Annotated in this window: 44 protein-coding genes and 10 pseudogenes; 27 read left to right on the top strand and 27 right to left on the bottom strand. The window is 60.1% G+C overall.

The window, feature by feature from the left end:
* The first annotated feature begins 23 nt into the window (after positions 1-23).
* Together JCM21793_RS05165 and tyrS are read left to right on the top strand one after the other, a co-directional pair.
* Positions 24-698: an alpha/beta hydrolase gene (locus JCM21793_RS05165; RefSeq protein WP_007008055.1), complete on the top strand. Its 675-nt coding sequence runs from the start codon at positions 24-26 to the stop codon at positions 696-698.
* A gap of 61 nt (positions 699-759) precedes the next feature.
* Complete coding sequence (gene tyrS, locus JCM21793_RS05160) at positions 760-2,013, top strand: tyrosine--tRNA ligase (RefSeq protein WP_025029674.1); 1,254 nt, start codon at positions 760-762, stop codon at positions 2,011-2,013.
* Between the two features lie 57 nt (positions 2,014-2,070).
* On the opposite strand, the gene JCM21793_RS05155 is transcribed toward tyrS, so the two are convergent.
* A complete protein-coding gene (locus tag JCM21793_RS05155) occupies positions 2,071-5,325 on the bottom strand; it encodes a YhdP family protein (protein WP_051556117.1) in 3,255 nt (1,084 codons plus the stop codon).
* Between the two features lie 212 nt (positions 5,326-5,537).
* Between JCM21793_RS05155 and JCM21793_RS05150 the strand changes: the two genes are divergently transcribed.
* A complete protein-coding gene (locus JCM21793_RS05150; protein ID WP_025029672.1) occupies positions 5,538-6,020 on the top strand; it encodes a peroxiredoxin in 483 nt (160 codons plus the stop codon).
* 173 nt (positions 6,021-6,193) lie between these two features.
* A complete protein-coding gene (locus JCM21793_RS05145) occupies positions 6,194-7,492 on the top strand; it encodes a M23 family metallopeptidase (RefSeq protein WP_025029671.1) in 1,299 nt (432 codons plus the stop codon).
* Between the two features lie 164 nt (positions 7,493-7,656).
* Here JCM21793_RS05145 and prfB read toward each other — a convergent pair.
* The 3 genes and pseudogenes from prfB to JCM21793_RS05130 all read right to left on the bottom strand — a co-directional run bounded on the left by prfB (position 7,657) and on the right by JCM21793_RS05130 (position 12,896).
* Positions 7,657-8,788 (bottom strand): peptide chain release factor 2 gene (gene prfB, locus JCM21793_RS05140; RefSeq protein ID WP_141685985.1). Its coding sequence is split into 2 segments (ribosomal slippage): positions 7,657-8,718 and positions 8,720-8,788, totalling 1,131 coding nucleotides; the frame shifts between segments, so codons are not numbered across the junction.
* A gap of 118 nt (positions 8,789-8,906) precedes the next feature.
* Positions 8,907-11,362: pseudogene (locus tag JCM21793_RS24275) on the bottom strand (penicillin-binding protein 1A).
* A 325-nt stretch (positions 11,363-11,687) separates the two neighbouring features.
* A complete protein-coding gene (locus tag JCM21793_RS05130) occupies positions 11,688-12,896 on the bottom strand; it encodes an N-acetylmuramoyl-L-alanine amidase (RefSeq protein WP_370671623.1) in 1,209 nt (402 codons plus the stop codon).
* Positions 12,897-13,542: 646 nt separating this feature from the next.
* Here JCM21793_RS05130 and JCM21793_RS24270 point away from each other — a divergent pair.
* The 7 genes and pseudogenes from JCM21793_RS24270 to aat all read left to right on the top strand — a co-directional run bounded on the left by JCM21793_RS24270 (position 13,543) and on the right by aat (position 21,768).
* Positions 13,543-16,313 (top strand): annotated as a pseudogene (locus JCM21793_RS24270) (Rne/Rng family ribonuclease).
* A 147-nt stretch (positions 16,314-16,460) separates the two neighbouring features.
* Positions 16,461-17,848, top strand: a pseudogene (locus JCM21793_RS24265) (M48 family metalloprotease).
* A 71-nt stretch (positions 17,849-17,919) separates the two neighbouring features.
* The gene (locus tag JCM21793_RS05110) at positions 17,920-18,687 is read left to right on the top strand and encodes a DsbA family protein (RefSeq protein ID WP_025029669.1); all 768 of its coding nucleotides are present in this window, start codon (positions 17,920-17,922) and stop codon (positions 18,685-18,687) included.
* Positions 18,688-18,806: 119 nt separating this feature from the next.
* Positions 18,807-19,250, top strand: coding sequence for a type II 3-dehydroquinate dehydratase (gene aroQ / locus JCM21793_RS05105; RefSeq protein ID WP_007008045.1), 444 nt, complete (start codon positions 18,807-18,809; stop codon positions 19,248-19,250).
* Positions 19,251-19,271: 21 nt separating this feature from the next.
* Positions 19,272-19,739: an acetyl-CoA carboxylase biotin carboxyl carrier protein gene (gene accB / locus JCM21793_RS05100; RefSeq protein WP_007008044.1), complete on the top strand. Its 468-nt coding sequence runs from the start codon at positions 19,272-19,274 to the stop codon at positions 19,737-19,739.
* 16 nt (positions 19,740-19,755) lie between these two features.
* On the top strand, positions 19,756-21,099 hold the full coding sequence (gene accC, locus JCM21793_RS05095; protein WP_007008043.1) for an acetyl-CoA carboxylase biotin carboxylase subunit: 1,344 nt from the start codon (positions 19,756-19,758) through the stop codon (positions 21,097-21,099).
* A gap of 48 nt (positions 21,100-21,147) precedes the next feature.
* Positions 21,148-21,768, top strand: coding sequence for a leucyl/phenylalanyl-tRNA--protein transferase (aat, locus tag JCM21793_RS05090; RefSeq protein ID WP_007008042.1), 621 nt, complete (start codon positions 21,148-21,150; stop codon positions 21,766-21,768).
* A gap of 14 nt (positions 21,769-21,782) precedes the next feature.
* Here aat and JCM21793_RS05085 read toward each other — a convergent pair whose 3' ends face one another.
* From JCM21793_RS05085 to gatB, 5 genes are all read right to left on the bottom strand, one after another.
* Positions 21,783-22,205 carry a DUF2155 domain-containing protein gene (locus JCM21793_RS05085; protein WP_007008041.1) on the bottom strand — a complete coding sequence of 141 codons (423 nt, stop codon included), beginning with the start codon at positions 22,203-22,205 and terminating at the stop codon, positions 21,783-21,785.
* A 114-nt stretch (positions 22,206-22,319) separates the two neighbouring features.
* Complete coding sequence (locus JCM21793_RS05080) at positions 22,320-22,718, bottom strand: NADH:ubiquinone oxidoreductase subunit NDUFA12 (RefSeq protein WP_007008040.1); 399 nt, start codon at positions 22,716-22,718, stop codon at positions 22,320-22,322.
* Between the two features lie 102 nt (positions 22,719-22,820).
* Complete coding sequence (locus JCM21793_RS05075) at positions 22,821-23,306, bottom strand: GNAT family N-acetyltransferase (protein ID WP_025029668.1); 486 nt, start codon at positions 23,304-23,306, stop codon at positions 22,821-22,823.
* Positions 23,306-23,812 carry a GNAT family N-acetyltransferase gene (locus JCM21793_RS05070; protein WP_025029667.1) on the bottom strand — a complete coding sequence of 169 codons (507 nt, stop codon included), beginning with the start codon at positions 23,810-23,812 and terminating at the stop codon, positions 23,306-23,308. Before JCM21793_RS05070 ends, JCM21793_RS05075 begins: the two co-directional genes overlap by 1 nt.
* Positions 23,805-25,307: an Asp-tRNA(Asn)/Glu-tRNA(Gln) amidotransferase subunit GatB gene (gene gatB, locus JCM21793_RS05065; RefSeq protein ID WP_007008037.1), complete on the bottom strand. Its 1,503-nt coding sequence runs from the start codon at positions 25,305-25,307 to the stop codon at positions 23,805-23,807. The genes JCM21793_RS05070 and gatB overlap by 8 nt, the downstream gene beginning before the upstream one ends.
* 288 nt (positions 25,308-25,595) lie before the next feature.
* On the opposite strand from gatB, the gene JCM21793_RS05060 reads away from it, so the two are divergent.
* Positions 25,596-25,853: a YjhX family toxin gene (locus JCM21793_RS05060; RefSeq protein WP_025029666.1), complete on the top strand. Its 258-nt coding sequence runs from the start codon at positions 25,596-25,598 to the stop codon at positions 25,851-25,853.
* A gap of 37 nt (positions 25,854-25,890) precedes the next feature.
* On the opposite strand, the gene JCM21793_RS05055 is transcribed toward JCM21793_RS05060, so the two are convergent.
* Complete coding sequence (locus JCM21793_RS05055; protein ID WP_007008035.1) at positions 25,891-26,322, bottom strand: CBS domain-containing protein; 432 nt, start codon at positions 26,320-26,322, stop codon at positions 25,891-25,893.
* 85 nt (positions 26,323-26,407) lie between these two features.
* The gene (locus tag JCM21793_RS05050) at positions 26,408-27,169 is read right to left on the bottom strand and encodes a rhomboid family intramembrane serine protease (protein WP_025029665.1); all 762 of its coding nucleotides are present in this window, start codon (positions 27,167-27,169) and stop codon (positions 26,408-26,410) included.
* Positions 27,170-27,598: 429 nt separating this feature from the next.
* Between JCM21793_RS05050 and JCM21793_RS24260 the strand changes: the two are divergent.
* Both JCM21793_RS24260 and JCM21793_RS05040 read left to right on the top strand, forming a co-directional pair.
* Positions 27,599-28,236, top strand: a pseudogene (locus JCM21793_RS24260) (PAS domain-containing protein).
* A gap of 89 nt (positions 28,237-28,325) precedes the next feature.
* Complete coding sequence (locus tag JCM21793_RS05040; protein WP_007008032.1) at positions 28,326-28,943, top strand: PilZ domain-containing protein; 618 nt, start codon at positions 28,326-28,328, stop codon at positions 28,941-28,943.
* A gap of 81 nt (positions 28,944-29,024) precedes the next feature.
* On the opposite strand, the gene JCM21793_RS29130 is transcribed toward JCM21793_RS05040, so the two are convergent.
* On the bottom strand, positions 29,025-29,174 hold the full coding sequence (locus JCM21793_RS29130; protein WP_155983378.1) for a hypothetical protein: 150 nt from the start codon (positions 29,172-29,174) through the stop codon (positions 29,025-29,027).
* A gap of 193 nt (positions 29,175-29,367) precedes the next feature.
* On the opposite strand from JCM21793_RS29130, the pseudogene JCM21793_RS24255 reads away from it, so the two are divergent.
* Positions 29,368-29,981: pseudogene (locus tag JCM21793_RS24255) on the top strand (transglutaminase-like cysteine peptidase).
* A 212-nt stretch (positions 29,982-30,193) separates the two neighbouring features.
* Here JCM21793_RS24255 and JCM21793_RS24250 read toward each other — a convergent pair.
* Positions 30,194-30,720: pseudogene (locus tag JCM21793_RS24250) on the bottom strand (gamma carbonic anhydrase family protein).
* A 166-nt stretch (positions 30,721-30,886) separates the two neighbouring features.
* Here JCM21793_RS24250 and JCM21793_RS05020 point away from each other — a divergent pair.
* On the top strand, positions 30,887-31,672 hold the full coding sequence (locus JCM21793_RS05020) for a hypothetical protein (protein WP_244439669.1): 786 nt from the start codon (positions 30,887-30,889) through the stop codon (positions 31,670-31,672).
* Positions 31,673-31,768: 96 nt separating this feature from the next.
* Here JCM21793_RS05020 and JCM21793_RS05015 read toward each other — a convergent pair whose 3' ends face one another.
* Together JCM21793_RS05015 and cysE are read right to left on the bottom strand one after the other, a co-directional pair.
* On the bottom strand, positions 31,769-31,975 hold the full coding sequence (locus tag JCM21793_RS05015) for a DUF3126 family protein (protein ID WP_007008028.1): 207 nt from the start codon (positions 31,973-31,975) through the stop codon (positions 31,769-31,771).
* A gap of 282 nt (positions 31,976-32,257) precedes the next feature.
* Positions 32,258-33,037, bottom strand: a complete 780-nt coding sequence (gene cysE, locus JCM21793_RS05010) for a serine O-acetyltransferase (RefSeq protein WP_155983379.1) — start codon at positions 33,035-33,037, stop codon at positions 32,258-32,260.
* Between the two features lie 473 nt (positions 33,038-33,510).
* On the opposite strand from cysE, the gene JCM21793_RS05005 reads away from it, so the two are divergent.
* Positions 33,511-34,311: an enoyl-CoA hydratase/isomerase family protein gene (locus JCM21793_RS05005; RefSeq protein ID WP_025029663.1), complete on the top strand. Its 801-nt coding sequence runs from the start codon at positions 33,511-33,513 to the stop codon at positions 34,309-34,311.
* 4 nt (positions 34,312-34,315) lie between these two features.
* On the opposite strand, the gene JCM21793_RS05000 is transcribed toward JCM21793_RS05005, so the two are convergent.
* From JCM21793_RS05000 to JCM21793_RS04985, 4 genes are read right to left on the bottom strand one after another with little or no spacing between them, the layout of a single operon-like run.
* Entirely contained in the window at positions 34,316-35,185 is an 870-nt protein-coding gene (locus tag JCM21793_RS05000) for an alpha/beta fold hydrolase (RefSeq protein ID WP_025029662.1), read from the bottom strand.
* Positions 35,172-35,936 (bottom strand): alpha/beta fold hydrolase, encoded by a 765-nt coding sequence (locus JCM21793_RS04995; protein WP_007008024.1) that lies wholly within the window; start codon positions 35,934-35,936, stop codon positions 35,172-35,174. The genes JCM21793_RS05000 and JCM21793_RS04995 overlap by 14 nt, the downstream gene beginning before the upstream one ends.
* Positions 35,937-35,959: 23 nt before the next feature.
* On the bottom strand, positions 35,960-36,457 hold the full coding sequence (locus JCM21793_RS04990; RefSeq protein ID WP_025029661.1) for a DUF192 domain-containing protein: 498 nt from the start codon (positions 36,455-36,457) through the stop codon (positions 35,960-35,962).
* Between the two features lie 36 nt (positions 36,458-36,493).
* Positions 36,494-37,090 carry a cold-shock protein gene (locus JCM21793_RS04985; RefSeq protein ID WP_025029660.1) on the bottom strand — a complete coding sequence of 199 codons (597 nt, stop codon included), beginning with the start codon at positions 37,088-37,090 and terminating at the stop codon, positions 36,494-36,496.
* Positions 37,091-37,316: 226 nt separating this feature from the next.
* Here JCM21793_RS04985 and gloA point away from each other — a divergent pair.
* Positions 37,317-37,756 (top strand): annotated as a pseudogene (gloA, locus tag JCM21793_RS24245) (lactoylglutathione lyase).
* A gap of 107 nt (positions 37,757-37,863) precedes the next feature.
* Positions 37,864-39,393: pseudogene (locus JCM21793_RS24240) on the top strand (acyl-CoA carboxylase subunit beta).
* A gap of 43 nt (positions 39,394-39,436) precedes the next feature.
* Here JCM21793_RS24240 and JCM21793_RS04970 read toward each other — a convergent pair.
* On the bottom strand, positions 39,437-39,694 hold the full coding sequence (locus JCM21793_RS04970) for a hypothetical protein (RefSeq protein WP_202901401.1): 258 nt from the start codon (positions 39,692-39,694) through the stop codon (positions 39,437-39,439).
* A gap of 338 nt (positions 39,695-40,032) precedes the next feature.
* On the opposite strand from JCM21793_RS04970, the gene pncB reads away from it, so the two are divergent.
* Entirely contained in the window at positions 40,033-41,337 is a 1,305-nt protein-coding gene (gene pncB, locus JCM21793_RS04965) for a nicotinate phosphoribosyltransferase (RefSeq protein WP_025029658.1), read from the top strand.
* 64 nt (positions 41,338-41,401) lie between these two features.
* On the opposite strand, the pseudogene cckA reads toward pncB, so the two are convergent.
* A pseudogene (cckA, locus tag JCM21793_RS24235) lies at positions 41,402-43,983 on the bottom strand (cell cycle histidine kinase CckA).
* Between the two features lie 241 nt (positions 43,984-44,224).
* On the opposite strand from cckA, the gene JCM21793_RS28120 reads away from it, so the two are divergent.
* Entirely contained in the window at positions 44,225-45,085 is an 861-nt protein-coding gene (locus JCM21793_RS28120; RefSeq protein WP_025029657.1) for a flagellar biosynthetic protein FliO, read from the top strand.
* Positions 45,086-45,198: 113 nt separating this feature from the next.
* Here the strand turns inward: JCM21793_RS28120 and dksA are convergent, their stop codons facing one another.
* On the bottom strand, positions 45,199-45,615 hold the full coding sequence (gene dksA / locus JCM21793_RS04950) for an RNA polymerase-binding protein DksA (RefSeq protein WP_007008015.1): 417 nt from the start codon (positions 45,613-45,615) through the stop codon (positions 45,199-45,201).
* Between the two features lie 264 nt (positions 45,616-45,879).
* On the opposite strand from dksA, the gene JCM21793_RS04940 reads away from it, so the two are divergent.
* The 4 genes from JCM21793_RS04940 to JCM21793_RS04925 all read left to right on the top strand — a co-directional run bounded on the left by JCM21793_RS04940 (position 45,880) and on the right by JCM21793_RS04925 (position 49,753).
* Positions 45,880-46,386, top strand: a complete 507-nt coding sequence (locus JCM21793_RS04940) for a SixA phosphatase family protein (RefSeq protein WP_025029656.1) — start codon at positions 45,880-45,882, stop codon at positions 46,384-46,386.
* A gap of 81 nt (positions 46,387-46,467) precedes the next feature.
* Positions 46,468-47,949, top strand: coding sequence for a YcjX family GTP-binding protein (locus JCM21793_RS04935; RefSeq protein ID WP_025029655.1), 1,482 nt, complete (start codon positions 46,468-46,470; stop codon positions 47,947-47,949).
* Complete coding sequence (locus JCM21793_RS04930) at positions 47,946-49,010, top strand: YcjF family protein (protein WP_025029654.1); 1,065 nt, start codon at positions 47,946-47,948, stop codon at positions 49,008-49,010. Before JCM21793_RS04935 ends, JCM21793_RS04930 begins: the two co-directional genes overlap by 4 nt.
* A gap of 197 nt (positions 49,011-49,207) precedes the next feature.
* A complete protein-coding gene (locus tag JCM21793_RS04925) occupies positions 49,208-49,753 on the top strand; it encodes a hypothetical protein (protein WP_025029653.1) in 546 nt (181 codons plus the stop codon).
* 63 nt (positions 49,754-49,816) lie between these two features.
* On the opposite strand, the gene folK is transcribed toward JCM21793_RS04925, so the two are convergent.
* From folK to folP, 3 genes are read right to left on the bottom strand one after another with little or no spacing between them, the layout of a single operon-like run.
* Positions 49,817-50,338, bottom strand: coding sequence for a 2-amino-4-hydroxy-6-hydroxymethyldihydropteridine diphosphokinase (gene folK / locus JCM21793_RS04920; RefSeq protein ID WP_025029652.1), 522 nt, complete (start codon positions 50,336-50,338; stop codon positions 49,817-49,819).
* Between the two features lies 1 nt (position 50,339).
* Positions 50,340-50,699: a dihydroneopterin aldolase gene (folB, locus tag JCM21793_RS04915; protein WP_007007133.1), complete on the bottom strand. Its 360-nt coding sequence runs from the start codon at positions 50,697-50,699 to the stop codon at positions 50,340-50,342.
* A 15-nt stretch (positions 50,700-50,714) separates the two neighbouring features.
* On the bottom strand, positions 50,715-51,551 hold the full coding sequence (gene folP / locus JCM21793_RS04910) for a dihydropteroate synthase (RefSeq protein ID WP_025029651.1): 837 nt from the start codon (positions 51,549-51,551) through the stop codon (positions 50,715-50,717).
* A 152-nt stretch (positions 51,552-51,703) separates the two neighbouring features.
* Between folP and JCM21793_RS04905 the strand changes: the two genes are divergently transcribed.
* Complete coding sequence (locus JCM21793_RS04905) at positions 51,704-52,318, top strand: DUF922 domain-containing Zn-dependent protease (RefSeq protein WP_025029650.1); 615 nt, start codon at positions 51,704-51,706, stop codon at positions 52,316-52,318.
* Between the two features lie 60 nt (positions 52,319-52,378).
* Here JCM21793_RS04905 and JCM21793_RS04900 read toward each other — a convergent pair whose 3' ends face one another.
* A complete protein-coding gene (locus tag JCM21793_RS04900; protein WP_025029649.1) occupies positions 52,379-52,699 on the bottom strand; it encodes a 2Fe-2S iron-sulfur cluster-binding protein in 321 nt (106 codons plus the stop codon).
* 149 nt (positions 52,700-52,848) lie between these two features.
* Complete coding sequence (locus JCM21793_RS04895; RefSeq protein ID WP_244439668.1) at positions 52,849-53,163, bottom strand: Hpt domain-containing protein; 315 nt, start codon at positions 53,161-53,163, stop codon at positions 52,849-52,851.
* A gap of 309 nt (positions 53,164-53,472) precedes the next feature.
* On the opposite strand from JCM21793_RS04895, the pseudogene JCM21793_RS31695 reads away from it, so the two are divergent.
* Positions 53,473-57,671 (top strand): annotated as a pseudogene (locus JCM21793_RS31695) (apolipoprotein A-IV repeat region-like domain-containing protein); the annotation flags it as partial.

The raw sequence follows: 57,671 nt of genomic DNA, 5'->3' as shown, positions 1-57,671 counted from the left end.
GCGATGCCCAATGTGGAGTACTCATGCCTGAGGTCATTTTTGCCGGGCCTGCCGGACGTCTGGAAGGACGGTATCAGCCGTCGAAGGAAAAGAACGCTCCAATCGCGCTCATCCTCCATCCACATCCGCATTTCGGCGGCACGATGAACAACAAGATCGTCTACGATCTCTTCTACATGTTCCAGAGCCGGGGCTTCACCACGCTGCGCTTCAACTTCCGAGGCATCGGCCGAAGCCAGGGCGCCTTCGATCACGGCACCGGCGAGCTGTCGGATGCGGCTGCAGCGCTCGACTGGGTGCAGTCGCTGCATCCCGATTCGAAGAACTGCTGGATCGCCGGGTACTCCTTCGGTGCATGGATCGGCATGCAGCTTCTGATGCGTCGCCCGGAGATCGAGGGGTTCATGTCCATATCGCCACAGCCGAATCTCTACGACTTCTCCTTCCTGGCCCCCTGCCCGTCATCCGGTCTGATCATTCATGGGGATGCCGACAAGGTTGCACCGCCCGCCGACGTTCAGGGCCTCGTTGACAAGCTGCAGTCACAGAAGGGCATTACGATTACCCAGAAAACCATGCCCGGCGTGAACCACTTCTATACCGATCGCATCGACGAACTGATCGGGGAGTGCTCGGACTATCTGGACCGCCGTCTGCGTGGCGAGCTTTCCGAACCCCGCCCGAAACGCCTGAAATAGACCGTCGCGCGGATGCGTCATGCTGCGTCGCATCCGCCAAAATCAAAGAGCCTGAAAGATCATGACCGCCTTCAAATCCGACTTCCTGCGCACGCTCAGCGAACGCGGGTTCATTCACCAGACCTCCGACGACGCTGGTCTCGATGAACTGTTCCGGAACGAGACGGTCACGGCCTATATCGGCTTTGATCCGACCGCACCGAGCCTGCATGCCGGCGGTCTGATCCAGATCATGATGCTGCACTGGATGCAGAAGACCGGCCACCGTCCGGTCGCCTTGATGGGTGGTGGCACCGGCATGATCGGCGATCCCTCGTTCAAGGACGAAGCGCGCAAGCTGATGACGCCGGAAACGATTGCCGAGAACATCGCCGGCATCAAGAAGGTGTTCGCCAACTACCTGACCTTCGGCGACGGCCCGCAGGACGCCCTGATGGTCAACAATGCCGACTGGCTTCTGGGCATAAACTACCTGGAATTCCTGCGCGATGTGGGTCGCCACTTCTCGGTCAACCGCATGCTGTCGTTCGATTCGGTAAAGCTGCGCCTCGACCGCGAGCAGTCTCTGTCGTTCCTGGAATTCAACTACATGATCCTCCAGGCCTATGATTATGTCGAACTGAACAGGCGTCTTGGCTGCCGTCTGCAGATGGGTGGTTCCGACCAGTGGGGCAACATCGTCAACGGCATCGATCTCGGCCACCGCATGGGCACGCCGCAGCTCTACGCCCTCACCTCGCCGCTTCTGACCACCTCGTCGGGCGCGAAGATGGGCAAGAGCGCCGACGGCGCTGTGTGGCTCAACCCGGACATGCTCGGCGCCTACGATTTCTGGCAGTACTGGCGCAACACCGAGGATGCAGATGTCGAGCGGTTCCTCAAGCTCTACACGACGATGCCGCTCGATGAGGTCGCGCGCCTTGCGGCACTGCAGGGAGCCGAGCTCAACGAGGCGAAGAAAGTTCTCGCCACCGAAGTGACGGCAATGCTGCATGGCCGCGATGCGGCAGATGAGGCTGCCGAGACAGCGCGCAAGACTTTTGAGGAAGGTGCACTGGCGCAGACGCTGCCGACCATCGAAGTGGAGCGCTCGGCGCTCGAGGAAGGCGTCGGCGTTCTGTCACTTTTCGTGACCGCAGGCCTTGCCGCCTCCAATGGCGAGGCGCGACGGCATGTGAAGGGTGGCGCGGTGCGCCTCAACGACCAGCCCGTCAGCGATGACCGGCAGGCCGTGACCCTCGACAACCTCACCGAAGAAGGCGTCGTAAAACTCTCGCTCGGCAAGAAGAAGCACGTGCTTCTGCGCCCGGTCTGAGCTGCGGAACAATCGCATCTGAATGATGAGCGTGTGTCCGGTCGGGCGCACGCTTTTTTATCGAAACTCGAAAATCTGCCGGAAAATACCGGGAGCGATGGCCGAGATGGGATTCACCTCCATCTGTGGCTCAGCCAGCTTGCCGTAGAGGCGGTAGGTTATTCCGATCAAACCGCGGTCGCGTCCATTCCCGAGAAGCCCGCCAAACACGGGAATCTCACCAAAGATCCGGTTCAGGCCGTAAAGCGGCATGAAAGTCCCAGTGATCGCGATGTTGTCGTCTGCGTCAAACAGGGTTCCCTGAAACGTGGTGCCGATCAATGGCCCACGCAGCACGCCATCCTTCAGTTCGAGACGGCCCGGGCCTTTGAGCACCGTCGCATAGCCGCGCTCGAAGCTGATCCTGTTGGCATCCACCTCGCCATTGTTTTCGGTTGCCGACACCAGCGAGCGGAGACGGGGCTCGTCGACAATGAAGAAGTTCTGGGCTGAGACGCGGCCGCTCAGAACCCCGCCATTCCCCTCGCTCAACGAGAGGGCCATCTGCCCCCCTTCCATATTCTCGTAGAAATCGACAAACCGCATGACCGCGCCGGCATCGGAGGAATTGGCAACGATCCCGCTTGCGTCCCGCGCCAGCGTCACGGCGCCGCCCGCCGTCGTTTTTGCAGTCAGATCAAGACGGCCCGGTCCACGCTGCGACGATGCATACTTCAGGGAAACGTCCCGCAACACTGCCCCGCCGAAGCCGGACACACGCGCAAGCTTCGCATCCAGGTTCACATTCGCGCTGTCAGCTTCGGACGCGCCGCCTCCCGCGCCCCTCTGTTCCGCCCCGAGATAGTGCTTGATCAAAGATCGGCCATCCAGCGCTGCACCGCGAACGGTCACCCTGTAATTCCTCTCCGAACGATCGACCGAAACCGAGAAGTCGTCGCCGCGGTTAAGTCGCGCTCTTTCAAAACGTGCGCTGGAGAGACTCCCACCGGCGATGGAGAGATGCCCTGCGGCCGAAAATGTTTCACCGGAGAGCCTGAAATCCGTCAGTGCCATCGAGGACGGCTTTTCATCGAGAACAAACGACGCCGTCGCCGGAATCCCCGCGCCCTTGCTCCAGTTGATCCATGGCAGCGTCAGACGCGCCTTGTCGAGCTGGACGGTCAGCGCCTTGCGGCCGTCGTCAAGCTCGGAATAGTCGACTGTCATCGGACCAGAGAGAATCTCGTCGAGCCCCGGAACGACTTTGTTTCGCAGCTTGTCGTCCAGCGTCAGTTGAATCCTGCGCGACCGCTCCACTCCAGACTCACCGAAAGGCTCCACGAGTTCGAGCCGTGCCGGAATGCCGTTGAGGGTTGCGGAGGCGGATATGTCCGCCCTTCCCGGCTCTACCATCAGGACACCGCTGGCATCGGCAACCATCTGGCCGTCAAAGGGTTTTGAGATCGAGAGATTCTCGTATTCGAGCGTCGCCTGCCAGCCGAGATCCTCGCGCGGTATTCCGTCGCTCAAAGGAATGTCCGCCTTCACATGCCCTGTGACATCTCCTGTCACATCCTGCGGAGCAAGATCGATCCTGTCGGAAACGTCGATCGGCTCATAGGAAGCGAGTTCGATAATCGCCGGCGCCTTTCCGGCGACGTCGATCTCCAGCTTGCCTATGCGTGGTTTGACATGTGCATTGCGAACCCTGAGCGATCCGTTGCTCGCCGCAACCTTGCGCCCGCTCGGCATGAACACCGTCCCTGCTTCGATACCGATGTCGATATCGGCCCCCTGAAAGGCGATACGGCCGACGGCATCACGCACCGGCGGAATCCGGCCGGCGATGTCGAACCGTGCATCTGCAACCTCGAAGGCTCCGCTGACTTCTTCATTGTCCAGTGGCTTGCCATTGCCGAAACGCCCCGGTGGAACCCGCAGGCGCAGATTGCCTTCAACAACCCGCCCGCCGAACAGGTTTTCCAGCACCCATTCCCGCGCACCGGAAGCAGCAAACCACGGCCAGAACTGCTTCACCTCATGCGTGGGCATGCCCTTGGTGTAAACGGCGAGCGAAAGGCCCGGCGTCTTGCCCGCCGCAAGCGTCACCGCAGCGCTTGCAGTGATCACGCCCGACGTTGTGGCTATGCGGATCGTATCGCCGATGATCCGGCCGCTTCCCGTGTCGATGCGGCCCGAAGCCCCGGCAACGAACGGAACGGCGGCTTCGGGAGAATCGATCGGAGCGATCGTCGATTTGCCGCTGACAAGTTCGAAACGGTAGACCGCACTCCCCGCACCCGGGATTTCTACCGGAACAATCCGGCCGGTGAAGTCGAAAGCCGAGCGGCCGACAATCAGGCTTGCCCGGTTGATGGCAATTGCACCCGCGTCTTGTTCAACCGCGGCGCGAATGCGCCCTGTCGCTGTCAATACACCGTCTTCGCCAAGATCGAAGGGCGCCTCCTCCAGAGCCAGTTCAAATTGCAGCCTTCCGTTGCCGCTTTCGGTCTCCCCGCCGCTGAGTGAAATGCGCACCGCTTCGAGAAGTCCACCGGTGCGCCGCGTCTGCCCCGAAACCGTGCGCGCGGCTTCCAGAAGCGACGGCTTTGGCGCGGCGATCTCGATATCGAGCGATTTGATCGGCCCCTCACGCACGGGCCGCAAAGCGCTTCCCGACAGTTCGATGTCGCGGTCATCGAAGGTGACACTGCTCTTGAAGTCCAGTTTGCCGGAAGGTGCCATCGACGCATTGACGTCGATGGCGAGGCTGCGCTGGGTGATCTCATCCACAACGACCACCACGTCGCGCAGACGAAGATAGCGCGTTCCCGTACGTTCGGTCAGCGCGTAGACGCGTCGCAGGCCATCGAAGACATCCTTCTCGATAACGCGGGGATCGACAGGCTTTTTCCAGCGGGCGACCGCAGCCACCTCCTCAGGGCGCGAGGAGAGACTGGCCAGTTGCACACGAGCGCCGGTGATCTCCGCGCTGCCCACCTGCACCTGGCCCCTGAGCAAAGGCAGCAGCCTGAAACCGAAATGCAGCGTGTCCGCGTCGATCAGCGTTTCACCGGTTTCAGCCTTTGTCAGATTAACATCGCGAATTTCGAGCGCGATCAGACTGCGATCACTCAGAACGATCCGGAGGCTCCCCATGGTCGCCTCCACTTCGAACCCCGCAAGTGCTGTCAGGGCTTTTTGAGCAGCCGAACGCAATCGATCCTGGCCGAAGGAGCCGGTTCCGAGGAGTTGAATGGCCACGCCAAGGGAAACGAGAAGCGCGATCAGGACGAAAAGACCGCCGATGCACCGCCTTAGCCATAGCCACATGACCGAGCGTCTCAAAACCCGGCGAGCCCTGTCATGGGTAGACGGATACGTTTCCAGAGCCGCTATCTCGCCGCGCTTGAACCTGACCTTCCTGTGAGGAGCACCTTCCTGATCCAAAACCGTTCCCGTCGACACTCAGCAGCCATGGACGAATCCACCGACATCATTATATCTCTCCCATCCATCGGCTATCCACAAACAGGGGAAAGAAAATGACAGAACCCGTCAAAGGAAGCGAAGCTCCGGATTTTTCATTGCCTGGTGACGGCGGCAGCGAAATCAGACTGTCGGATTTTCGCGGGAAGACCGTGGTTCTCTTCTTTTACCCGAAAGACGACACGAGCGGCTGTACCGCCGAGGCAATCGATTTTACCGCCCTTAAACCCGAATTCGATGCTCTGGATACGGTTTTGCTCGGGATGTCTCCCGATAGCCCCAAGAGCCATGACAAGTTCAAGAACAAGCACGCTCTCACAATTGGCCTTGTGTCCGACCAGGACAAAGAGACGCTCCAGGCCTATGGCGTTTGGGTCGAGAAAAGCATGTATGGACGCAAATATATGGGTGTCGAGCGCTCCACCTTCCTGATTGGCCCGGACGGCCGCATCGCCGAGACGTGGCGCAAGGTGAAGGTGCCGGGCCATGCGCAGGCGGTGCTGGACGCCGTCAAAGCGCTAAAACAGCGCGATGAATAGGCGCAGACCCCTATCCCCGCCCGTTTTATGACGAAAGCCCGCAAAAGCCGTTGGCAATGAGCCTGCCGAAGTGCATTTGGCAACGCATCCAGCGGCACGCGAAAAGCTTTGTTAACCCTAATCAAGTGTAATCGGCATCGAATTTGGTCCCTTGAACATAAGTTCGATTCTCGATGCGCCCACAGCAATCCGCGGTTTTTGGTAAACGCAAGGAGCCCCATACGATCATCATCGCACGGGGCGACAAGATACGGCACTTCACCGTGCGGCCCTGGATTGCTGCAATGGCGGGTTCAGCTGTTGCAGCGCTTGCCATCGGTTATCTTCTCGCCACTTCCTATCTGGTGCTCCGCGACGATCTGATCGGTGCGACCGTCGCCCGCCAGGCGCGCCTTCAGCAGGCTTACGAGGATCGAATCTCCGCCCTGCGTGCACAGCTCGATCGTGTCACAAGCCGGCAGCTCCTCGATCAGCAGTTCATGCAGGAAAAGGTTGGCGAACTGCTTGCCCGACAGGACCAGTTGACCAAACGGCAAAGCCGCCTCGCTCCGGTGCTCAATCGAGCCGGAGCAGAACTGCTTCCCGAGAATGCGCCGGTGCCCGCCCCCAGGCCCCAGATCAAGGCTGAAACCGACCAGTTGCTTGACCCGACAAAAACCGGAAGCATCGCTGTCGCCTCGTTTGCTCCTTCGGCCAGAGACACGGTTCCCTGGCCGCTGCGCGCCCAGACATCCCAGCAGAGTGGACCGCTGTCAGCAGCGGACAAGGCGGACTATCTGTTTGTGAAGCTCAACCGCGCGCTGGAATCAATTGAAACTGAGCAGATCGACAGCGTGAGGCTGCTCGCCGAAGACGCCTATCAGACTGCCGACGCCATTGCCGGCACCCTGGAAGATGTTGGCCTGACAATCCCTGAAGATGACAGGGAGCAGAACGTTGGTGGTCCGCTTCTCGCTGCCACCTCGGCCCTTGTCTTTGAGGATCAGGTACGAGAACTGGATGAAGCACTGTCCCATCTGAACGAGGTGAAGACGAAGGCAAAGCGGCTCCCGCTGGCGAACCCGACACCTGGTGCACCGATATCAAGCCGATTTGGTGCACGAAAGGATCCGTTTCTCGGTCGCCTGGCACATCACGCCGGAATCGACTTTCGCGCCCGCCGTGGCACCCCAATCCACGCGACCGGCGCTGGAACCGTCGTCAAGGCAGGCTGGAACGGCGGCTATGGACGCATGGTGGAAATCGACCACGGAAACGGCCTGACGACGCGCTACGCTCACATGAGCAAGATTCTCGTAAAGACCGGGGACAAAGTGGATGTCGGCACGAAGGTGGGCAAGGTAGGCTCCAGCGGTCGCTCCACAGGGCCGCACCTTCATTATGAAGTGCGCAGATCCGGCGCAGCCATCAACCCGTCCCGCTTTATCTCGGCGGGACGAAAGATCGCCAAATATCTCGAAAGCGATTCCTGAACGTGAAAACGGGCGAACGCCATGCGTCCGCCCGTATTGTCCTGTTTCGCCGACAGACCGGCTAGAGCATCGGACCGAAAAGCGGAACCCGGTTTTCGGGGTATTCCGATGCTCCATTAATATTTTAGATCGTCCTTTGTGCGTCCGGATGGACGCACGGCGATCTACGCCAGGTCCTCAACCTCCGCACCATCGCTGCCATGCACACGCTGCGACAGAGCGGCTTCCATGAACGCGTCGAGTTTGCCGTCCAGAACATCCTGAGGGCTGGTGCTTTCCACGCCTGTGCGCAGATCCTTCACCAACTGATAGGGCTGCAGAACATAGGAACGGATCTGGTGCCCCCAGCCGATGTCGGTCTTGGATGCTTCGGTCGCGTTTGCCGCGTCTTCGCGCTTCTTCAGTTCTTCCTCATAAAGACGCGCCCGCAGCATGTCCCAGGCGGTCGCCCGGTTCTTGTGCTGTGAGCGTTCTTTCTGACACTGAACGACGATACCGCTTGGAATGTGCGTGATGCGGACTGCAGAGTCGGTCGTGTTGACGTGCTGACCGCCCGCGCCCGACGCGCGATAGGTATCGATGCGAACCTCGGAATCGGGAATGTCGATATCGATGGTGTCGTCGATGACCGGGTAAATCCACGCACTGGCAAAGGAGGTGTGCCGCCGCGCATTGCTGTCATATGGCGAAATACGCACGAGGCGATGCACGCCCGATTCCGTTTTAAGCCAGCCATAGGCATTGCGCCCCTTGATCAGCAGCGTGGCAGACTTGATGCCCGCCTCTTCGCCGTCATGGACTTCCATCACATCAACCTTCATGCCGCGGCGTTCGGCCCAGCGCGTGTACATGCGCAGAAGCATTTGCGCCCAGTCCTGGCTCTCGGTACCGCCAGCGCCGGCGTGAATTTCAAGATAGGTGTCGTTGCCGTCAGCCTCACCGGAAAGAAGCATTTCGACCTGACGGGCCGCGATCTCGTCGTTGAGCCCCTTCAGCGCGGCTTCGGCCTCCGAGACAACCGAGGTGTCACCCTCTTCCTCTCCAAGTTCGATGAGCCCGACATTGTCCTCAAGCGCCTGTGACAGGTTGCGGACACCGGTGATGTTCTCTTCGAGCATCTGGCGCTCGCGCATCAGCTTCTGGGCCTCCTGCGGATCGTTCCACAGATCAGCCTCCTCGGCGCGGGAATTCAGATATTCGAGCCTCTTTACCGCTTCATCCCAGTCAAAGATGCCTCCTCAGCAGGCTTATGGCCTGCTTGATTTCGTCGACAAGATTTTCGGTTTCCGCACGCATTGCAGATCCACACCTCGGTTTTGTTGGATTTTTCAGGAACGAAATCCTGAATCGCGTCGGACCATATGGAGCGTGCCCGCCTGTGTAAAGCGGACACGCCGATAATCGGTCGACATTGTCAGTAGAGGCCGCCGGCGCCCGAATTGACCGCACGGTTGGCCTGGGGAGAAATCACCCGGGGACCGCCCGCGCCTTCCAGGTCCTCCATGCCGATGACCCAGTAGCTGTCGGCCGGCCCCGTGCCCGGCTTGAAGGCTTCCATGATGACGCCCGGCTGTCCTGCCTGGGCGCGCATCCCCGTCTTGCGATCGATGGGAATGATATTCATGCCTTCAGGCACCTGAAAATCCACAGGGCGCATATCCTTCAGGGCGTTCGCCATGAATTCCTTGAAGATCGGAGCGGCCAGGCCACCACCCGTGGAGCCACGCCCCATCGGACGCGGTGTATCGTAGCCCATGAACACTCCGACCACGAGGTCGGGTGTATAACCGACGAACCATGCATCCTTTTCGTCGTTCGTCGTGCCGGTCTTGCCGGCAATCGGGCGGCCCAGCTCTGAAACGGTGACGGCGGTGCCGCGCGACACCACGCCCTGCATCATCGAGGTGATCTGATAAGCGGTCATGGGATCGAGAACCTGATCACGATCGTTGATGATCTCCGGTTCATCCTGCCCCGTCCACTCGCTCGCAACGCAGCCGACGCACTCGCGGCGGTCATGCTTGTAGACAGTCTTGCCGTAGCGATCCTGAATGCGGTCGACCAGGGAAGGCACGATCTGTTTTCCGCCATTCGCCATCACTGCATAGGCTGAAACCATGCGCATGACCGTCGTCTCGCCGGAACCCAGCGACATGGCCAACACGGGAAGCATTTTGTCATAGAGGCCAAAATGCTCCGCATAGTCAGCCACGAGCTGCATGCCCATGTCCTTGGCCAGGCGAACCGTCATCAGGTTGCGTGAGCGCTCAATGCCCGCACGCAGTGTCGAGGGACCAGCCGACTTGCCGCCGTAATTCTTCGGTTCCCACACATCGTTGCCGACCTGAATAGAGATCGGCGCATCAAGCACAACCGACGCCGGCGTGTAGCCATTGTCGAGCGCAGCAGCATAAACGATGGGCTTGAAGGCCGAACCGGGCTGGCGATAGGCCTGCGTTGCGCGGTTGAACTGGGAATCGGCATAGGAGAAACCGCCAACCATCGCCAGGACGCGTCCCGTATGCGGTCCATGGCCACCAGAGCGCCCTCGATCTCGGGAACCTGACGCAACTCCCACGCCCGCTCCGTATCCGGTTTCTTCTCGACGAAAATCACGTCACCTGGCTTCAGGACGTCCGACTGCCTGTTCGCCTTGACCCGCTTGCCATCGACCACATGGCGCATGGCCCATTTCATGTCGTCGAGCGCAATGGTTCCTGTCTCGCGTTCTTCCGAAAGCGCACCGGAGACAACACGTTCCGGTTTGATGCCGATGGAAATCTTGTCGTCTTCAGTCCCCAGAACGACGGCAAGTTGCCATTCCGGCACGTCGCTGAGGGCATCGACTTCGCCGAGCGGAACACCCCAGTCTCCAGAAATGTCGATCTGCGTGACCGGTCCGCGATAGCCGCGCAGCGTATCGTAACGAAGCAGACCATTCTGCAGCGCCTTGCGGGCATAAAGCTGCAATTGCGGGTCGAGCGTCGTGCGAACGGAAAGCCCGCCTTCGTAAAGCGCGTCCTCTCCATAGCGGGAGATGATGTCGCGGCGGACCTCTTCGGTGAAATACTCGCCGGCAAAGAGATAGGTTCCACGGCGACGCGGAGACACATTAAGCCCGGTCGCCTTGGCCTTCTCGCCCTCTTCTGCCGTTGCGTAACCATTGGCGACCATCTGGTCGATCACCCAGTTGCGGCGTTCTATGGCGCGCTCCGTGTACCGGAATGGATGATAATTCGACGGGCCTTTGGGCAACGCGGCAAGATAGGCCGCTTCGGCAAGCGACAGTTCATTGACCGACTTGTCGAAATAGGTCAGCGCAGCACCCGCGATGCCATAGGAGCCAAGACCGAAAAAGATCTCATTGAGATAGAGTTCGAGAATGCGATCCTTGGAGTAGGCCTGCTCGATGCGGAAGGAGAGCACCATCTCCTTGATCTTGCGCTGCATCGTCTGGTCCGACGTCAGAAGGAAGTTCTTGGCGACCTGCTGCGTGATGGTTGATGCGCCCACCGGGCGGCGGCCGGAACCAAGATTCTGGATATTGGTGACCACGGCTCGTGCAAGACCGGTCACGTCAACGCCCGGGTGATTGTAGAAGTTCTTGTCTTCAGCCGAAAGGAAGGCCGCCTTGACACGGTCAGGCACTGCCTGAATAGGCAGATAAAGCCGGCGCTCGCGCGCAAACTCCGCCATCAGTGCACCGTCGGCGGCGTGAACACGGGTGGTCACCGGCGGCTCATACTTTGCCAGAACCTCATAGTCGGGAAGATCTTTAGTCAGATCGCCGACATAAAGTGCAATGCCCGCTGCCACCAGCAGCGCCAGCACGATGCCCACGCCAAAGAAATACCCGATGAGACGTACCATGCCCGCTCCAATTTACACCCCGACATAGCCTTGCCCTGTCAAAGTCAGGGATCGCCGGGGCCGCCTTTCAAGTTCTGTCCGCATCACAAAGAGGAATGACGCATGGTGCCTCGTCACAGCAACGCAGTCCGCCCATCTTCGTTGTTAGCGATTCTATAGTACCACTTTTTGTCACGATCTTCCGCCCGGAACACCCGGAGCTTCTGGAAAATCCTGCGTTTTCCCTTACTGCCTCAGCCTTGTGGGCAAAATACGGCGGCAGACATGCCAACACCTCCAGCCGCATTAATCCATGCCAGCGTTGCAGACTTGCAACGTCTTTGCATCATCCGCGAGCCCCGCCATTGGCCTTCGCGAAATAGCCCACCGCCTCGATGATCGCATCCATCGTGGCTGCGCGCCATGCCGGGTCCCGAAGCTGGGCCTCGTCCTTCGGGTTCGAAAGATAGCCAAGCTCCAGAAGAACCGAAGGGATGTCGGGCGCCCGCAGGACACGGAATCCCGCGTACCGGTGCGGGTTCTTCACCAGTTGAACCGTATCCGACAGTTTGCCGATCAGCGTGCGCGCAAAGCGTATGGAAAACGCATGCGTCTCGCGCCGTATGAGGTCGACCAGAATGTCTTCGACTTCATCCTGCTCTTCTTCAGGCACCTTGCCTGCGATCTCGTCGGAGAGGTTTTCGCGTGCAGCCGTGGCAGCAGCCTCGGCGTCCGAAGCCTTGTCGGACACCGTATAAACGGTCGCCCCGCGCACACTGCGAACTGCGATTGCGTCAGCGTGCACGGAGACGAACAGGTCCGCGCCTTTTTCCCGGGCGATCCGCACCCGCTCGTCGAGCCGCAGAAACCGATCATCTTCCCGCGTTAGAACGACCCGGTAAAGCCCGGTTTCCTCGAGTTTCTTGGCGAGTTCCAGTGAAAACAGAAGCGTGATCTGCTTTTCGACCGTGCCGTTAACGCCACGCGCACCACCATCAGCGCCACCATGCCCCGGGTCGAGCGCGACGGTGAAACGATCCTGCGCCCGGGACGGGGCCTCCAACCGGGCTTCCGTCTCCGGTTTCAGCATGCTCGCACGCAATGCCGCATCGAACGCCTCGGTCGAGCTTGCCCGCAGTTCAATGATCAGGCGAAACCCGTCCGAAGTCTCGTTCTCCTTCACTTCGGCCTTTTCCACGGAGAACGGCCCGACCGCCCTGAAGACGAGCCGGGCTCGCTGCGCATCGACAGCACCGTACTGAACCGCGGCCACGAGCCCGCGCGGGCGCAGCTCAAGCGGGTCGAAAGAAAAGTCCGTCGGCGGGAGATCGATCACCAGCCGGCTGGGATCGCGCAGAAGAAACCATCGAAAGTCGGGTTTGCGGTCGAAATGGACGACGATGCGTGTGTACTGCGCATCACCCGCCATCTTGTAATCATGTGCCTTCAGCGCGGAATCAGCACCATAAGCGTTGGTGAAGACAAGAAAGATCGCCGCAAGAACAACCGAAAACAAAAGTGCTGGTCTGTGCAAAACCGTCTCTCTGCGATGCATTGTGCGAATTTTTATCGAATCAACATCGATTCCCTACGAACAAAGATGGCAATTTTGCTCTCGAATCGCCGGGAAACCGGCATTTTATATGCGCTTTCCAGATCGATTGAGCAAATACGCGCCGGGTTCCGCATCGACCTGCCACGCAACCCGTCAATGGAAATCAGGGTTGCCAATACAACTGTCAAATCATAAAAGCATCTATGAATCATCGCGATACGCGTGCCTGGTTGAGTCTCTGCTGACAGACGGCGATGAGCAACGGGGCGAACCTTTTCCGCTGCCGCAAACCGGAACGTGCGGTGATTCAGAAGGAATTTTTCAGGGCGTTCTCCAGACATGAGGGCTCTGACATTGGAAACGGCCGGACCTTAAGAAACGTCCGCGCCGGCTCGCTATGAGCAAAAGCTGGCCCGTAAAACCGGGCCTTGGTTGAAACGGTTCTGCCGGGCGATGGAATGGCTTCAGGCGCGATTGGAAATAGATCCGGATTAAAATGCACCGCGAAATCGGTGTTCCGGCCCAATTTCGCGCGGCCTTCAACGCCGACGAACCTCAGATTATCCGGCACAGATTGTCACACTGGCTTGCGGCGACACGCGTGGAGTCCAGCCCGACAATCGTTCTGCCGGGGAGACAAGAATTTATGCCGAACAAAATGCTAATAGACGCCTCCCATCCGGAGGAAACAAGGGTCGTCGTCCTTCGCGGTAATCGCATCGAAGAATTCGATTTCGAATCTCAGGATAAGAAGCAGCTTCGCGGAAACATCTATCTGGCGCGTGTAACGCGCGTTGAACCTTCACTTCAGGCCGCTTTCGTCGAATATGGTGGGAACAGGCATGGCTTTCTCGCATTCAGCGAGATCCATCCTGACTACTACCAGATCCCGGTAGCCGACCGTCAGGCACTCATCGAGGCCGAGGCGGCGGAAGCCAAGGCGGACGAAGACGAGGAAGAAGGCGAGCAGCGCCAGACCCAGAAGGGCGGGCGCAAGCGCCGCCGTGCCAGCACCCGGAAGAAGTCGGCGAAACAGGACGATGTCGCTGCTGACGAGGAGAATGGCGAAACCCTCTCCGAAGAGCCATCCGATGACGATGAGGCTTCCGAAACCGATGGCGAGGAAAAGTCCGCGGCGATGGCTGCGGATGCAGCCGGCGATGTGGTTTCAGAAGAACCGCGTGGAAAGCGCTCCCGTCGCAGCCGTTCCAGAGACGACAGCAATGGAGATGACGGCAATGGCGACGACGAGGACGACAATGTCGATACCGTTGGGGCCGATGACGCGCTGGAGGAGGCTCAGCCCCCGCGCCGTGCCGCCCGCAAGAACTACAAGATCCAGGAAGTCATCAAGCGCCGCCAGATACTTCTGGTTCAGGTCGTAAAGGAAGAGCGCGGCAACAAGGGCGCAGCACTTACCACCTATCTGTCGCTCGCCGGACGCTATTCGGTCCTGATGCCGAACACGGCACGCGGCGGCGGCATTTCACGCAAGATCACGAACGTCCAGGACCGCAAGCGCCTCAAGGATGTCGTGAAGCAGCTTGATGTACCGCAGGGCATGGGGGTCATCCTGCGCACCGCGGGTGCAAATCGCACCAAGGCGGAGGTCAAGCGCGATTACGATTATCTGATGCGTCTGTGGGAGAAAGTGCGCTCCCTCACGCTTGAATCGACCGCGCCTGCCCTCGTTTACGAGGAAGGCAGCCTGATCAAGCGATCCGTGCGCGACCTCTACAACAAGGATATCGGCGAAGTCCTTGTGGCAGGCGAGGAAGGCTATCGCGAAGCCAAGGACTTCATGCGCATGCTCATGCCGAGCCACGCAAAGGTCGTGCAGCCCTATCGCGAGGTTACACCCATCTTTGCCGGCAACGGTATCGAAGCACAGCTGGACCGGATGCTGCAGCCACAGGTAACGCTGAAATCCGGTGGCTACATCATCATCAACCAGACCGAGGCGCTGGTTGCAATCGACGTCAACTCCGGCCGCTCCACGAAGGAACACTCCATCGAAGACACCGCGCTCCAGACCAATCTGGAAGCGGCAGAAGAGGTCGCGCGCCAGTTGCGCCTGCGCGACCTTGCAGGTCTGATCGTCATCGATTTCATCGACATGGAGGAAAACCGCAACAACCGCGCGGTGGAAAAGCGCCTCAAGGAATGCCTGAAGAACGATCGTGCGCGCATCCAGGTGGGTCGCATCTCGCATTTCGGCCTTCTGGAAATGTCCCGCCAGCGCATTCGCGCAAGCGTTCTTGAGAGCACGATGCAGCCCTGCCCCCATTGCGGCGGCACCGGGCATATCCGCTCGGATTCCTCCGTGGCTCTGTTCGTGGTTCGCTCCATCGAAGAATATCTACTCAAGGATTCCCGCAACAACATCGCAGTGCGGACCCCCACCCCCACGGCTCTCTATCTCCTCAACCACAAGCGCGCCAATCTCGTCGAGATGGAGAACCGCTTTGGTGTAAACATCACCGTGGAAGCGGACGACGAGGTCGGTGCGCAGCACTTTGCGATCACCAGGCAGCAGCCCGCCGACAAGTCGGGCATGGAACAGCCCGCCCCCACGGCTCCGGTCGACGTTGCAGAACCGGAAGAGACCGCCGCCCCGTCACACGAAGCCACCAACGGTGAGGATGGCGAGCCGCGCAAGCGGCGGCGCAAGCGCAAGCGGCGCGGCGGCCGCAACCGCAACGGTGGCGGTGAGGCAGCAGCGGATCAGAATCAGAATGAGAGCTCCGAACAGGCTCCATCGACGCAGATGCCATTGCTGCGAGCGCCGGTGAAGACGCTGTTTCTTCCGAAGAGCCTGCCGAGGCAGCGGCTGCGGAGGGTGGTGAAGGCGAGCGCAGGAAGCGTCACCGCGGCAAACGGGGTGGTCGCAAGAACCGCCGCGAGAACCAGGCGCAGGACGCACAGGCTCCAGAGACCGAGACCGAAAGCGGGAATGAAGAGCCTCAGGCAGTGAATGCCGACACTTCGGACAAGGTCGAAGCTGCGGTAGAAGACGCTCCGCAACAGGACGGTTCAAGCGACGCGGCACAGGAACCGGCGGCAGACGAGAAGCCGGCAAAGAAGCCGCGCCGCCGCACGCGCAAAACTGCCGCTGCCGCAGCCGACGACAGCCAGAAGACCGAAGCGACCAATGGCGCGACGCCACCCGCAGAGGAAGGGCCTGCCAGACAAGATGCCACTGAGGCAGTCGCATCGGAAGAGGCCGCCGCTCCTGCGCCGAAAAAGCGCCGGACCGCCACACATCGCAGCACGGCGAAAGCCAAGGCTGAGGAAAAAGACGCTCCGGTCAAGGAGAGCGCTGTTGCGGAAGCCGAACCGGTTGTTTCCTCGTCAGAGCCTGCAGAAAGTGACCGGCCGCGCAAAACCGGCTGGTGGCAGCGCAAGAGCTTCTTCTAGTAGCGCTCCTGACGACTTGATCTCGAGAAGCCGGCGTTCTGCGCCGGCTTCTTTTGTTTGCGGCATGGCGACGCTGGTAATCAAAACTCCATGATCGCACGCGGTTCTGCCTTTCCATCGCCCTCATGCTCGTCTACCACTTTCGCGATGCTTGAGAGAAACACCATGGTTTACACGACAGTCACGCGAACCATTTCGCTTTTCCTCGTTGCGGCCTATCTCACTGTCGCCTCGACACCCTCTGCCTTTGCCCAGTCCAGAGTGACCGTCGTGCGCGATGCGGAGATCGAAGCCCTGATCTCGGAATATGCCCAACCGATCCTGAAAGCGGCGGGCCTCTCCCGGTCTGGCATAGACATCGTCCTCGTCAACAATCGCAGCTTCAACGCCTTTGTCGACGGACGCCGGATTTTCATTCACACCGGCGCACTGACGGATGCGGAAACGCCCAACGAGGTCATTGGCGTCCTCGCTCACGAGGCCGGTCATATCGCCGGCGGTCATCAGGAACGTCTGCGCCAGCAGTTGCAGCGCGCACAGACAATGGCGATTGTCTCCGCACTGATCGGCATCGGTGCAGGTGTGGCCGGCGCCGCTTCGGATTCGCGCGGCCTGGCAACGGCTGGCATGGGCATGGCAGCCGGTGGCGCTGAAATGGCCCGGCGCAGCTGCTCGGCTACCAGCGCTCCGAAGAAGCAACAGCAGACCGCACGGCGATCGACTATCTCAATCGAACGGGCCAGTCGGCCAACGGCATGCTCAAGACCTTCGAGCGCCTTGCCGGCGGCATGGCGCTGGCCGGCGTCGATGTGGATCCCTACCAGATCAGCCATCCGATGCCGCGCGAGCGCATCGCCAATCTGGAAGAGCTCGCCCGCAAGAGCCGCTACTTCGATCGTAAGGATCCCCCGCAGCTACAGCTTCGTCACGACATGATGCGGGCCAAGATCGCCGCCTATATGGAAGGTGGGCAGGCCGTTCAGCGCCTGTTCCGCGGCAATCCGCGCGGCATTCCGGCGCGCTACGGCGATGCCATCGCCACCTATCTCAATGGCAACCCGCGCACCGCACTTCAAAAGGTCGATGCCCTGATCGCGGAAATGCCGCGCAATGCCTATTTGCAGGAGCTGCGTGGTGACATTCTCATCAAGGCCAGCCGTGCGGAAGAAGCGGCCAATGCCTATGCGAGAGCACTTTCGCTTGCACCGGGAACCCCTGGCCTTCTGCAGGTGGGCTATGGGCAGGCCCTTCTTGCGACCGGCAAGCCGGATCTGGTGAAAAAAGCCGCCTCCGAATTGCAGACAGGTCTTTCGCGCGAGCCGGAATTTGCCAATGGTTATCGTTATCTCGCGCAGGCCTATGGCCAGCTCGGAGACATCGCTGCGGCCGAACTGGCAACGGCGGAAGGCCATTTTCATCTCGGCCGCTATCAGGATGCAAAAATCTTCGCCACCAGAGCACAAAAGCGGATGAAGCGCGGAACGCCTGGCTGGCTGCGTGCCCAGGACATCATTCAGTACAGAAAACCGGGTTAGCGTGAACCATTGACGCGCCATCGACACCCATGAGCGCACCCGCCCACCAATCAGATGAATCGGAACATGACATGACCTTCACCAGAAATATCCGAGTGCTTGCGGCGACGGCCGCCCTGCTCACGCCAGTCACATTGTTCGGCACCACGGCGCAGGCCGAGACTGCAGCACCGCTCGGCAAGCCGCAGGTGGAGCAGATTGTCCGCGAGTACCTGCTCAACAATCCCGAAATCCTGCTCGAGGTCCAGGACGCGCTGGAGAAGAAGCAGCGTGAAGAGCAGAAACTGGCCCAGCAGACAGTCATGAAGGACAGACAAGAGCAGCTCTTCAACAGTCCCTACGACGGCGTGGTGGGCAATCCCGACGCAGCCATCACGGTCGTGGAGTTCTTCGACTACAATTGCGGATACTGCAAGCGCGCCATGACGGACATGCAGGCGCTGGTCGAGGAAAACGACGATGTCCGCTTCGTGCTCAAGGAATTTCCGATCCTCTCCGCCCAGTCGCGTGAAGCGCATGTGGTTTCCATGGCGGTTCATGCGATTGCCCCGGAAAAATACGCCGATTTCCACCAGAAGCTTCTGGGCGCGGAAACGCGCGCCGACGGCGAACTGGCCATGAAGATCGCAACAGAAACAGGCATCGACGAAGCCGCGCTGCGCAAGGAGATGGAGAATCCGGAGATCCAGAAGGTCTTTGCCGAGACCTACGATCTGGCGAATCAGCTTGCCGTCACGGGAACACCCGCTTATGTGATCGGCGATGAAGTGGTGTTCGGCGCGCTGGGCAAGGACGTTCTTGCCGAGAAGATCGACCAGGCACGCACGCAAAGCAACTGATCGGCGCCTTGAGCGCGCTGTGGACAGACAAAGAAGCCCCTTGCCATCTTTGCGGCACGGTCTAAGCCCTCTATAGAGGAGCGTATTGAGCGTGCCGCGAGGGGTCAGGGGACAATTTCATGGCGAAAACAGTCTTCATATTGAACGGGCCCAACCTGAATGCGCTCGGCAGGCGTGAGCCCGGCATCTATGGCGGCGATACCCTGGAAGGGATCGAAGCATCCTGCCGGGAAAGGGCTGCATCGCTTGGCATGGACATCGAGTTTCGGCAATCCAATCACGAAGGTGACCTCGTTGACTGGATTCATGAGGCCGGTGAAGGTGCCGCCGGGATCGTCATCAATCCAGGCGCCTACGGGCACACGTCGATCGCGCTGCATGATGCAATCCGCGCCGTCAGCCCGCTGCCGGTGATTGAGGTGCATATCTCCAACATTCACGCACGCGAGGCCTTTCGCCACGTTTCGATGATTGCCCCGGCTGCAAAAGGCATGATTTGCGGATTGGGCACAATCGGTTATGTACTCGCGCTGGACGCGCTGGCCGCAAGCCGGCCCGATTGAGAACAAGGCAGGACAAAGCATATGTCGACAAAGAAGACGGGGGTCGATCAGCAACTCATTCGCGAGCTTGCGACGATCTTGAACGACACCAATCTGACGGAGATCGAGGTCGAACAGGACGACCTGCGAATTCGCGTGGCCAAGCAGGCAGCAGCGCCGGTGCAGACTTACGCCGCACCTGCTCCGGCGCCTGCGCCGGCTGCTCCTGCAGCCTCGGCCAAGGAAGAAGCGCCGGCTGCCAGCCCCGCCGATTCCAAGAATGCCGTTCCCTCCCCCATGGTCGGAACCGCCTATGCCGCCCCAGCTCCGGGCGCAGCCGCCTTCATCCAGGTTGGCCAGACCGTGAAGGAAGGCCAGACGCTTCTGATCATCGAAGCGATGAAGACCATGAACCAGATCCCCGCGCCCCGCTCCGGCACCGTGACGGCGATCCTCTTCGAGGACGCGCAGCCGGTTGAGTTCGGCGAGCCGCTGGTTGTGATCGAGTAGTCCGGGGCAGGCGCGCATGTTTCACAAGATCCTCATCGCCAATCGCGGCGAAATCGCCCTGCGCGTGCTGCGCGCCGCCAAGGAGCTCGGCATCCAGACCGTGGCCGTGCATTCCACGGCGGACGCGGATGCGATGCATGTGCGCCTTGCCGACGAGAGCGTTTGCATCGGGCCGCCGCCCTCGCGCGACAGCTATCTGAACATTCACCAGATTCTGGCCGCCTGCGAGATCACGGGCGCAGACGCCGTGCATCCGGGCTATGGCTTTCTTTCGGAAAACGCCAAGTTCTCCGAAATTCTGGCCGCTCACAACCTGACCTTCATCGGCCCCTCGGCCGACCACATCCGCATCATGGGCGACAAGATCACCGCCAAGAAGACGGTGAAGGAGCTGGGCATTCCGGTGGTTCCCGGCTCCGATGGCGCCGTCACCGACGATGTGGAAGCCAAACGGATCGCCGCTGATATCGGTTATCCCGTTCTCATCAAGGCATCGGCCGGCGGCGGCGGGCGTGGCATGAAGGTCGCGAAGACGGAAGCCGACTTGGCCGAAGCGCTCTCCACCGCCCGCGCCGAAGCAGGCGCCGCCTTTGGCGACGATGCGGTCTATATCGAGAAATATCTCGAAAAGCCGCGTCACATCGAAGTGCAGGTCATGGGCGACGGTGCCGGCAAGGCCATCCATCTGGGCGAACGTGATTGCTCTCTCCAGCGTCGCCACCAGAAGGTCTGGGAAGAGGCAAATTCACCTGCCCTCAATGTCGAACAGCGCAACCGCATTGGCGAGATCGTGTCAAAAGCGATTGCCGATCTTGGCTATTCCGGCGCAGGGACGATCGAGTTCCTCTACGAGAACGGCGAATTCTACTTCATCGAGATGAACACCCGCCTTCAGGTGGAGCATCCGGTCACGGAAGCGATTACCGGGATCGATCTGGTGCATGAGCAGATCCGCGTTGCCTCGGGCGGCGGTCTTTCCTGCACGCAGGATGAAGTGCGCTTCGAGGGCCACGCCATCGAATGCCGCATCAATGCGGAAGACCCGCGCACCTTCACCCCCTCGCCGGGCACGATCTCGCACTTCCACACGCCCGGCGGTCTCGGCATCCGCGTCGATTCCGGCGTCTATTCCGGCTATCGCATTCCACCTTACTACGACAGCCTGATCGGCAAACTGATCGTGCATGGCCGCAACCGGGTGGAATGCATGATGCGCCTACGCCGCGCCCTGGATGAATTCGTGGTCGACGGCATCAAGACCACGCTGCCGCTGTTCCAGGACCTGGTCGGCAATCCCGACATCGCCAACGGCGATTACGACATCCACTGGCTGGAGAATTACCTGGCGAAGACGGGCTGAGGCCCGCCGCTCCATGTGATTCTCCGGCAACCTCGCCGGTTGGGCACGATGGCACGACCTTTCGCACCAGGATTTCGGATTCCTCCGGATCTTCTCTTGCGCGCTTATGCCACCGGAGTCTTCCCGATGGCCGAAAGCGCCGACGATCCGGAGGTGTTCTGGGTGCGGCCGGAGATGCGCGGCGTCATCCCGCTCGACACGTTTCACGTCCCCAAAAGCCTGGGCAAGACGCTGCGCCGCAATCCTTTCCGGATCGCTTTCGACACGGACTTTGACGGCGTCATCGAAGGTTGTGCAGAGGCACGGCGCGACAGCACCGAAACCTGGATCAATGCACCGATCCGCGAAGCCTACGGGCTTCTTTTCGAGAACGGCCATTGCCACACGGTGGAAGCCTGGACGGATGAAGGATTGGTCGGTGGGTTGTACGGCGTGACGCTGGGCCGCGCCTTCTTCGGCGAGAGCATGTTCTCACGCCGCACCGATGCCTCGAAAATCTGCCTCGTTCATCTCGTGAAGCGTCTTCGTGAGCGTGGCTTCACGCTTCTCGACACTCAGTTTACGACACCGCATCTCAAGCAATTCGGCGCAATTGACGTGCCGCGGAACCGCTACGAGCAGCTCCTGCAGGAAGCACTGCAATGCGGCGAGGCCCGCTTCAATCCGTAAAACGGAGAATCAGATCAATTGGTCTCTGGCGGCGGGACGTCAGTGTCTTCCTTGCAGCCCTTCAGCCACACATCGTAGACCGCGTGCTCGACGGCGTTCAGACCGGGGCTCTCGGCCAGCATCCAGCCGGTAAAGATACGACGGATTTCCCGGTCCAGGGTAATCTCGTCCACCTCCACGAAAGCATCCGTGCGCGGCTCTTCGGTCTCTTCCGAAGTGTAGCAGACCCGCGGAGTGACCTGCAGCGCACCGAACTGAACCGTCTCGTCCATATAAACGTCAAAAGAGATGATGCGCCCGGTGATCTTGTCGATGCCGGTGAACTCGGCCACCGGGTGCTTGATCCGGGCAGCCTGGACCGGCGCGGTCGCCAGCACAGCCAGTCCCAATGCCACGATCAGCCCGAAACCGGCGTTTTTCTTCTGGCCTGACTTCATATGGCTCGACACCCGTTCTGTTTGCTTGTCACGCTGAGAGAGTCCAGCGGAATCGCCCGACCCACGATAAAGCTTACGACTAATGCGCAATTGTGGCGAGATCAGCAAACAGGTTCAGCCGCCAGGCGTCCACGCATCGTAATCGCCCGTGACACGCGGGCGATCGGCAGCGTTCGCAATCGAGCCCTGCGGACGGTAGGCAGCCGGCGAGCCAGTCAGGTTCGGCTGATGGGGCTTCTGCCATTCGCGCGGTGTGTAATTCTCGTTGACGGGCGCAACGTCAACGCGGTGGTGCAGCCAGCCATGCCAGCCGGGCGGCACCAGCGAGGCGTCGGAAATGCCGTTATAGATCACCCAGCGGCGCGTGCGCCCCTCGGAATCCTTGCCGCCTTCATAATAGGTATTGCCGAATTCATCTTCACCGACGCGTGTGCCCTTGCGCCATGTGTGGAAGCGCGTGCCCAGCGTCTGGCCGTTCCACCAGGTAAAAAACTGAAGCAGAAACTTCTTCATGGCGTCCTCAAGTCGCTCGCTATCGTCATCAGAGATGGCTCGTGGTTGGCGTTATGGCGTCCACCGCGCCGGAAGGCAAGGCCTCCGGACAATGCTCCATAGTCATTTCAGCTTCATCTTGAAACCGACATGGCTTTTTGCGAAGCCAAGCCGCTCATAAAACCCGTGCGCGCGCTCGCGCACGGCATTGGACATGAGCTGAACCAGACGCGCATCTGCCGCCTTCGCCTCACCGACAGCATGCGTGATCATCAGCGCGCCAATTCCCCGGCTGCGCATGTCTTTGCGGGTCTGCACGGCCTCGATCTGGAAGCTCGTACCGCCACGCCCCGGCATGCCCGGAATAAGCGTCGTCTGAAAGGTGCCCACAACCTCGCCGTCGAGTTCGGCAACGTAAAGCGTGTCGTTCGGGCTCCGGCTGATGCGCTCGAATGCCGCAAGATAGGCGCCTGCGGCATTCGGATCGGTCGTATCCCCGTGGCCACCCTCCCCGTCCGCAGCGAAGAGCGAGACAATCGCCTCAACATCGCGCCGTTCGGCGATTCGAATCAACGGCCCTTCGGCGCCCGTTTCTCCGCCCGTCACCATCAAAGCCCCCGGCGATAGATGAGCGCCGGCAGCTCGAAACCCGCACCACCGCAGTCGCCGCTTCGCCCAAACTCCTCAAATCCCAGATGTGCGTAAAAGGCTCTCGCCCTGCTGTTCGCCTCTTCAACCTCAAGCATGATTTCACGTGCTTCCGGGAAGCATTGAGCGATCTCGGAGAAAAGCGCCATTCCGATGCCTTTTCCCTGGCATTCAGGATGCACATAAAGTTGATGAAGCTGGATCTCCTTGCCGTCATTTCCGGCCACCGCAAACGCCATACCGCCAATCAGCCGGCCATTGTCTGCCAGAACGAATTCTGAATGCGGCCGCTTCAGACGCGCCTTTAGTGCATCCAGAGAATGCCAAGTGTCGGTAATCTCTACCACGCGCGCGCGGCCATAGATCGGGTCATAGGTGTCGTGCCACGTCTCCACGAGGAGCGCACGCACGGCAGGCAGGTCGCGCTCGCCTGCCGTGCGGACGAAAAATTCCTCGCTGTCAGGCATCGATCCCAAGCTTTTCCTTCACAAGCGCGTTGACGGCCTGCGGATTGGCCTTGCCACCGGTGGCCTTCATCACCTGCCCGACAAACCAGCCGGCAAGCGTCGGCTTGGCCCTGGCCTGTTCGACCTTGTCCGGATTGGCAGCGATGACCTCATCCACGGCCTTTTCGATTGCACCGGTATCGGTGACCTGCTTCATGCCGCGCTCTTCGACGATGACACGCGGATCACCACCTTCTGCAAACACGATCTCGAACAGATCCTTGGCAATCTTGCCGGAAATCGTTCCGTCCTTGATCAGGTCGATGATCGCACCAAGCTGATCAGGCGTTACTGTCGTGTCTTCGATCCCCTGCCCGGCCCTGTTCAAGGCGCCAAGAAGATCATTGATTACCCAGTTGGCGGCAGCCTTGCCGTCGCGGCCTTCGGCAACCTTTTCAAAAAAGTCCGCCGTGGCCTTTTCCGCAATCAGCACGGATGCGTCGTATTCCGAGAGGCCAAATGTTTCGATGAAGCGCGCCTTCTTCTCATCGGGAAGTTCCGTCAGATCGGCAGCGAGCGCATCCACATAAGCCTGATCGAACTCCAGCGGCACCAGATCCGGATCGGGGAAATAGCGATAGTCATGCGCCTCTTCCTTGGAACGCATGGAACGCGTTTCGCCCTTCGCGGGGTCGAACAGGCGGGTTTCCTGATCGATCGCACCCCCATCCTCCAGAATGGCGATCTGACGACGCGCTTCCGATTCGATGGCCTGACCGACGAAACGCACCGAGTTCACATTCTTGATCTCGCAACGTGTGCCGAACTCGCCCCCGGGACGCCGCACGGAAACATTCACGTCGGCGCGCATGGAGCCTTCGTCCATGTTTCCGTCACAGGTGCCCAGATAGCGCAGGATCGTTCGCAGCTTGGTCAGAAACGCCTTGGCCTCATCGGCCGAACGGATGTCAGGTTTGGAGACAATCTCCATGAGCGCGACACCGGAGCGGTTGAGGTCCACATAGGACATGGTGGGATGCTGGTCATGCATCGACTTGCCGGCATCCTGCTCCAGATGGAGACGCTCGATGCCGACTTCGATTTCCTCGAAGGAACCGTCCTTGGCGGGGCCGACGGACACCGTCACCTTACCCTCGCCCACGATCGGCTGCTTGAACTGGGAAATCTGATAGCCCTGCGGCAGATCCGGATAAAAGTAGTTCTTACGGTCGAAAACAGAGCGCAGGTTGATCTGCGCCTTGAGACCCAGACCCGTGCGGATTGCCTGCTTTACGCACACTTCGTTGATCACCGGAAGCATGCCGGGCATGGCCGCGTCCACGAGAGAGACATTGGCATTGGGCTCCGCACCGAAGGCCGTCGAAGCGCCGGAGAAGAGCTTTGCTTCAGAGGTAACCTGAGCATGGATCTCCATGCCGACGATGATTTCCCAGTCGCCGGTCGCTCCGGAGATGAAGCGCTTGGGATCGGGCGTGCGCGTATCGATGATTGTCATGGGTTCACGGTGCCGTGCAGTCGGATGGTTCTATGATGAATGCGCATTCGCTAGACCAAACACTCACGCGTGGCAAGCCGAGCGCTTTATTCCGGCCAAAGTTTGCATTATGAAAACCCCGAACCAACGGAGTTTTTATGTCCATCAGCCTTGAGGCCCGGTGAAGCCCCGAACCTGAACCAACACAGGATCGGGGCGAAAAAACCTTGAAACCCCGTGCCATCGCAGGATGGCGCGGCGATGTTTTGTGGCCATTCGGCCACTGGTTTTTTCCCAGGACTTCTAGATATGGACATTTCCCGCGCAGAACAGCGCATCCTGCACATATTGGCGCAGGGCGGCCGCATAGACATTGAGAAAGATGACCGCGGTCAGATCATCGAACTGAACTGCATCACGCGCGATGGCTGGTATTTCCCCGGCCTTGACGTGATCGTCTTCAGAAAAATCAAGCGCAAACGCGCAATTCAGTCGCGCAATGGCGGGCCCTACCGCATCACGCGGCGGGGGTTGCAACTTGTTCGCTCACAGGGCGACAATCGCTAAAACCAGGAGAGGCTGCCAGATGGCAGCCTCTCATCTTTCAGGCGGTGGCTATGTAACTGCGAATGTCCTCCGCCTCACGTTCCACATCCTCGATCCGTTTTTTGACGACATCGCCAATGGAGATAATGCCGGCAATCTTGCCGTTTTCCTCGACTGGCAGGTGGCGGAAACGCCCCGTGGTCATGATCTGCATGACCTCGTTGATGGTGTTCTGTTCATGACAGCGCTGCACCTTCGACGTCATCACCCTGGAAATCGGCTGTTCGAGAGCGCCGGCACCATCCCTGCCAATCACGCGCACAATATCGCGCTCCGACAATATGCCCGCGATCCGGCCATCGGCCTTTGTCACGACGACCGCACCGATACCGCGTTCCGACAGGAGCTGCGCCGCATCCGCAAGCTTCATATCCGGGGCGATGGTGACGACATTGCGCCCTTTGGCGTCCAGAATGGCCTTTACCGTCATGGCAATCTCCTTCTCCTCGCAACAAGCCAATGTTGCGCCGAGCCCGAGTGCTTTGCAAGTGGTGGAGTGCCGTCTCGCCTGCTCGTCAATTGTCCTGAGGATATTGCGGCGCAGCATGGCGGCGATCGAACGCACGAACACCGAAAAAGCCCAGAAGAAAACCGCCGATATGCGCCTCCCAGGCGATCTGCGGCCCGTCGATCGTCGTGCCGCTGAATACGCCCGTGGCGAGGTTTACAACCATCCAGACCCCGAGGAAGACCAGAACCATCCGGGATCTCAAGACCACCGGTACCGGCAGGACCGGTCCGGTGAAAGCCGGTTTTGGTGCGCGGCGGTCCACACGGAAGGCAAAACGCGCCGCAGCGCCCATCATTGCCGAAATGGAGCCGGACGCCCCGACCAGGGGAACCACAGATGACGGATAGAGTACAAAATGAAGCGCGACCGCTGAGAGAGCGCCCGCAATCCAGAAAAGCAGGAAGCGCATGGTGCCGATCCGATTGGCAAGCGGCGAACCGAAAGCGGCAAGCCAGATCAGGTTGACCAGCAAATGTCCCCAGCTTCCATGCAGGAGGGAATAGGTGACCGGGCTGATCAGGGCTGAAAAATCAAGTGCAAACGGCCCCGTATAGCGAATGGGCAGGAAAGCGAAATGCAGCATCAGCCAGAGCTGCTGATCCAGGTTCAGCCAGAATGCTTCCACCGCGTAGATGGCGATGCATACAAGGCCGATGCCCGCAACCGCCGGCGCCAGATTGAAGACGGGCTCGCGTCCATCATTCCCGCCATGCCCCACCCTGTCGGCTGCCGCCGTCGGAATCGTGTGATCTTCATCTCTGTCCATGATTTTGCTTAAAGCATCGGACCGAAAAGTGGAATCCGGTTTTCGGGCTATTCCGATGCTCCATCAACAGTCTGCATCGTCCTTTGTGCGCCCGGATGGACGCAGGGCGATCGAGCAGACCCACCGGACAGAAAAAAGCCGTCCAGGCAAAACAACCTGAACGGCTTTGTCGAGCCCCCCTGCCGGTTCTTGTTCCGAACTTCGGCCCTGCCCGTATGTGAATGATTCGGTCTTGCTGACCGCCAGACACTGCCAGCGCCCCGCCGGCCACGCAATTGAAACCCTTTTTTAACCTTAACAAAACGGGCAGGTGAACAACCCCGGCCGGTCTGGCACGCAACCTGCAGCCATCCACATGTCGCTATTGAAAATGCCCGCACCTGTCCGCCTATGGGACAGGCCCGGGCCGAAAGTAAGGAGCCAAGAGGCATGAGACACGATGGTTCAGTGACGTTGTTCCAATATTGGAACAGGTTGCGCGGCAACCGTCCGGCCCCCAGGCGCACGGAAGTTGAGCCTGCAGAGATAAAGTCCCTGCTGGCCGATACGTTCATCCTTGAAAAGGACGCACGGGGCGAAGCCGTCTTCCGCCTCGCCGGCACCCGGCTGTGTGCCACTTTTGGAAAAGAGCTGAAGGGCCTTTCCTTCGCATCGCTTTGGGCGGGCCGCGATCAGACAGTGGTCGGAAAACTCGCACGCAGCGTTTTCGACATGAAGTCCGTCGTCGTTCTTGCTTTCGACGGAAAAAACAAAGCCGGCGACAAGGCGTCGTTCGAGCTCTTGCTCCTGCCTCTGGAAGGTGGGATGGAGAGCCCCCGCGCGATGGGCTCGCTTCTGGCCTGCGAAAAGCCCTTCTGGCTGGGTGCAGAAGCCCTCGTCGACTGCGAAGTGACGTCCCTGCGCCTCATCGATGCCGATCGCGAGCCGGTGCTCCTGAAAAACCGCCCTGCCGTTGAAGTCCCGCCACTGGTGCCCGAACGACGGTCCATTACCGACAGTCTGATCGAGCCCGGTCAGGCCGTCGCTTCCGGCATCTGGTGGTCTTCGACGGTGGCCGCAACGTATAGTTGCTCTTACCGGTTGTTAACCGATTGGGCGTAGTGTAGCGCTGCCCGACTGGGCATCAGAACCGCCACAGCGAAGAGCGCATACCACCATGTCAGCGGCGATAAACCGGTCCACACTGGATGATGAGCGACGCAGTTTTCAGCGCGTGAAAGTGTCGATCTACGGCCGTTTCATGCTGGAAGACCGCAGCGAACACGCTTGCCGCGTGACCGACATGTCGCCGGGCGATGTCTGCCTGATCGCCCAGCGGTCAGGCCGCCAGGGCGAACGTGTTATCGCCTATCTCGATCATGTTGGCCGCATCGAAGGTGAAATCATCCGGGTCAACCGCGACGGTTTCGCCATGACGGTGGTTGCATCGGAGCGCAAACGCGACAAGCTCGCAGCACAGCTCACCTGGCTCGCCAACAAGCACGAACTGGACCTCCCCGAGGATCGTCGCCACGAGCGTATCGCGCCGCGCAATCCGATCAGCGTCCTGCGTCTGCCAGACGGCCGTGAATACCGCTGCCGCATTATCGATCTTTCGCTCTCCGGCGCAGCCATTGAGAGCGAAGTCAGGCCCGAACGGGGCACCCAGGTTCATATTGGCACAATGCGTGGCCAGGTGGTCCGCCACTTCGACGACGGAGTGGCCATCGAATTTGCCAGCATTCAGGACCGTCAGGCTCTGGAAGCGGAATTCTCGCTCCCCGTCGAAGTCTGACGACGCCGGGGGCCAGAACCTCGAAATCCGCTGCAATCACATCCCTGGCCTTTCCGGCCGGCAGGTCGCTTCTGGCACCTTTCACCATGCTCCCATAGCCAGAGAACAAAGGTCGCCCTGAGCCCGCACCACGCGCGCGGCTCCGGGGTCGTCATTGCGCGCAGCCACCATGCAGACATCCGTCGGCTTCATACCCGGCACGTCGAACACCAACGCGCGCAGATTCTCCATTCCGCCTCCGGGTCGCTTCTTCAATTTCGTTACAATTTTAAGCAAACTTTATTCAAATAAAAATCAAAACAAGATCGCTTTTTATTCTTATTAATTCAAAATACAGATAGAATTTATCGAGACTTATACTGTGCAATTTTGCCTGGAATAAATTCCCCTCTGCCATTGTCGCGTCAAACGGGGAGACAAGACAATGGGGCTTTCAACAAGCGCACGGCTCATGGCCGCAGCCGCAATCGCAATGGGGACGTTCACCACGGGGGCGTTCGCCACACCCAACTTCATGAAGGTCGGCGGCCTTACCAGCCAGCCTATCGGGCACTATGAGCTGTGTCAGCGTGAACCGGTGGAGTGCCGCCAGACCACCGCGCGCCCGCGCCCGGTGCAGCTCACGCGGAAGCTCTGGCAGGCCATGATCGACGTCAACAACGCTGTGAATTCGACAGTTCTGCCGCGCACCGACATGGAAATGTGGGGTGTAGAGGAATACTGGTCCTACCCTCAGGCCTATGGCGACTGCGAGGACTACGTTCTTGAGAAGCGTCGGCGCCTCATCCGCGCGGGCGTACCGGCCGGCAATCTGCTGATCACGGTCGTGCGCCAGCCCAACGGAGATGGACATGCGGTGCTGACGGTTGTCACCAGCATGGGTGACTATATTCTGGACAATCTGGAAGCACGTGTTTCAGTTTGGACCGATACGGACTACACCTATCTGAAACGCCAGTCGCGTCTCATTCCGGCAAGTGGGTCACCATCAACGATGGGCGGGCCATCGCTGTCGGCAGCGTTGCCTCGAGCCGCTGATACATTCCATACTCGTGGGCGCAATGGACGGGACGCGCCCATGACAGACTGACATCCGACGGACAACACTGCGCTTCTGACCTCCGCGCAGCCGGGTCCGCTCCGGGACACCCGGTCGAGTCCCCACCTCCCCGTCCCCAACGACCGGGTACAGGAGCCGGCCCACCCCATGGGTCGGCTCCGCCTTTTTCCGGGCTCCTAGGGTCAGGACCCTAGAGCGTCTTCAGTTCATTCAGAAAGCGGTTGCCGTTCTCCACGTAGTGAGCGGATGACCACTGAAGAGCGCGCACGGCTTCGTCGTCCAGTTCCCGCACAACCTTTGCCGGTGAGCCCACGACGAGCGAATTGTCGGGGATCTTCTTGTTCTCTGTTACGAGTGCACCCGCGCCTATGAGGCAGTTCCTGCCGATCTCGCTCCGTTGAGAACGATTGCGCCCATCCCAATCAGGCTGTTTTCACCGATTGTGCAGCCATGCAGGGTCGCCCGGTGGCCAATCGTGCATCCGCGCCCGATGCGCAGCGGGAAGCCCATATCCGTGTGCAGCACCGAATGCTCCTGGATATTGGTGTTTTCTCCGATCTCGATGGGCTCATTGTCGCCGCGCAAAACGGCACCGAACCAGATACCGGCATTGCGACCAAGCCGCACCCGTCCGATAATCGAGGCATCCGGCGCGATCCAGTTGGTTTCCCTGTCTTCGAAGACGGGGCTTTCGCCCGCCAGTGCATAAATCGGCATAGTTCACTCCAGTTCGACCAAACCGCACTCTGCAACATCTCGCCCCAAAGCAGAATAGCCCCCTCAGAAAACGCTTCCGTCTCCATCCTTCAGGAAGCTCTGACGGCCGGGATTTACTGTCCCTTTACCATGTAGAGCCAAGGTTTCACTGATATTCAGAAACTTGATGATGATTCTCCCACCCGTGGGAGGCGTGCACGAGGGGATGACACTGGCGACCGGCGAAACCACTGGTGATTCCGGCGCGGAGCCGGCTTCGCGGAGACATCGTCTTGCGATCCGCGTGCTCCAGCTCTGCCTTGTGCTCCTTGTCCTGTCTCTTGGCATCTTCCTTTTCGGACGCTGGTATGGTGCCAGCCTTTCGAATGCCGGCCACACCGAATCGGTCAGGCTTCGGGAGATCGTGATCCGGAACAATGTTCTGACGGTTCCTGAAAATGCGATCCGCTTCAAGAGTGCGCGCATGGATGGCGTAACGCTGCGTCTCGATCTCTATCTGTCATGGCCCGAGCTTGAGGGATACACGCCCGGGCGGCGCAACGATTTCAATCATGTCGACGGAGCGCGGAACATCATATTCCTTACGTTCGAGGAACAGGTGATGTCGCGCGATATGAGCAACAGGCTGGAGCCGGTTTACCGACAGATCATCGAAACGCGCTCAGTGGCCGGCCCCGGGAACATTCGGTTCCATCGCTTCAAGAGGGATTCGGGATATGCGGGGGAAGTGCTAGCTATCGCAGAGGGTACGGGCACGAGTCAGCCATTTGTTGCCCGTTGTCTGACAGGCGCAGCGGCCCGCGAAGCGCTCGCGCCCTGCGAGCGAGACATTAACGTGGGAAACCGCCTTAGCATGACCTACCGCTTCCCTGCTTCGCTCCTGGGAAACTGGCAGGTTCTGGATAGTGCGATAAAGCAGAAGGTTGCGCGCCTTCTCAATGCACCTGGCTAACAGGACACGCGCCGACGACCGGAGACCGAAATCAGAAAGCCCGCAGGCAATCATGTTGCATGCGGGCTTACGAAAAAGATGATCTGGCAGTGCTTCTCAGAGATCGATGTCGAGAATGGCCATCGAGAAATTATAGGAAAGCTCTCCTTCATCCTCGTCCTTGAAGATGATTCCGAGAAACTCATCTCCCAGATAGAGCTCGCAGGAATCGTCCTTGCGCGGGCGCGCCTTCACACTCAAGGCGGGATTGTTGAAGGTGCGTTTGAAATACGCTTCCAGCTTTCTGATTTCCTCGGGATTCAAGAAACATCTCCAGTGCATCGCGCATCGCCAGGGTCGGATATTCTTAGCAACCCTTGTGCGCAGCTTCAGATTTCGTACAGAACCGACAAAACACCCGGATAGCTGATTGACGGCACTGCTGTGGTGGCGCGCTTCTGGCATGAGCCCAGCGCTACTGTAAACCCTGAAACCGGGATTTCAGCCGTAAAGCTTCCGAAGGTCAACAGGCGTTTCCGATCAGCCGGGAACTCTCCAGCCGCCATCGGAACGAAAAACAACAATCCTGAGGTTACAGAAGCCCTCTCAGGCTTCGCCGTGAAGCGTCTGATCCATCGAGCGCGATGGTTCGCTGCATCCGGACTCTCCGACAACCCGCGCCGGTACACCCGCAACTGTCTTGGCGGACGGTACATAATTCAGCACGACCGACCCTGCAGCGACCCGGGCGCAGTGACCGACCTCGATGTTGCCAAGAATCTTCGCGCCGGCGCCAATCAAAACGCCATGGCGAATCTTTGGATGTCGGTCACCGGTTTCCTTCCCCGTACCGCCAAGAGTTACCGCATGAAGGATTGAGACGTCGTCTTCCACAACGGCAGTTTCGCCGATCACGACCCCCGTCGCATGGTCAATGAAGATTCCCTTGCCCATCCGCGCTGCCGGATTGATGTCCGTCTGGAAGACCGCGGAGGATCGGCTCTGCAGGTATAGCGCGAAGTCGCGTCGTCCCTCGTTCCAGAGCCAATGGGCCAGCCGGTGCGTCTGGATCGCGTGGAACCCCTTGAAGTAAAGCACCGGCATCAGAAAACGATCGCAGGCCGGATCCCGGTCGTAATAGGCCTGAATATCGACACGAACAGTCGTGCGCCACTCCGGATCGGCATTGAGCATCGCGTGAAATGTCTGACGGATGAGATCCGCGCCCATGTCCGGATGGTCGAGCCGCTCGGCCACCCGGTGAATCACCGCGCTTTCCAGATCATCATGGTTGAGGATCGTGGCATAGAGAAACGCGGCCAGAAGCGGATCGTTGGCAACCGCGGCCTCTGCCTCTTCGCGCACGGCATACCAGATCGGATCCACCGGCTGCGGCGTGCTCTTGCCGGACTGCGCTGACGAATTGCGTTGCGTGCGTTCATTGGATTTCTCCACCCGGGCTCAGGGCCTGTGAATATGGCCGCAATGGTCGGCCTGATTTGCGCGGATGCGCAAAGCGCCACCGCAGGAAGACTTCATGTCTTTCGGGGTTTTGCGACAAATTACCCCGTGCAAGTCATGTCGATCCGAAGGACGTTCCATATCTCTGTTTTCCGCGCTCATGCGGACCTCAGGTGATTCCACCTGCCTGCGCAATGCTCTAGATCGCCGTGCCCCCATCCGAACGCTCAAAGGGCGATCTAAACTCTTAATGGAGCATCGGAATAATCCGAAAACCGGATTCCACTTTTCGGTCCGACGCTCCAAGGCGTAAACTTGCCTTGCATGGCAACATACGTCAGAAGCCATTGTAGTTGAACCGCAAAAAACCGTGACCATACTTACAGGAAAATTGATGCATGACAGTGCCAGCCCATCCCAGTGAGCCAGCCCTCCGCGTTTCCTGCACCGATGGTGTTGCCACAATTATCCTCTCGCGTCCGGGAAAGATGAACGCTGTCTCGCAGGCAATGTGGCGCGACCTCATTGCCGCGATTGAAAAACTTGACGCCGACGACACGGCCCGCGTGATGATCATGCGCGGCGCGGGCGACAATTTTTGCGCAGGGGCTGACATCTCCGAATTCGAGACTGTACGTCGGGATGCGGAAACGGCGCGGGTCTATGAAGCGCTGAATGCAGAGGCATTTGCCGCCATCCGCAATACGCGCCTGCCCACGGTTGCCGCCATTTCCGGCGTCTGCTTTGGCGGTGGTTTCGGACTGGCCGCGGCATGCGATCTGCGGATTTCAACGCCGGATGCGCTCTTTGCAGTTCCCGCTGCCCGGCTCGGCCTCGCCTATCCGGTTGAGGCTATGGGAGACATCGTCGCCACAGCGGGTGCGCAGATGGCACGCTACCTCACATTCACCGGCGCCCGGATCGACGCAGCACGCGCCAGGGAGTGCGGTTTTCTTCTCGAAATTGTCCCCACCGACGTTCTGGTCAGCCGGGCACAGGAGATAGCGACAATGCTCGCCGCCAACGCGCCCCTGTCAATCCGGGCCTCGAAGGCGTCCATCGCAGCCGCTCTGTCCTGCCGCGCAGGCGACGTCTCGCAGGCGCAGGATCTGGGCGACATTACCTTCGAAAGCGCGGACTATGTGGAGGGGCGCCTGGCTTTTCGAGAACGCCGGCCCGCCCGCTTCCAGGGGCGCTGAGCGATCAGGCCGCCTGGTCGCGGCCCAGAAACTTCAGGATTTCCGAAGCGAAAACGTCATTCCGGTCGCCGACAACCATGTGCCCCGCACCGCCAACATCGACATAAGATGCAGCCGGAGCGAGTGAGACGAACTCCCGCGCGTGAGATTCCTGCACCAGCTCCGACCGCATTCCGCGGACAAGAAGAACGGGAAGGTGCAGTTCCGGCAGGCCTGCAATCAGTTCCTGCATCAGCGCTTCCGCGCCGGAATTGATGTTTACCGCGCCCTTGATGAAGGCCGGATCCCAGTGCCAGCGATAGCGGCCGTCTTCGCCCTGCCACAGGTTCTTGCGAAGACCTTCGAGGGAGCGGCGCGGTGCGCGGTGCGGAAGATACGCAGCAATGGCATCGGCCGCCTCTTCGAGAGAGGCAAACCCCTCCTCCATCCGCGCGCCCATGAAACCCTGAATCCGGTCCACCCCGGCAGGGTCGAGGCGCGGTGTGATATCGACAAGAACCAGCGCGTCCAGCATCGGGCCAGCCCGCATTTCCGCCGTCAAAGAGGCAAGACCGCCAAGCGATGCGCCCACAGCCGCAGGCCGCGTGTGAAAGCGCTCGTGCACCTGGCGAAAGATTGCCGCTGCATCCTCGCCATAGTGATGAAAGCCGTAATGCCCGCTTTCCACCCAGGCGCTCTCGCCATGGCCGCGCTGGTCGACCGCGATTGCCCGCATGCCGCGCCGTGCAACATCACGCGCCGTTGCATCCCATGCGCGGCGGGTCTGTCCGCCGCCATGCAGGAAAACGACCGGCTGGCCGCCACCATCCCATATGTCACCGGTCAGCCGATTGCCTTCGGCCCCGACGAATGAAATCGCCTTACGTTCGATCAAGAGGGTGCTCCTCCAGAAATGCCAGCGCGCGCGCCTTGAATGTCCGGTCGCCCACCGCCAGCATGTGATCCCGTCTCTCAATGGCAAACGCAACGCCATTAGGCAACAGATCGGCAAGGCCTTCGGGCGAACCGGCAATATCGTCGCGCGTTCCCACCGCCACCAGCGTCGGCACAGCTATCCTCGCCGCATCCTGCTCGGTCAAAAGTTCACGCGAGGTCGCGATGCAGGCTGCGAGTGCCCTGCGATCGCTCTTCGTCTGGTCTGCGAACTTGCGAAACATCTGACCACGCTCCGAGGCGATGGTGTCGGGGTCGTCCGTCAGCAGGGCCTCAGCGATCTCATCCCATTCGCCAACACCCTCGATCATGCCGAGCCCCAGCCCTCCCAGGATCAGCGTCGCGACTTTCGCGGGATGTTCAAGGGCGAGAAAAGCGGAAATGCGCGCGCCCATGGAATAACCCATCACATGCGCCTTCGGAATGTCCAGATGATCAAGCAGCGCCGCCGCATCGCCAGCCATTCTGCGGGGCGTGTAAACCGCCTCGTCATGGCTTTTGGTCGAGCGGCCATGGCCCCGATTGTCGAGTGCGATCACCCGAAAACCCGCATCCCGCAGCGTTTTCACCCAGCCCGGCGCCACCCAGTTCACATAGTGGGTGGAAGCGAAACCGTGGATCAGGAGAATTGGATCGCCCTGCCCTTCATCGATAAAGGAAAGTTCGAACCCGTCATGTTTGAAAGAATGCATCTCTGGATATGCGCCGCTGCTGACTATTGTGCGCCGGCAGTCTCGATGCGCGGATGGCGCAGACGATCACCGACCTCGATACCCATCTTCTGCGCGGTTCCCGCCAGCAGTTCAAGCACGAATTGAGATTCCACATCCGGTGATATGGACGCGGTGGAGAAAGGTGTTCCAGGTGCAATCGCCCGCACCGTGCCGTCGGCACCGACAAACATCAGGTCAAGTGCCAGTGGCGTGTTCTGCATCCAGAAGCCCTGCCGGCTCTCCGCCGGAAAGACGAAGAGCATGCCACGATCAGCCGGCATGGACTGGCGGAACATCAGGCCGCGGTGACGTTCATGCGGCTCGTCAGCGATCTCGATGTCAAACCGAACCTCGCCCGACGATGTGATCGCAACAAGCGGTTCAGAATCCACCGGCAGCCGCATCGCCGAGCCCTGCGCCAGCGCCCCGGCTGCCGCGACCATCAGGACGACGACAGCAGACAGGAAACAGCGAGACAGGGAAAACACAAAGCGCGGCATCGCTGGCACTCTCTCAGGTACGGGAGCCGCGCAAGATTAGTGCGCGGCGTTCAACGTGCCAAGATCGGGATAGACTTCGGCGGCCATAAGGCCTTTGTCACCCCGCCCGAAACGGACCAGAACCACCTGGCCGGGACGCAGTTCCGTCACACCGTAGCGACGTAGCGTTTCCATATGAACGAAGATGTCCTCGGTCCCCTCACCCCTGGTCAGGAACCCAAACCCCTTGGTACGGTTGAACCATTTAACAATCGCCCGCTCCAGCCCGCTCTCTGCGACAACGGTAACATGGGTGCGCGGTGCCTGATCCTCACTCGGGTGAACCGCCGTCGAAAGATCGATCGACACCACCTTGAAGGCCTGCAGCCCCTTTTCGCCCTGCTGGGCCAGGCAAACGACCCGTGCGCCCTCGAGTGCCGTCTGGAACCCATCCTTGCGCAGGCAGGTTACGTGAAGTAGCACATCGCCATGCTCTTCATTGTCCGGGAGGATAAAGCCATAGCCTTTCGCCACGTCGAACCATTTGATGGCGCCGGAAATCTCTACCAGTTCCCCGGTTTCCGCGACGTCATCCGTCTTCGGCGCCTTATCGCCAGCCTCGTACCTCTTGGTTGTCGAGGACTTGTCGTCCATCCCATCAAGCCTTTTCTCAAGTCCGCCCGACTCACTGTGTGTTTCAAAGATAGCATTGGCGCTTTGTGGCATAGCAAGACCCAGTTTCTGATTTTCAACAGCAGGTGAAATCAGCCGGATTTGAGGGATTTCGGCAAAACGGCACAACCGGTTAACGTGCAACATTGCCGAATAGAACGTGTAGAGACCCTGTACCGTATACGTAAACCAGCAAGCGAGAGAAAACATGCGCTACCTGCACACCATGGTCCGTGTAAAAGACATTGATGAATCGCTCGAATTCTACTGCAACAAGCTCGGACTGACCGAGGTTCGCCGCTCTGAGAACGAGAAGGGACGTTTCACCCTGATCTTCCTTTCGGCCCCTGCAGATCAAGCGCGCGCGAGCCAGGAACAGGCACCGCTGATCGAGCTCACATACAATTGGGACCCGGAGGACTATGACGGGGGCCGCAATTTTGGACACCTCGCCTACGAGGTTGACGACATCTACGCGCTTTGCGACCGGCTGATGAAGCAGGCGTCACCATAAACCGCCCGCCCCGCGACGGGCGCATGGCCTTTGTTCGTTCGCCTGACGGTATCTCGATCGAACTCCTTCAGAAGGGCGGCGCACGGGAGCCGGCCGAGCCCTGGGCCTCCATGGAAAACACCGGCAGCTGGTAAATTCTGCAAATGCGCCGTGCGTTATCTGGAACGCACGGCGTATTTTCCTGCCGCTGCCGCCATGCTAACAGCAGAAGGGCCGTTGATTGCCTTTGGGGGAGACAAGCATGAAAGAGGTTCTTCTCGAGCTGGAACGCCGCCGCGCCGCCGCGCGCGAGGGTGGAGGCCAGCGGCGTATCGACGCCCAGCACGCCAAGGGCAAGCTGACGGCGCGTGAGCGCATTGAGACGTTCCTCGATGAAGGCACGTTCGAAGAGTTCGACATGTTCGTCGAGCATCGATCCACCGATTTCGGCATGGAGAAAACCCGCATTTCCGGCGATGGCGTGGTGACGGGATGGGGTACGGTCAACGGGCGCACCGTCTTCGTTTTTGCCAAGGATTTCACCGTCTTCGGCGGCTCCCTTTCCGAAGCGCACGCGGAAAAGGTGGTCAAGGTCCAGGAGATGGCGCTGAAGAACCGCGCGCCCATCATCGGCTTCTACGATGCGGGCGGCGCGCGCATTCAGGAGGGCGTGGCGGCACTCGGTGCTACGCCGAGATATTCCAGCGCAACGTCCTCGCCTCCGGAGTCATCCCGCAGATTTCCGTCATCATGGGCCCCTGCGCGGGCGGTGACGTCTACTCCCCGGCGATGACCGATTTTATCTTCATGGTGCGCGACACCTCCTACATGTTCGTCACCGGGCCGGATGTGGTCAAGACCGTTACCAACGAAACAGTGACGGCCGAACAACTCGGCGGAGCTCCGTCCACACCGTCAAATCCTCCATCGCCGATGCGCCTACGACAACGATGTGGAAGCGCTCCTGCAGATGCGCCGCCTGATCGATTTCCTGCCAACGTCGAACACGGCTGATCTCCCCGAAGTGGAGTGTTTCCAGCCCGTCTCGGACCCCGATTACTCTCTCGACCGGCTGGTCCCAGACAATGCCAACAAACCCTACGACATCCGTGAGCTAATCCTGAAAACCTGCGACGAAGCGGATTTTTTCGAGATTCAGACGTCCTTCGCCAAAAACATCGTGACCGGGTTCGGCCGCGTGGAGGGCCGCACGGTGGGTTTCGTCGCCAATCAACCGATGGTGCTGGCGGGCGTTCTGGATTCGGACGCGTCCCGAAAGGCCGCCCGCTTCGTACGCTTCTGCGATTGCTTCAACATTCCGCTTGTCACCTATGTGGATGTTCCCGGATTCCTGCCGGGCACCGCGCAGGAGTATGGCGGGCTGATCAAGCATGGCGCAAAGCTGCTCTTTGCCTACGCGGAGGCAACCGTTCCCAAGATCACTCTCATCACACGCAAGGCATTTGGCGGGGCCTACGACGTCATGGCCTCCAAACATCTGCGCGGTGACATCAATTACGCCTGGCCTTCCGCCCAGATCGCGGTGATGGGTGCCAAGGGTGCGGTGGAAATCATCTTCCGCAAAGACATTGACGATCCGGACAAGATCGCCGCCCACACGAAAATGTATGAGGACCGCTTCCTCTCGCCCTTCGTGGCGGCCGAGCGAGGATATGTAGACGAGGTTATCATGCCGCACTCGACACGGACGCGCATTGCCCGTGCCCTGCGCATGCTGCGCAACAAGGACCTCCAGAACCCCTGGAAGAAACACGACAACATCCCGCTCTGACACAGCACCTTGCGCTGCGCCTCACGGCCTGTCTTCCACCGCGTCAGAAGCTGCGTGGCGGCACAAACAGGCAGATGGTGCGGCCATCCATCTTTCCGGCCACGGAGCACCAGTGGAACACGCCATCGGGCGAGTTGCGCACACGTTTGTCCGTATACGGCAACACTTCACCAGTTATCCTGATGACATATCCCTCGGGTCCCTCCGTGACGGCGGCGTTCGAGACCTCCCGGCAGTCGCGATCGGAGCAGCAGGCATAGGGATAGCGCCAGCCGCTCTTTGCCTCATGCGCAACAGCCATTGTCCATGAAGGCGCAAATGCGCCCAAAAGAAGAGCCCCACTTAAAGCCAGACGCCGTTGGGAAAAGCCAGAGTAGATCATACTCATCTCCTCGAGACTCCTCCCGACAGTCAGTGTCCGCCCCATCTGTTAACGAAGCTTTAACCATCCGCCGCGCAATTGTCTCAAAGCTGGCGAAAGCCAGGTTTAGCGCCTGATGAAGGCGGCAATTTCGATGTGCGTTTCCCCTTGCATAGCAAGGTTTGACGCTGGCGGTCGTTGACAATCGCGGCCCGCCGGTGTGGTCTGCCGGACGAACGCCGCGAACCGGTGGACTACACTCGCAGGAAACGCACATCATGCCGAAAACCGATATCGCGCGCCGCGTCTTTAATCACGCCTGGAAGCTCGACCCCATCTGCCGCAGCCTGCTGGACACGGACTTCTACAAGCTCCTGATGCTGCAGATGATCTGGGGACTGTATCCGAATGTCGACGCGACCTTCTCTCTCATAAACCGCAACAAGTCAGTCCTGCTGGCCGACGAGATCGATGAGGGGGAACTGCGCGAGCAACTGGATCACGCCCGTGCGATCCGCTTCACCAAAAAGGAAATGATCTGGCTCGCCGGTAATACGTTTTATGGACGCAAGCAGATTTTCCAGCCGGAGTTCCTCAACTGGCTCGCGGATTTCCGGTTACCCGAATATGAGCTCACCCGCCGTGGCGGCCAATACGAACTCAACTTCCATGGCAAGTGGATGGAAACCACCATGTGGGAGATTCCCGCCCTTGCGATCATCAACGAGCTGCGATCGCGCGCTGCCATGCGCTCGCTCGGCCCCTTCGCGCTCGATGTCCTCTATGCCCGCGCCAAGGCCAAGGTCTGGACCAAGGTCGAACGCCTGAAGAAGCTGCCGGACATCAGGATTTCCGATTTTGGCACCAGACGGCGACATTCTTTCCTCTGGCAGCGCTGGTGCGTGGAAGCGCTTAAAGAAGGCATCGGCGACTCCTTTACCGGCACCTCCAACGTGCTTCTCGCCATGGATACGGACCTGGAAGCACTTGGCACGAACGCTCACGAGCTGCCGATGGTGCTGGCAGCGCTGGCCGGAACTGACGAGGAGCTTCTCGAAGCTCCCTATCGCGTTCTCGAAGACTGGCAGAGCTACTACGGCGGCAACCTGCTGATCGTGCTTCCCGATGCATTCGGCACGGAGTCCTTCCTGCGTGACGCCCCGCCATGGGTCGCGGACTGGACGGGCTTCCGCCCCGACAGCGCACCTCCAATCGAAGGCGGGGAACGCATCATGGGGTTCTGGCGCAAGCACGGCAAAGATCCGCGTGACAAGCTGCTGATCTTTTCCGACGGCCTCGATGTAGACACGATCGAAGCGGCCTACCGCCATTTCGAGGGAAAGGTGCGCATGGCCTTTGGCTGGGGTACCAACCTTACCAATGATTTCGAGAACTGCGCGCCAACGGAAGTGAATGGTCTGAAGGCGATCTCGGTCGTCTGCAAGGTGAGCAGCGCAAATGGCCAACCGGCGGTCAAACTCTCCGACAACCCGGAAAAGGCAACAGGCGACCCAGCCGAAATCGAGCGCTACATAAAACTGTTTGGAACGCAAAACCGCGTTCGCCGCACCGTTTCAGTCTGACAGTCCAGCTTTATGGGCACCGTATCGGCGCGGTCTTTTGCAAATGGCGATAAGCCTGAAACGATCAGGCTTCTTCCAGCATTTCCTTCACAACGGTTGCAAGCTGCTTTAGCGAGAATGGCTTCGGCAGAAAGCCGAACTGTGCATCCTCCGGTAGGTTCTTTGCAAAGGCATCCTCTGCATAACCGGACACAAAGATGAACTTGATGTCGGGCTGCGCCTTGCGCAGCTCGCCAAGCAGTGTCGGACCGTCCATTTCCGGCATCACGACATCAGACACGACAATGTCGACCTTGCCATCCAGCTCGTTGAATATCTCGAGCGCCTCGACGCCGGAGCTGGCCTCATGCACTTCATACCCCCGTGAGGAGAGTGCGCGCACACTGCCCATCCGGACCGCATCCTCATCTTCTACGAGGAGCACGCGTGCAGAGCCTGAAAGGTCTCGATTCTCTTCTTTCGCCTTCGCAGCGTCATTCCCCCGCGCGGCGGCTTCATCGGCAGATTTCTCCGCTTCGCTCGGAACATGACGCGGCAGGAATATGCGGAATGTGGTGCCCTCGCCCAGCTCGGAATCGCAGAAGATGAAGCCACCCGTCTGCTTGACGATGCCATACACCATGGACAGACCAAGCCCGGTTCCCTTGCCCACTTCCTTGGTGGTGAAGAATGGCTCGAATATCTTCTTGATGGTTTCGGGATCGATGCCCGTACCGTGTCGCTCACCTCGACAGCCACATAGTCGGCCGCTGCCATTTCGCGATAAGGAAACTGGGCGCACTCTTCGGCGGAAATGTTCCGGGTCCGCACAGCAAGCTTGCCTCCTTCCGGCATTGCATCGCGTGCGTTGACCGTCAGGTTCACGACAACCTGCTCGAACTGACCGATATCGGCCTTGACCGGCCAAAGATCGCGCCCATGCTCGATGGAGAGTGTGATCTCACTTCCGACCAGGCGCGCAAGCAGCATTCTCAGATCCGCCAGAACATCCGTCAGATTGAGCACTTCCGGACGCAGGGTCTGCCTGCGCGAGAACGCCAGGAGCTGACGCACCAGCGACGCCGCGCGATTGGCATTCTGCTTGATATTCATGATGTCCGGGAAAGACGGATCGGACGGACGGTGGTTTGTCAGAAGGAGGTCAGAGGCCATAATGATGGCCGTCAGGACGTTGTTGAAATCGTGCGCGATGCCGCCGGCAAGCTGTCCTACAGCCTGCATCTTCTGGCTCTGCGCCATCTGCGCCTCGAGCGCCTTCTGCTCGGTGGTTTCCACGGCATAGACGATCGCGGCTTCCTCCGCGCCCTCCCCGCCATCGTGGTCGACCACGGGGTTCACATAGAAGCGCACATGCCGCTCTGCATCATCGGGCAGCATCGTGTCGATCGGCGCGATTTCCGCCTGGCGCTGCTTTGCCCTCTCGAGGGCTGCGGCAAACGCCTCACGGTCGTTCTCGTGAATGACGGCATCAAGCCGGATATGCCGTTCCACGGCATCGCTGTCGACCACACGCGAAAACAGAGAAAGGAACGGAGCATTCGTGCGCAGGATCCGCCCTTCATGATCCACCGAAGCAATCGCCATCGGCGTGGAATTGAAAAAGCGGGTGAAACGCACCTCGGACGCGCGCAGGTCCGCTGACGCGTCCTCACCCAGCTGGCGGTTCAGGACGATCGTGCGGGTTGCTCCCGGAGTTCCCTCGCGGCTTGCAGTCACGCGGTGCATGAAGCGCACCGGAAGCACCTCGCCATCCATGGTGGAGAGGTCGAGATCGATCATCGCGTTGCGCGCAGTGCCCGGATCGGCCTTCACCGCGTTGATCAGCGCCATGCCATCGCCGGCAACGATCTGTGGTAGGCGCACGGCTCCGGGCACGAAATTGGCAAGATCAATGCCCAGCCATTCCGCCAGCGTTGCGTTGATATAGGTCACACGTCCGTCGGGATCGGCCGCGAAAAAGCCCGCCGGTGCATGATCCAGATGATCAATCGCCTTTTGAAGATCGAGGAAGAAGCGTTCCTGCTCGGCGCGTTCTTCCGAAATATCGGCAATCTGCCACGCGGACACCGGCTGACGATAACCCGGCAGCTTGAAAATGCGCGCCCAGGTTCTGTACCAGCGTGCGCCGAGCGCACCACCGGGACGGATGGAGCGCGACAGCCGGAACTCTCCGTCACCTGCGCGCCCGTCGCGCAGCCCCGCCGAAAGCTTCTCCACCACCGGTCCGGCTTCCGGGTTGTCTGACAGAAGCCCGTCGACGGTCTTCACATCGGCCACCGATGTCGCACCCGTCATTTGCGCATAAGCATTGTTTGCATAAAGGATGCGGCCCTTGGTGTCCGCAACCACGAGGCCCTCCTCCATGGAATCGACAAAGGCCCTGGAGAGTTCACTTCCCGCCGAACGCGGCGCGACCTGCACGAAACCGATGGCTGTCGCGAACAGAAACCCCACGCCGATCATCGCCAGAATGCCGAGAAGTCCGAGCAGAAACGGATCTCCCAGCCGTTCGCGGAAAACCGAGAACGCAATCGCAGAAAGGGTCAGTATGACGATGAATATGATCAGGCGCGTGATGGCACCGGGTCGAGCACTCTGGTCGACAATCGGTGCTGCGTGGATTTCTCCCCCGGTCTGCTTGGCCATGCGTTTCCCGTCTGTCGCGCCCAATTCCTGCCAGGCTCCACGCGAACCCGGCCTCTCCGGGATATATCAGGGCTCCCGGCATCTGCAAGCGTACACATGTAATCGAAACGCAAATCGCCTTTCTTTGCGCGAATTTTGCTGCTGAAAACCATGCAGTCAGGCCCCCTCGGCGCACCCGCGGGTTGCCGCGTCCCTGCGAGACGCATAGTTTGGCTGATCTAATTGAAAGTGGAGTAGACGAATGCGCGACTGGCTCGTGGGATTTTTTGGAGAGGCTTACGCGACCGCGGCCTTCTGGACGATCATTCTCATAGCCGTCGCCGTCGTCCTTCTGGTGTTTCTCCGGGTAAACCGCCGGTTTACCGCCGGGACCTTTATCTCCGGCGCGCGTGGCAGGCAGCCGCGACTGGCTGTGACGGACGCCACCCCCGTGGACAACCACAGACGTCTCATACTGGTGCGCCGCGATGATGTGGAACACCTCATCCTGATCGGCGGACCAGGCGATCTCGTGATCGAAACCAATATCGGGCCCCGTGCCACGACTGCCGAGCCTGCGACGCACCAAGTCGAAGAACCAGCTGCGCCAGTCGAACCACGAGCCTCCGGCATGCAGGAACCGGATATGGAGAGAGAAGCGCCCCGCACCGCCCCCTCTTCGCCGGAACCGGAAATGCCTGAGCCCGAGCCCGAACGCCGCCCGTCAGCACCGGAACCGACGATCCAGATAGCCAGTCGGCCGACACCCGCTCCGGCGCCGGCGCCCCGCCGTTATCCGGCAGAAGCAGTGACAGAAGCCCCACAGCCAATGCGAGACCCCGTGTCGGCGCCCGCTCCGCGGCGCGCCGTTACAGCGGCATCGATCGGTTCGCTTGCCGCCGTGACGCCGGCTGCCCCGAAACGTGAGCCGAATATCGAAGACGCCGGGGAACACCGGCCACCAGAACCCGACGCCGGTTCGCGACACACAGACGAGGCGCCTGCCGTTGATTTTGAAGTCTCACACGCAGAGCAATCCGCCACACAGAATCAGGCCGGCGAACACACGCTCGAAGATGAGATGAGCCGCCTGCTTGAAGAGCTTTCAGAACAGAAACACTGACGACCCGGTTCAAGGCTCTCACCAGACGGTGGACAAGAAAAAAGCGCCAGCCCAGAGGGGTGGCGCGCACAAAACAAGACAAGCCCGGGTCAAAGCCTGCTTAAAGTAGAGTATCAATCGTCGCGATAGACTTTCTCGCGGCGTTCATGACGTTCCTGTGCCTCGATCGACAAGGTCGCAATCGGGCGTGCATCAAGCCGCTTCAGTGAAATCGGCTCACCCGTTTCTTCACAATAACCGTAGGTCCCCTCCTCGATGCGCTGCAGGGCGGCATCGATCTTGGAAATTAGCTTGCGCTGGCGGTCCCGCGCTCGCAGTTCGATTGCGCGATCCGTTTCGGACGACGCACGGTCAGCGAGGTCCGGGTGATTTGCACTTTCTTGTTGCAGTACCTCGAGGGTCTCACGCGCTTCTTTGAGAATGTCGCTTTTCCAACGCAGCAATTTCGCACGGAAATATGAGCGTTGGCGCTCATTCATGAAGGGTTCGTCCTCGGTGGGCACGTATTCGGCATTTCTGAGCTCATTCATCGAGTCACCCTGAGATGTTTTGACGCCCGCGCCTATATATTCACGCACCCCCGCAACCACAAGCATAAAGGCCGCATGCTTCACGCTTTTGTTAATTGCAGCGGAAATAGTGGATATCTCCTACTCCAAACGCGGGATGCGTATAAACTCCCCGGGGAGATCAAGGGATTCCACGGAGGATAAAATGACGGAAAATCCGCGCAGTTTTGGTTCAAACCAGCAGCTTCTTGGCGCGTTTTCTTCGTTTTTTCCCGGATTTTGGTAATGTCCCGCCTTTTCCTGCTTCGCCACGCAAAGGCCGGCTGGGCGGCACCTAGTACGTCGGATTTCGACAGAACCCTTACCCAGTCAGGCCAATCCGATGCAAAGGCGCTTGGAATGCGCATGCGCTCAATCGGCCTCATTCCCGATCTGATCCTGTGTTCTCCAGCCAGGCGCGCCGTCGAAACACTTGAATTCGTTGCTTCAACACTCTTCGACAGCCCCCCAAAAACGGAACTTGTCCAGGAATTATACAATTCCGATGCAACGGACTATCTGCACGCCGTGCGGGAAGCGCAGGTGGCTGAGACATTGCTGCTGGTGGGGCACAATCCGATGATGGAGGATCTGGCGTTCGAACTTCCTTCCGCAGGAGATCAACAGGCAATGCGCGGAACCGCCTCCGGCTTTCCCACATGCGGTCTTGCAGTCATCAGCTTTCCCGGACCATTGGCGGACATAAGACGCAATGGCGGGCGGCTCGAAGCCTTCCTGAAGCCGGACCTCTGACGGCACGCTGCGCCAACGGTCTTCAATCATGGCTTTGGGTTCCTATATGCAAGGTCTTGCGATTTTTGAGGATTTCGCCTTTTGGCTTCATTGACCACATACACGGACGAAGCGCGGATCGCTCTCGACACGCTGGCCGGACGCGCCACCGGGCTCGTTTCGCCCTCACTTCGGATCGGCGTTACCGGGCTTTCACGCGCAGGCAAGACCGTTTTCATCACCGCTTTTGTGCACAATCTTCTGCATGGTGGACGGCTACCGCTGTTCGACGCGCAGAGTTCGGGGCGTATTTCCAGGGCCTATCTGGAACACCAGCCGGACGATGCGGTCCCCCGCTTCCAGTATGAAGATCACATCGCCGCGCTTGTCGAAAGCCGTGTCTGGCCCGAATCCACACGCGCCATCTCCGAGCTGCGCCTGACGGTCGAATTCGAATCCGCATCAGCATGGAACCGTCTCCTGTCACGCGGGAAACTATCCTTTGATATCGTTGATTACCCTGGAGAATGGCTGCTCGACCTACCGCTTCTTTCGAAGGATTACGAAACCTTCTGCCACGAGGCGCTAGAGATGGCAGCCCTTCCTGCCCGCGCCGATCTTTCGGCTGAATGGCGCGCCCTGACGCATGAGGTCGACCCGAACGAACCGGCAGATGAAATGACCGCCCGCAGGCTTTTCGAGGCATTTTCATCCTATTTGCGTGCATGCAAGGCCGATCACCGGGCGCTTTCGACGCTGCCACCCGGCCGCTTCCTGATGCCGGGCGATCTGGAGGGTTCCCCGGCATTGACCTTCGCCCCGCTGGGTGTGGAGCCCGGCGCCCGGGGCAAGCCCGGCTCGCTGCATGCCATGATGGAGCGGCGCTATGAGGCATACAAGACGCATGTCGTTCGTCCATTTTTCCGCGAACACATCGCCAGGCTCGACCGACAGATCGTGCTGATCGACGCAATGCAGGCCATGAACGCGGGCGCCGAGGCCGTTACCGACCTCGAACGGGCGCTGACCGAGATCCTCTCATGCTTCCGCCAGGGGCGGGGCAATCTCCTGACGGGGCTTTTTTCGCACCGCATCGACCGGATTCTGGTCGCGGCCACCAAGGCGGACCACATCCACCACGAAAGCCATGACCGGTTGCAGGCAATCGTGCGCCGGCTCGCCGACCGTGCCATCGCGCGGGCCGGTTTTTCCGGCGCCGCGGTCGACGTTCTCGCCATGGCCGCCGTGCGGGCGACGCGCGAGGGAACAGTAAGACAGGCCAAGGAGACACTGCCCGTCATCATCGGAACACCGCTGGAGGGCGAAACCATTGCCGGTGAGACCTTCGACGGCGAAACCGAAACGGCAATTTTTCCAGGCGATCTGCCCGAAAAGCCCGGTTTGATCTTTCAGCAACCGGGACCGGATGAAGAAAACGCCGGCTCCGCTCCCGAGAACCCGCTCCGTTTCGTGCGGTTTCGCCCGCCGCGTCTCGAGCGAACCGCCGAAGGCCTCACCCTTTCCCTCCCGCATATCAGACTTGACCGGGCCCTTCAGTTTCTTGTCGGAGACCAACTCGCATGAAGAGAGCGCCCGCATCGTTTCGCATAGATCCGCCGAGACCCGAAAAGGTCGAAAAGCCGGCAGCCAAACGAAAACAGCAGGTGGTTGGCCCGGGCAAGGCAGTAGCGGTGGTCGCCGAAAGCGACGATTATTTCGCCGAGCCGGATCTGGCTCTCACCACCCCTCCGCCGGTTCCATCGCGGCGCCGCTCCATACTGGGCCGCGTCTTCTTCACCGCCTTCGGTATCCTCGTTTCGCTGGCAATCGGTCTCTGGACCGACCGGTTGATCCGTGACCTCTTCACCCGCGCCGACTGGCTGGGCTGGCTGGCGCTCGGCGTGGCCGCGACAGCGCTGCTGGCGTTCGTGGCAATCCTTGTTCGTGAAGCACTCGGCATCATGCGGCTCGCTTCCATCGAGGCGATGCGCCGGGATGCAGCGGACGCGATCCTTCGCAATAACACCGCAGAAGCCAGGAAAACGGTGGATCACCTCATGGGTCTGCTGGCGCGCAAGCCCGAGACGGCCGCCGGCCGCGCGACGCTGCAGGGCCTCAAAGACGATGTTATCGACGGCGCGGACCTTCTCGCAGTTGCCGAGAAGGAACTGCTCGCGCCCCTCGACGCCATGGCACGAACCCAGGTTTTGAACGCGGCCAAGCGCGTGTCCGTGGTGACCGCGGTATCTCCCCGGGCGCTGGTCGACATCGCTTATGTGCTCTTTGAGGCTGCGCGGCTGACACGCCGCATTGCCGATCTCTATGGCGGGCGGCCCGGATTCCTCGGATTCATGCGCCTTGTGCGCAGCATTTTCACGCATCTTGCCATCACCGGCTCCATGGCCGCCGGCGAAACGCTGGTTCAGCAGGTCGTGGGCCACGGGCTTGCAGCACGCCTTTCTGCGAAACTCGGCGAAGGTGTGGTCAACGGCATGATGACGGCGCGCATCGGTATCGCCGCCATGGACGCCGCCCGTCCCCTCCCGTTCAACGCCGTTCAGCGCCCGGGCATCAGCGACTTTCTGAAAGCACTCACGAGTTTCGCGTCGAGCGAGAAGACCGGCAAGGATAGCGCGAAAACATAGCGCCAGTTTCTCTGAAGTCGTCGGCTGATCGGGTGAGTCTCAAAAGACACACTCGCGAACTATCGCAACCGGGGTTCCGGGTTTGATGCACTCGGCCGCTGCACCGAATCAGGTCGGTATGGTAGACAAAGCCTTAACCAATCTGCGGCAGGATTCCCGCTAGATTTCTTTTTCAACCTGATCTGGTTCTTTAGCTCATGCTGAAATTCGCGCTCAAGCTCGCTCTTCTGGCCGCTGCAGCAGCCCCGATTTCCGGTTTGGCCGGCACGGCGGAAGCTTCGGAAAAGGAGCGGCGCTTTTTCCAGTCCGTAGAAGGAAGCTGGTCCGGTCCCGGCGAAATTGTCGCCGGCAAATACAAGGGTACGAAGTTCGTCTGTAATTTCGACGGTGGCACACCCGACAAGAAGATTGGCATGGCACTCGACGGAAGCTGTCGTGTCGGGGTCTTCACGCAGCCCATGAAGGCCAGCGTGGTACGTGGAAAGGGCGGCTACATCGGAACCTTCCTCGATGGCGCGGCCGGCAAGGGTCTTGATGTCACCGGCGGCAAGGTGATCGGAAACGACGTGGTGTTCGCTCTTCACCGCTCATCGCTCAGCGGTGCGATGCGCGCGCGCATTAGCGACAATAACACGATGCACATCACTATTTCGGTGCAGGTGAACGACGATATGGTTCCGGTGATCGGAATGAAGTTGAAGCGCACGGATTCCGGCGGCATCGAAGCCATCGCCCGGCAGTAATCGCTGGTGCCTTGTGGGCGCCATGTCGATCATGTCGTCAGGTTTTCGGGAAGAAAGCGGCTTTCAGCCGCTTTTTTTGTCTCCATCGACGCGCCACCACATTCCGTCGGGCGTAATTCGCTCCATACCGCTCTGATCCAGCGTTTCAAGGAGCGCTCTGGCGCTTTTTCCGCCAATCTCCCGCTCCGGTGCAATCTCGGTCAGTGGAGCCAGGACAAATGCACGCTCGGCCATGCGCGGATGCGGTATCGTCAGCCCGGCATCGTCCACGGTGCGGTCACCGTAAAACAGGATGTCAACGTCGATGGGGCGCGGCCCCCAGCGCTCCGCCCGTATGCGCTTGAGTGCCCGTTCGATCGTCAGGCATTGCTCGAGGAGCGTATGCGGATCAAGGCTGGTGCGCACCATGGCAACGGCATTGAGAAAATCGGGCTGATCGAGCTTGCCCCACGGGGGCGTGCGATAGAGCGACGAGACGGCGAGAACCTCCGTATCGTGCCGTGCATCGAGGGCCGCCAAAACCATCTGCATCGCCCGGCGCGGGTCTCCGATATTGCCCCCCAGACCCAGATAAACGTCCTGCATTCTACTGCGGCCAGACCACGGAAACCTCGACATAGTCCAGAACTCCGGGAACAGGAGCGTTGGGCTTGCGTATCGTGATTTCAGAACGCGCAATCTGCGGGAAGCGGGCAGCAAGTGCCTTCGCCACTTCCAGCGCCAAAGCCTCAATCAGAAATCGACGCTTGCCAGCGACGATCTCTTCAATGACCTTGAAGGCCGCGCCGTAGTCGACCGTTCCCTCCAGAGAATCATCGCTAAGCGCACGGCCAGGCTCCACGGTCAGCACCGCATCCACATAGAAGCGCTGGCCAAGGCGCTCTTCTTCGTCGTGCACGCCGTGACGCGCGAAGAAAGCGCAGTTCTTCATCCGGATTACATACATCATCGCCTCACCGGCCTATCTCTGCGCTGCAAGCATAGCATCTGCTACCTTCAGCGAATCCCTGTTGATTGCGACATCGTGCACCCGAAAAACGGCTGCGCCCTTCATTCGCAGCAGCGCACTGGTCGCCGCCGTTCCCATATCCCGATCTTCTGCGCTCTCGCGGCCCGTGACCGCACCCACGAAGCGCTTTCGCGATGTACCGACAAGCAGGGGAAATGCAAGGCCGGCCAGTTCTTCGAAACGAGCCATGATCTCGATGTTCTCCTGCGTGTCCTTGGCAAAGCCGAAACCCGGGTCAAGCAAGATCTGTTCATCTCGAACGCCGGCATGGCGGGCGATTTCCAGCGAGCGGCGCAGAAACGAGAACTGATCGGCGATCACGTCGGAAAGCTTCTCGCGCTCTCGGCCGGTGTGCATGATGACGAGCCCTGCCCCGCTTTGCGATGCGACCTCTGCAATGCCCGGCTCGCGCTGAAGCCCCCAGACATCATTGACGATATGGGCTCCCGCAGCGACGGCGAGCCGTGCCGTCTCGGCCCGGTAGGTATCTACGGAAAGAAGGACGTCATCGCGCCCCGCGAGCGCCTCGAACACAGGCAGAATCCGATCCTGCTCTTCGGCAGCGGATACCGGCGCACCGCCAGGACGGGTCGATTCGCCACCGATATCGACAATGCGTGCCCCCTCGCCGATCAGTCTGTCTGCCTGACGGAGCGCGGACTCGACGCCGACAAAGGCACCGCCATCGGAAAAACTGTCCGGCGTAACGTTCAGAATGCCCATGATGATCGCGTCGGGGCCGAGCGCGAGCTCGCGCCCATGCGCAAGTTTCCAGACAGGAAAAGTCATCAGGCTTTCAGCCTCCGGATCACAATCAGGCGTTTTTGCGGCTCATTGCCGCCAAAATCAACCGCAATGTGTTTGACCGGTCGACTCGGAAACCGGAAGCGCCGGGCTTGTCATCGCGCAACCGACGTCGCAGGGTGAAGATCGGAGACATCATGAGACGCATCACGCTGACACTCGCCCTGCTGGCACTGGGTACCTTTCCCACCGCGAGCGCCGACATTTCACGCACCTACAGCTACTTCTCCATCGGCGGAAAAACGCTGAGCGAAATTGAAGAACAGCTCCGCTCGCGTGGACCGCATGTGCAGAGCACCGGGCAGAGACACCCCGGCGCGACACGGATGGAGTTCAAGACCAGGATAACCTACGAGGAAGAAAACCGGCGCTGCCGCATCGCCAACGTCAGGGTTTCGGTCAAGGCGCGGGTCTTCCTCCCCCGCTGGCGCAACCGAAGGAGCGCCGGACCGGAAACCGCACTCATCTGGGATACGCTGTCAAAAGACATCAAGCGCCATGAAGAAAGCCATCTGGGAATTGCCAAACGCTACGCGCGCAGCATCGAAAACGGGATTGGCAATCTTGCACCGCGCTCTTCCTGTGAAGCCCTTCAGGCGCGCGCCGAACAGGTGACGCAGAAGAATCTCGAAGAACACGATGCGGCGCAGGCAAGATTCGACCGCATCGAAAGCGGCAACTTCGAATGGCGCCTGATGCGGCTGCTCAATTACCGGCTGGAACAGCTCGAAAAGGGACGGAACCCCGGTTAGAACGCTTCACCGCGCAGTTGCGGCCATCGGATGCTTCCAGTTGGCCACGGGCTCTTTTGCTCAGGCCTGCCGTTCGGGAATGCGCACCACCAGACCATCGAGATCATCACGCACGATGATCTGGCAGGACAGGCGCGAGGTGGGCTGAACCTCGTAAGCGAAGTCCAGCATGTCCTCTTCCATTGCCTCAGGCTGGCCGACCGTATCGGACCACCGCTCCTCCACATAAACATGGCAGGTCGCACAGGCACACGCACCGCCACACTCGGCTTCAATGCCGGGCACGGCATTGCGAATGGCGTTCTCCATGACCGTGGAGCCGTTTTCGGCATCCACCTCAAAGCGCGTGCCATCGGGAACGATATAGGTGATCTTCGGCATGCGGATACTCGGCAGTTTTTTGGATTTGATGCGGGTGCGTGGAGATGGAGCGCGCTACTTCGGCGAGGCCCGTTGCACCCCGGGTTTCGCGCATCACTTATGGTTTTTGGAGACGAAAGGCAATCCGTATGCTGGGATGCGACATCGCATCAGCTTAATTCAGAAATGAATTCATTGGCTTCGTGGATCAGGCTTACCAGGCACATTATGCTCTCCTCGTCTGCTGGTTCTTTTTCGACACCAGCAGCACAGGCGGCAATTTCCATCGCGCCGACCCCTCGTGCCGATCCGACGAGTGCATGCGCCATCTCGCGCCTCGATTGAAGGTCCGAAGTGCGAATGCGCTCGCCGAGCCCTTCTGTATGCCTGCGGAACATGCCGAGGACTTCAAGGGCCAGCGCCTGATCGCCCATGGTCTGACGCGACAGGTGTTTCAGATCGACCGGCGTCGGGCCAGCAGACACATCTCTCTCCTCAAAAAGCTTGGCATGATTTGATCCGCGCATCGGTCCCCAGCTTCCTCTACGGCACCCTTCACACACTATTAGTGCCGGATGGACAACGGGTTAACGGCTTCGCTTCAAAGCGACGCTTTCACCAAAAACGTCGTTAACCTTATGTTTAAACTTTTACACATCGGACCGATTGCATGTTTTCAACAGGCTCTTGTCCCATTACGATACGATTGGCTCATTTTGGGCATAGTGTCGGAGTACGAGGTTCCTCAAGTTTGCGTATGAGGCTCCGGCTGAGAGTAGCTGAGGTTTGGCGGTATGGCGCGTACAGTAGCAAAGAAAAATCAACCCAAGCGCGATTTTGCGAAGGAACTCGAGGATGCCCTCGATCTGGAGCTTGCAGACGGTCTGGAGAATGGCGACCTGGATATCGCTGCCTCCATGGAGGATCTGGAAGCGCAGATCTCTGCAGCAGCCGAGGAACTCGCGCGCGAAAACCGCGACCAGAACGGAGACGGCAAGGTCACCGTGAGCGAGAAGAAAGACACCTCGACGTCCGCCAAGGAAACGGCTGGAAACGCCCCGGGTGCCAATACGGCCGCTCCGGCTTCCAGCGTTGCTGCGCCGGACAAGGCAGGCGCCACGGCCTCCAAGCCTTTGAAAACCGAAGACGCCCCTGTCGACCGCAAGAACCTCACACCGGTCGACCCGGCGCCCGAGAACAACGCTTCCCAGCCATTCGCCCCCGCCAATGACGACCGGGCTGGTGATTTCAGCGCGGTCATGCGCAAATTCGACCGCCGCGCACCCAACACGGCCTATTGGCTCGTCGCAGTTCTCTCCGCCCTGTGGATCGGCGGCGGCATTCTTCTCGGTCAGATGCTTTACGGCTCCGAGCTCTGGCAGATTCGCTCGACCGGTGCCCTTCTGGCGGCGCCGCACGCGATTGCACTGCTCGTCGGCATTGTCGTTCCGGTGATCCTGTTCTGGGGATTTGCCGTCATGGTGCGCCGCGCGCAGGAAATGCGACTTGCCGCGCAATCGATGGCGGAAGCTGCTTTCCGTCTTGCCGAGCCTGAAAACCTCGCCCATGAGCGCATCATGACCGTTGGTCAGGCCGTGCGCCGTGAAGTGCAGGCCATGGGTGACGGCATGGACCGCACCCTCACCCGCGCCGTCGAGCTCGAATCCTTGGTCCACACCGAGGTGAGTGAACTGGAGCGCGCCTATTCGGAGAACGAATCGCGCATCCGCCACCTGGTTGACGGGCTTGGCTCGGAACGTGAAGGCATTGTCGGCCACGCTGAACGCGTACGCGCATCCATCGCCGGCGCGCACGAAATCCTGAAGGACGAGCTGGACACTGCCGGCGAGCGCATCCGTGCGACCATCGCCGAGGCTTCCAAGCAGCTTGCAGCCTCCGTCAACGCATCAAGTGAGGCGCTGCTGAAGCAGCTCGATGGCACCGGCGGCACCCTGCATAAGGGCATCGACGACCGCATCCAGAGCCTTTCGGAACGCATCACCACCTCCGGTGACGCTGTCGCAAGCCTGCTCGACACACGCATCGCGTCCCTGACCAGGGGCACGGAGGATGCAACACAGAACCTCGCCACGCTGTTCGACACGCGGATGGCGACGCTGGCGGAGCGGACCGACGAGGCGACGCAAAAGATCGGCGGTCTGCTCGATTCGCGTGTCTCGGCTCTGGCCGATGGTGCCCAAGAAGCGGCAACCAAGCTTGGCAATGTCCTTGATTCGCGCATCTCAACGTTCAGCCAGAATACACAGGATGCGGAACAGACCCTGACGAAGGTTCTCGATTCGCGCCTCGGCACCCTCACCAAGGAGACCCAGGACGCAGCGCAGACGCTCGGCAATCTGTTCGATGAACGCATGGCAACCCTTGCCGAGCGTACCGACCAGACGACCCGTTCGCTCAACACGCTGTTTGAGACCCGCAGCTCGGCGCTGCTCTCCTCACTGGGTGAGGCGACCGACTCCATGTCGAGCGAATTCGACACCCGTCTTGGCCAGCTCGAGAATGCCGTCACCGAACGTGGCCGGGCGCTCATTGCCGAGTTCACCACCCGCGCCGAAGCGCTCGACGCAGGCACACAGAAGCTCAACTCGGCCCTGGAAGCGCGGGCGCGCAGCATCAACGAAACCCTCGTCGAACGCACCCGGGAGATCGCCAGCACCTTCGCACAGGGCAAGGACGAGGTTTCGGCAGCTGTCGAAGCAGGCAAGTCTGCGCTCGGCAGCGAGCTCTCCGATCTCGTGGCATCGACCAGCATCATGCTGGAGAACACTGCCGGCGAATTCGGCAAGCGTCTCGACCAGAACTGGTCGCAGATGGCCGCGCATTTCGATGAAGGCATTGAGCGTATCGACGCCACCCAGTCGCGAATGAGTGAGGCTGCACAGCGTCAGATCCAGGCCTTTGAAGAAACGCACCAGCGGCTTTCCGGTGCGCTCACCGAAGACATGGAGAAGCTCGATCTGGCGCGCGCAACCTTCGAGGCCGGGATCGGAGAGCAGGTTCAGCAGCTTTCCAGGACACGGGATGCTTTGGTCAGGCGCTCGACGCCAACATCGCCAAGATCGACGAGCACCGCTCGGCCCTCAATGCCGTGATCGAAGACGAGGCCCTGCGCGTCAATGAGATCTTCACCAAACAGACGGGGATCATCGAAGAGCGCACCCAGACCATGGAAAAAGCGCTCTCCATTGGTGTGGAGAATGTGCGCAGCACGCTCGAGAACAGCGCGATCGTGGTCGCCGGCGCCCTGCGCGACAAGGTGATCGAGGCAACCTCGACGCTGAACGAGGAAGCTTCCAAGGTCTTCGAGGACGCTGACCAGCGCATCGCGGCGCGTGCCGAACAGACCGCGTCGACGCTTGGCGCGCGTATTGAGGACATCGATCGCACCTTCGACGACGCCTCCGCGCGCTTCACCGAACGTGCAGGCGTGTTCGCGCAGACATTTGCCGAAGTTGACGGCCGCATTGCAGCGCGCCTTGAATCGACCGCTGAAACGCTGTCGCAGCACACAAGGGCGATCACCGACACGTTCGACGCGGCCGACCGCAAGCTCGTCACCCGCGTTGACCAGACCACCGAACAACTGGCGGCCCGCACCGAGGATCTGTCGAAAACCTTCGAGGATTTCGATCAGCGCATCATCGCGCGCACGCATCAGACTTCGGCCGAGCTGGACGCACGCGCCAGCGCCATGGGCGAATCCCTTTCCAGCCTGCAGGAATGCCTCTCGAACAGCGCCAGCATGATTGCGAGCGCGATTTCCGGCGGCGTCAACGATGCAGACGCCCGCCTACGCGAAAGCGCGGAATCGGTCGCCCAGCATGTCAACCAGCAGCTCTCGACAACGCAGGCGCGCCTTGTCTCCACGGCCGATACGATCGCCCAGACCTTCGCTTCGGTCGACGAGCACATTGGCAAGCGCACGAACGAGACCGTCTCAAACCTGGAAGAGCGGACCCGTGAGCTCAATGCGATCCTCGCCGGTCGTACCTCCGAGATGTCCCGTATTCTGGACGAGACGGCAAAGCCGCTCGTGGAGCGTTTCGCAGCCAGTGGCGGAGAACTGCGCGAAAGCATCGAAGCGATCACGACGGAAACCACGCAGCGTCTGCAGTCCGAGAACGCAGCGCTCCTCAACGCGCTCACCAACCGCACGAATGAAGCGCTTTCGGCCTTCGAGCACGTGCAGTCGAGCCTCAGCGGCCATATCGATGAGCTTCTGCAGAAGCTTGGCGTTTCGGGTCAGCGTCTGGGGGCATTGATCTCCACCGCCTCGAAGAATCTCTCCGAAGTGGATGAGCGGCTCAGCTCCACTGCCACGAACTTCGCCGAAAATGCGGAAAAGGCAGCGGAGACCTTCTCCAATTCCGCAAGCCTCATCAATGCCAACTCGGGCCGCCTGGCCGATTTCTCCGACAGGACGCTGCGTGAGATTTCTGCCATCGCCAGCCGCTTTGAAGATCACAGCAAAGTGCTGGAAACGGCATCCGAGCTGCTCGAACGCGCACAGTCCGGTTTGAGTGGCAATCTCGAAGACCGCCAGAAGGCGCTCGAAGCCCTCGCCTCCGGCCTGGCCGAAAAATCGGAGCACATCGAGCGGACGATGAATGCGTTCGAAGATTTTGTCGGGCGCACACTGACCTCCGCCGAGGGCCGCACGCAGCAATCGGTCGACGGCATCCGCCAGTCGATTGCCGAAGTCGTTGAAGCGGCCACCAGCCGCTTCAGCGGGGCCACGGATGAAATCCGCCGCACGGCCGCTGAAATTCGCAACGAACTGGAGCAGACCCGCAGCGACGTGAAGCGCGGCATCGCAGAACTGCCGGCTGAGGCCAAGCAGTCCACTTCGGCGATGCGCAACGCCATCACCGAACAGGTGAACGCGCTGAAGGAGCTTTCCGACATCGTGTCGAAATCCGGCCGGATGCATGGGCTCGACCAGCAAAGCGAAAGCCGTCTCGCAGCCGAGCCG

Source organism: Nitratireductor aquibiodomus NL21 = JCM 21793 (assembly GCF_000615975.1).
Taxonomy (GTDB): domain Bacteria; phylum Pseudomonadota; class Alphaproteobacteria; order Rhizobiales; family Rhizobiaceae; genus Nitratireductor; species Nitratireductor aquibiodomus.
The sequence above is the reverse complement of the archived record's forward strand: the minus strand, read 5'-3'. Positions and strand labels throughout refer to the sequence as shown.

Bases quoted from the DNA above. Each gene is read 5' to 3' on its own strand.
- JCM21793_RS05165 (WP_007008055.1), top strand. From the start codon at position 24: ATGCCTGAGGTCATTTTTGCCGGGCCTGCCGGACGTCTGGAAGGACGG.
- tyrS (WP_025029674.1), top strand. From the start codon at position 760: ATGACCGCCTTCAAATCCGACTTCCTGCGCACGCTCAGCGAACGCGGG.
- JCM21793_RS05155 (WP_051556117.1), bottom strand. From the start codon at position 5,325: ATGTGGCTATGGCTAAGGCGGTGCATCGGCGGTCTTTTCGTCCTGATC.
- JCM21793_RS05150 (WP_025029672.1), top strand. From the start codon at position 5,538: ATGACAGAACCCGTCAAAGGAAGCGAAGCTCCGGATTTTTCATTGCCT.
- JCM21793_RS05145 (WP_025029671.1), top strand. From the start codon at position 6,194: ATGCGCCCACAGCAATCCGCGGTTTTTGGTAAACGCAAGGAGCCCCAT.
- JCM21793_RS05130 (WP_370671623.1), bottom strand. From the start codon at position 12,896: ATGCATCGCAGAGAGACGGTTTTGCACAGACCAGCACTTTTGTTTTCG.
- JCM21793_RS05110 (WP_025029669.1), top strand. From the start codon at position 17,920: ATGACCTTCACCAGAAATATCCGAGTGCTTGCGGCGACGGCCGCCCTG.
- aroQ (WP_007008045.1), top strand. From the start codon at position 18,807: ATGGCGAAAACAGTCTTCATATTGAACGGGCCCAACCTGAATGCGCTC.
- accB (WP_007008044.1), top strand. From the start codon at position 19,272: ATGTCGACAAAGAAGACGGGGGTCGATCAGCAACTCATTCGCGAGCTT.
- accC (WP_007008043.1), top strand. From the start codon at position 19,756: ATGTTTCACAAGATCCTCATCGCCAATCGCGGCGAAATCGCCCTGCGC.
- aat (WP_007008042.1), top strand. From the start codon at position 21,148: ATGGCACGACCTTTCGCACCAGGATTTCGGATTCCTCCGGATCTTCTC.
- JCM21793_RS05085 (WP_007008041.1), bottom strand. From the start codon at position 22,205: ATGAAGTCAGGCCAGAAGAAAAACGCCGGTTTCGGGCTGATCGTGGCA.
- JCM21793_RS05080 (WP_007008040.1), bottom strand. From the start codon at position 22,718: ATGAAGAAGTTTCTGCTTCAGTTTTTTACCTGGTGGAACGGCCAGACG.
- JCM21793_RS05075 (WP_025029668.1), bottom strand. From the start codon at position 23,306: ATGGTGACGGGCGGAGAAACGGGCGCCGAAGGGCCGTTGATTCGAATC.
- JCM21793_RS05070 (WP_025029667.1), bottom strand. From the start codon at position 23,812: ATGCCTGACAGCGAGGAATTTTTCGTCCGCACGGCAGGCGAGCGCGAC.
- gatB (WP_007008037.1), bottom strand. From the start codon at position 25,307: ATGACAATCATCGATACGCGCACGCCCGATCCCAAGCGCTTCATCTCC.
- JCM21793_RS05060 (WP_025029666.1), top strand. From the start codon at position 25,596: ATGGACATTTCCCGCGCAGAACAGCGCATCCTGCACATATTGGCGCAG.
- JCM21793_RS05055 (WP_007008035.1), bottom strand. From the start codon at position 26,322: ATGACGGTAAAGGCCATTCTGGACGCCAAAGGGCGCAATGTCGTCACC.
- JCM21793_RS05050 (WP_025029665.1), bottom strand. From the start codon at position 27,169: ATGGACAGAGATGAAGATCACACGATTCCGACGGCGGCAGCCGACAGG.
- JCM21793_RS05040 (WP_007008032.1), top strand. From the start codon at position 28,326: ATGTCAGCGGCGATAAACCGGTCCACACTGGATGATGAGCGACGCAGT.
- JCM21793_RS29130 (WP_155983378.1), bottom strand. From the start codon at position 29,174: ATGGAGAATCTGCGCGCGTTGGTGTTCGACGTGCCGGGTATGAAGCCG.
- JCM21793_RS05020 (WP_244439669.1), top strand. From the start codon at position 30,887: ATGATGATTCTCCCACCCGTGGGAGGCGTGCACGAGGGGATGACACTG.
- JCM21793_RS05005 (WP_025029663.1), top strand. From the start codon at position 33,511: ATGACAGTGCCAGCCCATCCCAGTGAGCCAGCCCTCCGCGTTTCCTGC.
- JCM21793_RS04995 (WP_007008024.1), bottom strand. From the start codon at position 35,936: ATGCATTCTTTCAAACATGACGGGTTCGAACTTTCCTTTATCGATGAA.
- JCM21793_RS04990 (WP_025029661.1), bottom strand. From the start codon at position 36,457: ATGCCGCGCTTTGTGTTTTCCCTGTCTCGCTGTTTCCTGTCTGCTGTC.
- JCM21793_RS04985 (WP_025029660.1), bottom strand. From the start codon at position 37,090: ATGGACGACAAGTCCTCGACAACCAAGAGGTACGAGGCTGGCGATAAG.
- JCM21793_RS04970 (WP_202901401.1), bottom strand. From the start codon at position 39,694: ATGGCTGTTGCGCATGAGGCAAAGAGCGGCTGGCGCTATCCCTATGCC.
- pncB (WP_025029658.1), top strand. From the start codon at position 40,033: ATGCCGAAAACCGATATCGCGCGCCGCGTCTTTAATCACGCCTGGAAG.
- JCM21793_RS28120 (WP_025029657.1), top strand. From the start codon at position 44,225: ATGCGCGACTGGCTCGTGGGATTTTTTGGAGAGGCTTACGCGACCGCG.
- dksA (WP_007008015.1), bottom strand. From the start codon at position 45,615: ATGAATGAGCTCAGAAATGCCGAATACGTGCCCACCGAGGACGAACCC.
- JCM21793_RS04940 (WP_025029656.1), top strand. From the start codon at position 45,880: ATGTCCCGCCTTTTCCTGCTTCGCCACGCAAAGGCCGGCTGGGCGGCA.
- JCM21793_RS04930 (WP_025029654.1), top strand. From the start codon at position 47,946: ATGAAGAGAGCGCCCGCATCGTTTCGCATAGATCCGCCGAGACCCGAA.
- JCM21793_RS04925 (WP_025029653.1), top strand. From the start codon at position 49,208: ATGCTGAAATTCGCGCTCAAGCTCGCTCTTCTGGCCGCTGCAGCAGCC.
- folK (WP_025029652.1), bottom strand. From the start codon at position 50,338: ATGCAGGACGTTTATCTGGGTCTGGGGGGCAATATCGGAGACCCGCGC.
- folB (WP_007007133.1), bottom strand. From the start codon at position 50,699: ATGTATGTAATCCGGATGAAGAACTGCGCTTTCTTCGCGCGTCACGGC.
- folP (WP_025029651.1), bottom strand. From the start codon at position 51,551: ATGACTTTTCCTGTCTGGAAACTTGCGCATGGGCGCGAGCTCGCGCTC.
- JCM21793_RS04905 (WP_025029650.1), top strand. From the start codon at position 51,704: ATGAGACGCATCACGCTGACACTCGCCCTGCTGGCACTGGGTACCTTT.
- JCM21793_RS04900 (WP_025029649.1), bottom strand. From the start codon at position 52,699: ATGCCGAAGATCACCTATATCGTTCCCGATGGCACGCGCTTTGAGGTG.